The following is a 50,738-nucleotide window of genomic DNA, read 5'->3' as shown; positions in this document are numbered from 1 at the left end:
CTTTTAAGAACCCCCTGGTCAAAATTGATTAGGGGGTTTTTTGTATTATACCAATACCACAGTGCTTTAACTTGGCTATGAAATAATGGGGGGCTTCTATCTCGCTTTATACTTTAGAGCTTGAGTTAGAAGTTTAAATTAATACCTATCAATACCTCTACAGAATACTATAGAATTTATATGTAGGGATTTATAGATGAATAAAGACTAAGGAAATGAATGATTATTAATACATTCTACTCCTTTTTACCAGGTAACGAAAGAGTATTTGTTCATATCCTGCATGAATATCTGAAGAGATGAGATCAATTGAGTATTGTTTGCAACGCAATTCAATTTCTTCAAAGTATTCTTTTATTGCTTGTGAGTACTTTTCTTTTATTTCGTTAGGTTGAATTTTCATACGATCACCTGTTTCCATATCAACAACTGTGTATGGACGGTTATCTAAATTGAACTGTACTTCGTAATTCGAGTCATATACATGAAATAAGATTACTTCGTGCCCATTGTGACGTAAATGTTGTAAGGCTCCGAAGAGTTGATCAATCTTATCTTTTTTCTCTAATAGATCCGTAAAAAGAATAACTAGACTTCTTTTATGACATAATTCGGCAACATCATGCAGTTTTTCAATATAGTTTGTGGTATGTTTATTCCCTTCCGAATAGTTTCTGAACAGCTTTTCCAGCTCAACGTATAAGTAGCGATGATGAGCAATAGAGCTACGGGCAGGAGTGTGTAGGTTAATTTTATCAGAAATCGTTGTCAATCCGACAGCATCTCTTTGGCGTCTTAATAGTTCTATTAAAGAAGCAGCGCTATAGATTGAAAATTGAATTTTGTTTACTTCTTCGTTAATGGGGAACCACATGGACGAACTAGTATCCAACACAAGCTGGCAGCGAAGATTCGTTTCCTCTTCATACTTTTTTGTGAACAGTTTTTCAGTTCTTGCAAACAGTTTCCAATCAAGATGTCTGGTTGACTCTCCTTTATTGTAAAGACGATGTTCAGCGAACTCAACAGAAAATCCATGAAAAGGACTTTTATGAAGTCCTGTAATAAATCCTTCTACTACCTGCTTGGCTAGTAATTCCAGGCTACCAAAATGAGCCAGATCATGTTTCTCTATTGTTTTTGCCATTACTTATTAGTCTGTTCCAAACTTATGAATATCATTATGGTTTTCTTCAATATCATCTTTAAGCTTTTTCATTGCCTGAGTCAATAAAAAGATATCCGGAGTGGAATTTGCCTGTATCCATTGATATCCTTCCTTTTCTCCATCAATAGCCAGAGCCATATTGTAAAAAAGAATAAAGTTATGTGTTTTTAACCATTCTCTTGCAGGTTCATTTCCTTCAGCTGCATTAATCATTGCCATGATATGAGGATATCCGTTTTCCATCAACCAGTCACGAGCGTCCTGTTTTAACTTTAAAGCCCAAATTGATACGGCCAGTTCCTCAAAGCCATTTTCAGCTAACCAGTTTTGAATCTCTTCATTTCCTTCAATCGCTTTTGTCCACGCTAAAATTATTTTAGGTGAATAATCCAGCGGTTTCATGGGAACTTTATGTCGTTTCCCTTTTCGGATAATGCCTGAGCCTCTCTTTTTTCTAAACCAATTTAACATACTAAAGACATGTAAAGAATATTGAAGTTAATAGTATTGCAGCAATTATGCCTGTAAAATCAGCAAATAAACCTGCTCCGGCAGCATACCGGGTATTTTTTATTCCAACCGAACCAAAATAGACGGACAGAACATAAAAAGTTGTTTCTGTAGATCCTTGAAAAACAGAAGCTAAACGACCTGCAAACGAATCAACTCCTGAATTAGCATACACATCCATCATCATACCTCTGGCGGCGGTGCCACTAAAAGGTTTCATAAAAGCTGTAGGGAGAGCATCTACAAATGCTAGACATTTTACCCCCATGAAGATTGCAGCTTCTCTGATCCCGGAAAACAATAACTCCATTGCTCCGGATGCTCTGAAGACTGCCACAGCTACAAGGATTGCCACCAGAAAAGGAATGATTTTAATAGCTACATCGAATCCTCCCTTTGCACCATCAATAAATGTTTCATAGACATTGATTTTGGAGCGAACGGCAAGTAAAATGAACGTAGTAACAATCCCAAACAACAGGACATTCCCTCCTACGTTACTTATAACTTCAGTATATTCAGGAAAATAAATAACAGTGGCTATTAAGCTTCCAACTACCACGGTAGTCGTTCCTAAATAGGCAAGAATAACCGGATGGAGAAGATTGATTTTTTGTCGGATGCTTACAAATAGTAAGCCGCCCATACTTGAAAAGAATGTTGTTAAAAGTATGGGGAGAAATACATCTGCAGGACTTTCCGAGCCGGCAGCCATACGATAAGCTAAGATGCTGACAGGGATTATTGTAAGTCCTGAAGTATTGAGCACCAAAAACATGATTTGCGCATTGGATGCTTTCTCTTTTTCCGGATTTAATTCCTGTAACTGGTTCATTGCTTTTAAACCCAGAGGAGTTGCTGCATTATCCAGCCCCAGCATGTTCGCAGAGAAATTCATCATCATGGCTCCTACCGCCGGATGGTTTTTAGGTATTTCAGGAAAAAGCTTCTCAAAGAGTGGAGAAACAGCTCGTGTGAGGTAATGTAAAGCACCTCCTTTTTCTCCTATTTGCATTACTCCCATCCACAGACATAATGCCCCGGTAAGAAATAAGGCAAGTTCGAAAGCTGTTTTGGAGCTGTCAAACATTGCATCAACAATTGACTTGAAAACCTGCGTATCTCCAAAACCGAGAAGTTTTATAGAGGCTGTAATGAAAGCAACAACAAAAAGACCTATCCAGAGTCGATTTAATAACATCAATCTATTTTTTATCCTTGTAAAGCGCTACAAGTTTAGTGAAATTGTGCAAAAAAATCATTCCGTTTTCACCTGATACTTCAGGATGAAACTGAACTCCGAAAATAGGTCTGTTTTTGTGATGCATACCTTCATTTACACAGCTGTCTGATGTAGCATTGTGCTCAAAACCGGGTGGAATGCTTATTGCCTCGCAATGATCCTCCTGCATTGTAAATTGCGTATCCAGATCTTCGAACAAAGGATTATGACGCAACACGGCTATTTCCTGTTTTCCCCGATCTTCCCGCTGTCTGGAGATAGAGGCGCCAAAATGAAGCCCTGTTAGTTGATGACCAAAACAAATTCCGAGTACAGGTAATTTATAGTCATCCAGCCATTTTACTTTTTGCAAATAAGGTTCCGGATCCACCTCGGACAACAGAATAGGAGCTCCGGAGATAATAATTCCTTCTGCATTCAGAATATCATTTTCGGTAGAATCATGCAGTCCGATTGTTTTGCAGGGATAATAGTGTTCACAAATCTCCTGAATAAACTTCGTCTTCGAACTACCAGCATCCAATAGTACAATCATAACTCCAATTCACCAATTCCCTGACGGACGATTTCAGTAGTACCATTAGTACAGTTGACAACCGTAGAAGCATACAATCTTCCGGGACCACCATCAATAATCATATCGACTTTTTCGTCATAGCGTTGGTAGATTTCATACGGATCTGTGAAATATTCCATCAATTCATCCTCTTCATCATGCAAAGAAGTCGTAGCGAGAGGTTCTCCTAGTACGCGTACAATTTCTCTTGCAATTTCATTGTCAGGGATCCGGATTCCAACTTCTTTTTTATTACTGTCAAACAATTTAGGAACAGAAGAATTCGCTTCCAGGATAAAGGTAAAAGGGCCGGGAAGAGAACGATTCAGTAATTTGAAAACAGAACGATCAAATTGTTTTACATAATCGGATAAAAGGCTTAAATCATTAAATACCAAAGAGAAGTTAGCTTTACTCAGCTTTGTGTTTTTGAGCTTTGCCAGTTTTTCCAAACCTTTTTTGCTTTTCAGACTACACGCAATAGCATATACTGTATCTGTAGGATAAATAATGATCCCGTCTTCCTGTAAAAGTTTAACCGCCTGTTGGATCAAACGGCTGTCCATGTTATTCGGATTTATTTCTATCAGCATATTTCAGTCATTTTGCACTAAATATAGTGAGAAATCTTAACAAATTGAAATGATAAAGCGCATAAAAACGGACAGGATTAATCAGTTGTTACAGATGTTTTTCCGGCTTTAATTGTATTTTTGTTCAAAACCGGTTTGATTTGGATGATCAGAGAAAAAAAGAGTGGCTGGAGCAGCGCAGGAAACACCTGAGTCGTAACCCTGATGAATTAGCGAAGGGAATAATAAGCGGTGATAAAGTAGCTTTGAGCAGAGGGTTGACGCTTGTTGAAAGTACACGTCGTGATGATCATGAACAGGCATTGGAAATGTTGGATAAAATCCGGTCAAATCCTGGAAAGTCTGTCCGAATTGGAATAACAGGAGTACCGGGAGTAGGAAAAAGTACATTCATAGAAGCTTTTGGTCAGGAATTGGTTGAAAATGGAAAAAAAGTAGCTGTCCTGGCTATTGATCCGAGTAGTGAACGGAGTGGCGGTAGTATTTTGGGAGATAAGACACGAATGAATAATCTGGCATTGATGCCGGAAGTGTTTATTCGTCCAACAGCATCAGGAGGTTCATTAGGAGGTGTTGCCAAACGTACAAGAGAAAGTATTCTATTATGCGAAGCGGCTGGTTATGATGTTATCATTATAGAAACGGTAGGTGTTGGTCAGTCAGAAACCATGGTGAAGGAAATGGTGGATTTCTTTTTACTTCTTATGTTGGCAGGTGCGGGAGATGAACTTCAGGGGATTAAACGGGGAATCATGGAAATGGCCGATGCTCTTGTTATCACAAAGGCTGATGGAGAAAACGAAATGAATGCCCGAAGAGCCCGAAATGAGTATAAGAATGCTATGCACTTGTTTCCTCCCAATCAAAATAGTTGGATACCCAAAGCAATGACATGTAGCTCCTATACAAATACTGGAATTTCAGAGATATGGGACGTTATTGAAACGTTTGTTAATCAAATGACGATTTCCGGATATCTTGAAAAGAACCGACTGGATCAGGAAGTGTTTTGGTTTAGAGAGACTCTGAAAGAAATGCTAATAGACAACTTTCATCAGACGGAGGGGATTTCACAACGAGTTTCACAGATTGAAAAAAGTCTGCATAGCGGGAAAGGAAATGCTTTCGCTGATGCAAAAGCTGTTATGAATTTTTATATAGCACAATTGAAAGATGCAAAAAATTGAATTTAGTCTTCGGGGAGAAGAGTTTATTGAATTAAATAAATTACTTAAAATCCTTCAAATTGCCCAGACAGGAGGGCACGCCAAATTACTGATTCAGGATGGAATTATTTCGTTGAATGGCGAAACAGAATCTCGCATCCGGGCAAAACTTCGAGCGAGTGATGTAATTAATGTCGAAGACGAAGTCGAAATCCTGATTGTAGAATAACTCTTTTACTTTAGAAAAGTTGTTGTAGCTCTTCTTTCAGGTAATGCGCTGCAACTTCCGTCGGAAGTGGTGTGATTTCGGAAGAGATTTCAAATATTTTTTGAGCCAGATCAGTGGCTGTTGCGGTTGCATCCATTTGATTTCCTGCCATATTAATGATCTTAATGATCTCTTCTTTACTGTTTTTTACTACATCCCATGCTTTGGGTGAGATAAAAATCTGTTGTGCAACATTGTGTTCAAATTCTTCCCGAATTGTTTTTAATAGTTCTCCCTGAAGTTGTCGTGCGGGCATTCCGGGGTTGTGGATACGCATGACCAGTGAGTTGGGAGAAATTCGTTCCATTAGCAAAACCAACCGTTGGTAGGCATCAATGCGTCCGGGGAGAACATGTTTCTGTCTTTCCTTACGAAGTTCAAGAGCGATTGAACGTTGCTCCTTTTCAGCTAATTTCTTCATGAAAAAATATGCTGTTCCGAAAACAATCCCTGCAGGAACAATAATCAATACAGTATAAAATAGGTATTCCATAGTTTTCGCATTTTGAATCACAAAAATAACTTTTCAAATGTATTAATACACATTTCGTGAAAAGTAACAGAATTAACCCCTTTCATTTTCCGTGTAAAATCGGGAAACGATTCAACAATATTCGTAGTTTTGTCCCAATAAATAGTTTTACAAATATGGACGTATTATCAGATCGCCTAAGAGCAATGGAAGAATCGGCAACATTGGCTATGTCCAGACTAAGCCGTGAACTGAAAGCACAGGGTAAAAATGTCATCTCACTTTCGTTAGGAGAACCGGATTTCAATACACCTGATTTTATCAAAGAATCTGCGAAACAAGCGATAGATGATAACTTTTCAAAGTATACGCCAGTAGCGGGGTACCTTGATTTACGCGAAAGTATTTGTCGAAAACTAAAGAGAGATAACAACCTTGCGTATGAACCTTCGCAAATTGTAACTTCGACAGGAGCAAAACAAAGTATTGCAAATGTTGTAATGAGCCTGGTGAACAAAGGTGATGAAGTTATTATTCCTGCTCCTTACTGGGTTTCGTATGTAGAGATTGTGAAAATGGCGGAAGGAGTTCCGGTAATTGTTGAGGCAGGAATTGAAAATGATTTTAAGATCACTCCGGAACAACTGGGGGCTGCCATTACGGATAATACAAAATTAATGATCTTCTCTTCTCCTTGTAATCCTACTGGATCAGTCTATTCTTTCGATGAGTTAAAAGGAATGGCACAGGTGATTGAAGACACAGGGATTTTTGTGATCTCAGATGAAATTTACGAACATATCAATTTTAGCGGAGGACATACTAGTCTGGCTACATTTTCTTCAATAAAAGATCAGGTTATTACCGTAAATGGCGTATCAAAAGCCTGGGCTATGACAGGTTGGCGTCTTGGTTACATTGCTGCATCCAAAGAAATAGCGGCTGCATGCGAAAAAATTCAGGGACAGTTTACCAGCGGTACCTGTTCCATTACTCAGCGGGCTGCAATTACAGCAATGGAAGCAGATCCCGTTGTTTTGAAAGATATGGTGGCGGCATTTAAATCAAGAAGAGACCTTGTTTTGGGATTACTGAATGAGATAGAAGGGGTGAAAACGAATGTTCCTGAGGGCGCATTTTATTTATTTCCTGATGTATCTTCTTTCTTCGGAAAACGCTATAATGATACAATTATCAATTCTGCTACGGATCTTGCTATGTATCTTTTACAGGAAGGTCTCGTTGCTATTGTGACAGGAGAAGCCTTCGGAAATCCGAATTGTATTAGAATTTCGTACGCCGCGGCTGAGGAGGAACTCATCGAAGCAATGAAACGAATGAAACAAGCCCTGGAAAAACTAAGTTAGATGGACAGCAGAACGATAGTAGAGTCTTTCAAAGGAAAGCGAATTCTGGTTATTGGAGATGTTATGATTGATGCCTATCTTCAGGGAAAGGTAAGTCGCGTTTCTCCGGAGGCCCCGGTTCCTATCGTTAGCTTTGGTAAACACGAAGAACGTTTGGGGGGAGCTGCTAATGTAGCACTTAATATTGCAGCTCTCGGAGCTGTTCCCGTATTAACCTCTGTTATTGGAGAAGATAAGGAAGGAGAACGTTTACTGGAATTGATGCATTTGCAGGAAATGTCCGTAGCAGGAATTGTTCGGTCAACAGATCGTATCACAACCGTAAAGACGCGAGTAATTGGAAATAATCAGCATTTGTTGCGAATTGATCATGAACAAACAAATCCGGTTAATTCAGATGAAGAAACTGAACTTATCGAAAGAGTGAAAGCTATCTGCGAATCAGGAATTGATGCAATTATTTTCGAAGACTATAATAAAGGAACCCTTACTGAACGGGTAATTCAGGAAGTGATTGCATTGGCGACATTATTGTCAATTCCTACTGCGGTTGATCCTAAGAAAGATAATTTTTTTGCTTATCAGGGGGTGACACTTTTTAAACCGAACCTCAAAGAGCTGAAAGAGGGACTCAATATTGATTTTCAGTTTCGACCTGGTCAGGAGTTTGAAGATGCAGTAAATGAACTCGAAAAACGGCTGAATAACACGATTACGTTTGTAACGCTTTCCGAACACGGTGTTTTCATCAAACATGATGAGAAAAAGCACTATATACAGGCACATTTGAGGAATATAGCAGATGTATCCGGAGCGGGAGATACGGTTATCAGTGTGGCAACATTGTGTTACACAGTAGGAGTTCCGGTTGAACTGATAGCTTCTTTCGCAAACCTTGCGGGAGGAATTGTCTGCGAAAAAGTGGGAGTAGTTTCCATAGATAAGGAAGAACTTATTCGCGAAGCCGACAAATTGATTAAGGTATGATACGAAATCTCAGGGAGCGAATTAATTTAGCTTTATACGATTCAAAAGATCGTGTCCTGAGGCTGTTTCGCTTTTTGCATGTTTTTGTTTCACTCGGTGCGATAGGCGTTTTAACCTATTATTATGGATTTCCACATTCACCGGAAGAAGCCATTGCTTTAATTGACTGGATACAATATGCTTTTGTTTTTTATATCGTCCGTTTTCTTGTTCGGGTAATATACGATTACAACCCCAAACAACTTATACGAGACAATCTTTTCGAATTTATTGTTTTGATGATCCTTATTGTGGAAGGTGTATTCTACAATATAACAGGGGATCTGATTATTACAGAAGTACTTTCCTGGTTAGGGCTAAGGAGAATGGCAACCAATGCTCAACTCTTTATCCAGTTCTTTTTTCTGGTGTATGTTATTACAACGATTATTAAGAACAGGTCTTTTAAACCCTGGTTAAAAGTTCATCCCGGTTTACTCTTTACAATTTCTATTGCATCAATAATACTCATAGGAACCAGTTTACTGATGCTTCCTGAAATGACAATTGTGAGCCATGATATGAGTTTTATTGATGCCCTTTTTACGGCTACTTCGGCTACTTCGGTTTCCGGATTAACAACAGTTGATCTGGCTACTCAATTTACCTTTAAAGGACAGGTCGTTGTTTTGTTTTTGATCAAATTGGGAGGACTTAATACGATCGCTTTTGGAGCATTATATCTTTTAATAGCAAAGTTTGGAGTAGGATTAAAGCATCACGAAATTCTGGAAGATTTTGTAAATAAGGATTCTCTACTGAATACAGGAACCATGTTTGGTAAAATATTTGTCTGGAGTTTAGGTATTGAAATTGCAGGAACATTTCTACTCTTTATGTTAGTTGAACCGGTAGGTGTATACGGTGATACAGAGGTTCGATTGTTTCATTCTATTTTTCATTCTATCTCTGCGTTTAACAATGCCGGATTATCAATCCTTCCGGGGGGAATGATGAACGGAGCGGTTATAGGAAACTCCCTGTATCATATTGTTGTTTTGGTATTGTTCTTCCTGGGAGGTTTTGGTATGATCTATTTGTTTGACCTTTTCGAACCGCGAAAGCTTCGTGAACGAATGAAGACACCATGGAAGACAATAGAATTTGGAACAAAAATATCCCTGTATTACACATTAGCTTTGCTTTTGATAGGTGCTATTGTTTTCTTCTTTGCGGAATACAACAATACATTGGCAGATAAAAGAGGATTTGGAAAAGTAGTGACCTCCTTTTTTGAGTCAATGACGACCAGAAATGCCGGGTTCAATATTGTAGATACGTCTGAGTTGGCATTACCAACAATGATATTTTTCCTGTTCCTGATGTTCGTAGGTGCTTCTTCAGGATCAGCAGGTGGAGGTATCCGTACATCAACATTTGCTGTATTGCTGGCATCTGTAGTTTCTACAATACGAGGGAAATCACACACAGAATTATTCAGAAGAACTATTTCCAGTGAGTTGGTTATGAAGTCATACTCCATATTAATGTTCTTTATTTTCGGAAACCTGATAGGTCCGTTTATTCTGTCTATAACAGAGTTAGAATCGTTGCAGTTGGGCAGGTTTACTTTTATGGATATTGTTTTTGAACATGTTTCAGCCGCATCAACAGTAGGGTTAAGTACTGGTATAACACAGGATCTTACCCCTGCGGGAAAAGTAGTGATTATTGTAGCGATGTTCATTGGACGTGTTGGTACACTTACACTAGCGTTTTTATTAGGGAAAGAAGTTATTAGTAAGCATTATAAATATCCATCTGGTCATACGATGGTAGGTTAAGTTATGAGTGAAGAGATAAAAGGACAAGAGAAAAAGGTTGTTAAGCCCTATGGTGCTGAAAACAAATCAAAGAAAGAGGAAGTTGCTGAGATGTTTGATAATATTTCAGCCAAATATGACTTTTTGAATCATTTTTTGTCATTGGGAATAGACAAATTGTGGAGAAAGAAGGCTGTGAAGTTACTTCGTAAAGGGAAGCCAAAAACGATTCTTGATATAGCGACAGGTACGGGAGATTTTGCCCTGGAGGCACTAAAGTTAAATCCTGAGAAAATTGTTGGACTGGATATCAGCCAGGGAATGTTGGAGAAGGGGCGTGAAAAAATGAAAAAGCGCAAAGTCGACCACATCATCTCAATGACATTGGGCGACTCCGAATCACTTCCGTTCGGGGATGGAGAATTTGATGCAATCACCGTTGGTTTTGGTGTACGAAATTTTGAGAATCTCGAAAAAGGGTTGGGAGAAATGCTACGCGTATTGAGTAAAGGAGGAACAGCCGCAATACTTGAGTTTTCGAAGCCAAAAAAATTCCCGGTGAAGCAAGCTTTCGGTTTCTATTCGCGTTACATGATCCCATTTATAGGAAAAATGATTTCTAAAGATAAATCAGCTTATACGTATCTTCCTGAGTCGGTAGAAGCATTTCCGGAAGGACAGGAATTTGCTGATATTCTGACAAAAGTAGGGTATAAAAATATCCGTACTTATCTTGTTTCAGGAGGAATTGCCACGATTTACCTGGGAGAAAAAGTATAAGAGTCTTATCTTTATTGCAGAAGAAAGTTCAATAATTGAACAAAATTAACGTTAGTCACTTGTGAAGAGAACACTGGTTACAATACTATTGATTCTTGTTTACCTGACGGGAATCGGGCAGACTTTAAAAACGCCTAACTATCGAAAGTTTGATAGGAGATGGTTTCACTTTGGATTCATGTTGGGGTTGAATACAGCTGATTTGTATGTTATTCCGACGACCAATACTGCGCTCACTCCGGGATTAGTAAATTTTACAACAAAAAGTTATCCCGGTTTTAATCTGGGAATAATTTCAAGTTTTAAACTGGGGCACCCCACGGTCAGCTTACGGATCATTCCTTCCCTATCATTTATGGAACGTGAAGTAAATTATCATTTCATTGATGACAATGGAGAAGATGAAATGATTCAGCGAAAGATAGAATCGACAAATCTCGATTTTCCTCTCCTGATTAAATACAGAACGTTACGCTATAATAATTTTGCAGCTTATTTTGTGGGAGGAGTTCAGTATACGATAGATCTTCAGTCAAAACAGGATGTGGCTCAAATTTTTTCAAACCCGTACCTAAAACTGAAAAAACACGACTTTCAGGGACAGATAGGGGTTGGAGTAGACTTCTTTTTACCGTATTTTAAGTTTGGTTTTGAAGTCAAAATGTCACACAGTATTGTTAATTCTTTGTATCAGGATAATACCCGGTTGTCAAAGCCATTTGATAAAGTATATAATCGGGTAGTTTGGTTCTCTTTAACCTTTGAAGGATAATGATTCATGAAATTCAGGTCAATGTATTACCCGATGTTGTTGCAGATGAGGTAAAACTTAAAAAAATTGCAGCCAAAGAAGTTGGTATACCTGTAGAGGAAATTAATGAAATACGTATTATAAAACGTTCGATTGATGCCAGGCGCTCTCCTGTTAAGTTTCAGTTAAAGCTTGCCGTTGTATCCGGTGATGAGCCTCAAAGTATTCCTCCCGTTTTTCAAGGAGTTAATGTCTCGGGTGCGCCGGAAGTAGGTATAGTGGGGGCTGGATCAGCCGGCTTGTTCGCAGCGCTTCAGGCAATCGAATCAGGTTTAAAACCAGTTGTTTTTGAACGGGGGAAAGATGTTAAATCCCGGAGAAGAGACCTGGCAAAAATTAACAAAGAGCATATTGTTAACCCAGAATCAAACTATTGTTTTGGTGAAGGAGGAGCGGGAACGTATTCGGATGGTAAGTTATATACGCGATCCAAAAAAAGGGGGAGTGTTAGAAAGGTGTTGGAATGGTTAGTTGCTTTTGGTGCTGATCCTGATATTCTGGTGGATGCACATCCACATATTGGTACGAATCGACTTCCTAAAATTATAGAGGCAATCCGACAGGAGATACTGACTTGCGGGGGAGAAATCCATTTTGACGCTAAAGTAGTGGATCTGTTAGTGGAAAGTGAAGAAATCAAAGGAGTGGAATATCTCCATGAAGGGAAGAGTACCCGACGATTATTTTCTAATGTTATTTTAGCAACAGGACATTCTGCCAGAGATATTTTTTATTTATTACATCAAAAGGGAATAGAGATAAAAGCCAAGCCTTTTGCCATTGGCGTTCGAATTGAGCATAGTCAGGAATTAATTGATTCTATCCAATACCATGGAGAAACAGAGAATGAATATCTTCCTCCTGCTAGTTATTCCTTAGTTGAACAGGTGGATGGAATGGGAGTGTACTCCTTCTGTATGTGTCCCGGAGGAATAGTTGCTCCCTGTGCTACAGAACCGGGAGAGGTGGTTACAAATGGCTGGTCACCTTCTAAACGTAATAATCCCTATTCTAATTCAGGGATTGTTGTTCAGGTTACACCTGAAGACTTACCGGGAGATATTAATGATCCGTTTATCTGTCTGAATTTTCAAAAGGAAGTCGAAAGACGTTGTTGGGAGGCGGCTGGTAAGACACAAAAAGTACCGGCACAGCGGATGATTGATTTTGTCGAAAACCGGGTGTCTGAAGACTTACCCAAAACATCTTATCTTCCGGGACTGGAAAGTTTCAATTTAAATGAAGTTCTACCGGATATCCTCTCCTCACGCTTACAAAAAGCTTTTGTAGCATTTGGAAAAAAAATGAAAGGATATTATACCAATGAGGCAGTATTGCATGCTCCTGAATCAAGAACATCTTCTCCGGTACAAATTCCCCGTGATCGGGATACCATGGAACATATTCGGATAAAAGGATTGTATCCTTGTGCGGAAGGAGCCGGGTATGCCGGAGGAATCGTATCTGCTGCAGTAGACGGAATCAATTGCGTCGAAAAAATTGCAGCTAAAATTATAGCGTCCTGATTCTGGGAAAAGTGTCATTTTTCTACTACATATAACAGCTACATTGTTTCTTTTTTCGAAAAACCTGGGTGGAATGAAAAAAATATTTGACCAGGAAATAACTACCACGGTGGCTAATGACGTAGGCTCTGGCGTATAGCAATGCAAGTTATGGATTAATTTAATGTAACAAAAACATCTTTTTTTGTTTAATTTTGGCAACTATTCTAGGTAAGAATACGTTTATACTACGTATTTTGAATTAACATTAGGCAACCATGTTACATTTTTGGAAAAAGACAAACACATTTGTTATAACTTCACTGATACTTTTCTTCAGTGGAAATCTTACAGGTTTAGCGCAAACAGATATAACGGTTAGTGCTGCAGCAAACAATCAGACATTTAGTACATGTGATGGTTTCATCATTGATTCGGGGGGACAGGGAGGTCCTGGATATTCAAATAATGAAGATATAACTTTCACTATTTGTCCGCCATCAGCAGGGGATGACATCTATGTACAGTTTACCTTATTTAGTCTTGATCCTTTTGGTAGTTCAAATGACGTAATGATGGTTTATGACGGGGATAACACATCGGCTCCGTTAGTAGGGACTTATACAGGTTTTGAGTTGGAAGGAATCGTTAACGAGGCTTCTGCGGGAAATACTTCAGGGTGTTTGACTTTCCGATTTATTTCTGACGGTTCAGGAACGGGACGATTTGCCGGTAATGTTTCATGTGATCCTCCATGTACACCACCTTATGCATTGGCTACAGTAGTCGGTGAAACGTTGGATAGTGTTGCTGTATGTATTGGTGAACCACTTACTTTTCAGGACAATGGATCGTATTCTCCATCAGGATTTAATATTGTTGACTACGAATGGGATTTCCGTGACGGAACTGCAGCAAATGGTCCGTCTGTTTCACATGTTTTTACTCAACCGGGAATGTATAGAGTGAAGTTAACGGTTACAGATGAAAATGGTTGTGAGAGTTTAAACTCATCTTCTCTTCGTATTTACGTAGCACCGATTCCCTCATTCCTTAATTTCCCTCCATCGGCAGAGCTTTGTATCGGAGAATCTATTACGCTGTCTGCAGCTCCGGAAACGTATGATGTTACATGGACAGGATTTCCAAATTCATCGGAGATAGAAGATGGTTGTGTGGATGATGAACAGGTTGGTGTTATACAGTCTAATTCTCTTGAGTTAGGAGGATTTGTGGCTGGTGCTACATTAGATAATATCAGTGATTTAGAGAGTGTTTGTATAAATATGGAACACTCGTTTATGGGAGATTTTGTGCTTCAGGTTCGTTGCGAAACCGGACAGACGGTCACATTACATCAACAAGGTGGTGGAAGTGCATATTTAGGTGAACCGGTTCATTCAGATGATGTTGATTGTGATGATCCGGCTACTCAAGGAGTTGGATACACTTATTGTTTTACTCCCTCAGCGACCCAGACATGGGTAGATGCAGCATCAGGGGGAACTTCCCTTCCAGCAGGAGATTATGCATCCATTCAACCTTTAACAGGATTATTAGGTTGTCCTTTAAATGGTACGTGGACAATTTTGTTTACGGATAACTGGTCTGCTGATGACGGAACATTATTCAGCTTTTCGATTAATGTTAACCCAAGTCTTTATGAAGATATTGATGAGTTTACTATTGAAGTAAATGACGGACCAACCGATTCTTATTGGAATACACCTGCAACGGATGCTGTTATTTCTAATAACAACAATGACATCACAATAACTCCAACAAATCCAGGAACCTATCCATATACTTACACCGTGATTGATAATTTTGAGTGTCAGAACGATTCTACAGTTTTCATAACGGTTAATGATAATCCACAGGCTGATGCAGGAATTGACTTTGATCAGTGTGGTGTTAACGGAGTGGCGCAAGTTCAGTTGGATGGATCTGTAACTGGTTTCCAGAATTGTAACTTTACGCTTGAGTTGTTAGATTCTTTTGGTGATGGATGGAATGGTAATACAATTACTGTAGTAGTAGCAGGAACATCAACTAATTATACTATTCCAAGTGGAGGAGATCAGAACACGGTACAAATACCTGTGAATATCGGAGATGAAATTACTGTGCAGTTTAATGCATCGGGGTCATGGACATCCGAATGTTCGTACGAATTATATGATTGTGACGGAAACCTGGTTTTCCAGTCAGGACAAGGAGGTACCACACCTACCACCCAACTACAAACATTTAGTAATGGTAGCCTTATCTTCTCTTGGACTGATCCAACAAATATGGATGATCCTTCTGTATTGAATCCGAACGTGACGGTAACCGGAACAGAAACATTTACTTTAAGTGTATATCCGGAAGGACATCCGTTATGTGTTACAACAGACGAGGTGACGGTAACAATCATTGAACCGGGAGATCCGGGAGATGACTCTTCTATAGACGTTTGTGCAGACGGTGCTCCAGTTGATTTGTTCCCTTTACTTGGACCGGATGCGGATACAGGCGGAACCTGGAAGGATCCTTCTGGAAACGTTGTCCAGATGCCTTACGATCCAACAACAATGCCGGAGGGAACATATACTTATGAAATTGGTATGGTAAACTGTTTGTCTTCTGCTTCTGTAGAAGTAACGATTGTGCCTGTCTCAATTGATAATATGATTATTACTGATGTAGACTGTAACTCTGCCAATAACGGATCGGTAGAGATAATAGCTACAAATGGTCTTAATTACAGCATAGATGGAGGAGCGACATTCTCACCCAATAATATCTTTACAGATCTTGTTCCAGGAAACTACCAGGTAGTAGTTGAGAACGTACTGGGATGTATTGCTACAGACGCTTTTGATATTGTTGAGCCGGATCCGATTCAGATTACATACATAACACCGGATTTAGTAGAGTGTCGTGAGAATAGTGTGACGCTTGAAGTACAGGCAACTGGCGGAAATGGAGTGTATAATTACGAATGGATGCTTGATGGTGTGGTTGTTAGTACGCATAGAACATTTACAATTAATCCTGAAAAAGCATATAACGAATATTGTGTGACGGTATCAGAAAATTGTGGTTCTCCTGTTGCACAGGGTTGTGTGGTTGTTGAGTGGCCAACAGATATATATCCTGTTCTGGTACCTGATATAAATGAAGGATGTTATCCTGTGGAAGTTAATTTCATAAATACAACTAATTCTTCAGTAGTAAACAATGTATTCGTGAGATTTGGAGATGGGTATAGCGCAAATGCATCAGGGTTGAATTCATTATATCACGTGTATGAAACTCCCGGAGTATATGATGTTGAAGCAACCATTACGACAAATGCAGGTTGTGTTTACGACACTGTATTTACGGACATGATTTATGTGTATGATTATCCTCGCGCCAATTTCTCATGGATGCCATTCAAAGTACCAATGTTTGAACCGGTTGTTGAAATGACAAATCTCTCTTCAGGGGATGCGGTAAGTTGGGACTGGACATTCTATGATGCTGATCCGGCAAACTCTACAGAAATTGAACCAACGATCGAATACGAAGAAGGAATTGTGGATGATTACCTTGTTACGTTGATTGTTACCAATGAATACGGGTGTACGGATTCAATAGCGAAGGAGATTTCAGTAGTTAGTGACGTGTTGCTCTTTGCTCCGAACACATTTACTCCGGATGGAGATAAGTTCAATGAGAAGTGGAAAGTGGTAATAGACGGAATTGATGTCTACAACTTCGAACTACTTGTTTTTAACAGATGGGGAGAAGTTGTGTGGGAATCTCATAATGCTGATGCGGAATGGGATGGTAACTATGCAAATGGAGAACCGGCTCCGGAAGGAGTTTATATCTGGACAATAACTGCAACAGATGGTTTCTCTGATAAAAAGTACCAGTTTAACGGACACGTTACTATTCTCAGGTAAAATATAAAACTGAAAGTTGGAAAACGTCCTGAGTAAATCAGGACGTTTTTTTATATCCCTATGGCGTAAAACTTCACGACTTGTACAGATAAATCATAGATACCAATAAAAATAAATAGTAGTTTTGGGGTATGAAATGGATCGGAGAAAGAATATCCTATGTGGATCAGAAAGATGGCATAACAACATTTGTCATTTACCCGGAAAAGGTAGCCTGGAAGAACAATCTCTTATCGGCATGGTTAACGGTTTGGGTATTGATTGGAGGATATGTGATCTATAGCTTATTTAAGGATTATACGCGGGAAGAGAAATTGGTACTGATTGTATTTCTATCTTTTTGGTTGTATTTTCTTGTACGGGTTGGACGCGCTACATTATGGCAATTGAAAGGAAAAGAGTTAATACGGATTAATGATCAGGTATTGATGATTAAACGATCCATCTTTTCGTATGGTAAGGCGCAGTCCTATTTTTTGGAGAATATTTCTAAGGTTAAAATAGAGGAGGTGAAAGAATCCAATTTAGGCTTTCAGTTTGAGAGATCTATTTGGGTAGTAGGTGGAGAAAAGCTTTCTTTTGAGTACCAGGGAAAAACGGTACGGTTAGGGAGAAAGCTGAATGAAACTGACGCAAAACTGTTTTTTAGAGTACTTACGAATAGAATAGAGCAACGAGTAAGGAAAAAAAAGAACTAGAAGAAAGCGACATAGCCAAAATGAATTTTCCCATCCCGTAATTGTATAGGATTTCCAAACTGACTTCCTAGTGCATAAGAGATTGAGAACGTTCCTACTTTAGTCCCGAAGGCAAGTCCGGCGCCAAATCCAGAGGGAGTATCCTTGTAATAATTTCTACTGGTATTTTCATAAATAGATTGATCAAAGAAGGCGAATAGATGTGAGTTTTTGTCCAGCAGGAAGCGATATTCCAGCGTGAAACGTGAGAAGGTAGTAGCAAATAATGATTCTTCATCAAATCCGCGCTGTGTATTAAGCCCTCCAAATCGGATTTGTTCATTCACATAAATGGTATCGGCAATATAAAAACGAGATAGGTTTGCCACTCGGATGGTATGCCGTTTACCAAGTGGAATGAAATATTCAATAGCGAGATCGAATTTATAAGTTGTCGCGTTGGTTTGCCTTACGATATCTGTACTGTCAATAGGGAAAGCTTTTCGCATTCCAAAACTAATATTTGATTCCAGATTAAGTCCGCGGGTTGGATTGGGCAGGTAGTCTACTTTCTTACGAATAATACCTATTCCATAAAAGTTTGTCCGGACGGTTTCACTTGTACTGAAATTTGGGTTGTTATCTGCTCCGCTGAGTACATTTGATCCTTCATAACGATAAAATCCACGGATAAAACTACCCTTTCCGATATAATACCGGATTCCGGCCTGAGCCTGTATTTCAAGAAAGCTGGAATCGCGTTTATAGAGATGGAAATTTCCCTCAACTCCAAAGTTAGATTTAAATAGAAAAGGATAATTAATTCCGATATCGAGCTGTTGTGTTCCGGCTTGCAGGCTTTTCCACGATAAATCCATTTGTTCTCCGGATTTTAACAGGTTCATGAGCCGCAACTGAATATCTCCTGTAAAAGTCACTTTTCCAGCTTCATTAGGTTGGATACCCAGAATTCCGTTTGCTGAGCTTGAAGGAGAGTTTTTTAAATAGAGATAGAGTTCAGCACCTTCACTACTAAAAGCAATTTGAGGAGTTTGTTCATTGTTAAGGTAGACGAGTTGATCAATTTTAGAAGTAATCTGACGGAATAACTTCTCGGAATACAAATCTCCTTCACGAATTCCCAGGTAAGTTTGAATGAACGACTTTCTGATTTTCGGGTCGCCTTTTAAGTGAATTGTATGCCATTTGACTTCAGGTCCTGTCTCAATTTTTAGTTGAGCAGATGGTGAGTGAGTGTCTAGTTGTATATCGGTAAAGTAAACTTTTGCAAAAGGGTATCCGTTATTTTCGAGATATTGTAACAGTTTTAACTGAACCTCTGCAATTTCAACGGAAGAAAGTTCTACCTGAGCCAGAAGTCGCTCATTGATTCCGGGAACCCTTTTTATTAGTTGTTTTTGTTCTGAAAGAACACGAATTGTTAGTTTTTCAAAGAGAGGACCTTTGTATAGGTAATAAATTAATTTTTTGTTAATTGTATCTCGTTCAACTTGCTCAATACCGGCCAGAGGATGATTTTTTTTCCGAATCGAAAAGAGTTTTTTGGCAACATAATCCCTGACTCCCGAAGTGTCTTTCGTTGCATAGCTTTTTATCACTTCACGAGTGCTGTCAGTGTCTGTTACTATAAGTGTAACGTTCCACTTTTTTTGACTTATAACAGTAAAGTGGATAGATAAAAAAGCTATGTAAGCAATGATTTTCACAATAGTAAAATAACGTGTTAAATATAGATTTATTCACGATTGTAATCAATTGATTGTGGAAAACATTTCTTGACGGTTTTTGTTTTTGTTGTATATTTGTTGACAACAAGCAACCAAATTAAAAATTAAATTGAGGAATATGAAGAAGTTTTTGGCCTTGGCTTTCTTAGGGATTTTTGTGGCGACTTTAGTTTCATCTTGTGGAACAAAAGGGGCGAAATGTGATGCATACGGTAGTAGTATTAACTCTATTGAGCAAAGTGGAGATTTAGCCTCTAAGTAGGAACATTTTTTCCAATCAAAATCAAGGTCGACCTGCTACGTTGACCTTTTTTTGTTTGTGCCAACCATCATTTTGAGGAAGTAACACTTTATGGGAACTTTCTAAAACAAAGATAAAAGGAACGATATGAGAATAAAAAAACTGGAGTGTATTATACACTCCAGTTTTTTGAGGGCTTTATGTATTAATTTCTTACAATTAATTTCATTGTCTTACTATCTCCGTTAGCAGAAGCTTTTACAAAATAAACTCCGTTTGCTTCAGTAGCCAAACTAACTACAGTTTCTGTAGAGACGGGAAGAATTGTTTTTACAATGTTTCCAACTGCATCAATGATCTGAATTCTTGCGTCTTCTGTTGAAGGAAGAGAAACTGTGAAGTTTCCGTTTGAAGGATTCGGGAAAATATTGAAAGTTGTTTCTGAAATTTTAGTGTCCTGAATTCCAACTGTAGCAGATGGGTTTACCGAACTTAACACAACTCCGAATGATACATTATATACTGCACTGATAACATCAAATCGAGAATGACTAAATAAAGGGAATGTAGATGTTCCTGATTTGTAATAGTCATATTGTTCACGTGCAATAGTAACCGGCATAGGTACACCAACTGTAATACTTGTATAAATAGTATCTATTGTTTTTACTCGGATCACATCAGTATGTGATGTACTGTTTGCTAATAGTAGGGTCCCTGTTCCATCTGCTTCTACCCACGTTTCTCCGGAAGCAGGAGATGGATTCCCCATTATTTCTAAAGTACCTTCAAAAGCATCATTTAAAGAAGATCCTAAACTCATCGGGTAATTCATCAAATGTTGATTATTTGTATTGAATTCAATAATAGCTTCTCCTACACCATCAATATTCAATACAAAACCTTGCCCCTGTTTTTCTGAAGCATTAGCTGTATAGAACATTTCCATATATCCGGGAATAATCATATTTAACGCAGAAGAAGGAAAGCTGGAAGCATACTGGCTTGCAGAAGCGTCTAATACATCAATTACTTTGTCATTACTGGTGTATCCGCCAAGTTGAGAGTAGTCCCAGGTTTGAGCACTTCCTGTACTGGCTGAATAGTTTACAGCATTTGAATCAACAACAAACATCTGTATTGCATCTCCTATCGTAGCTTCGTCTGAAAACGACCAGGTCTGTGCCTGAGTCACTCCGGTTAATGCTACAAGTGTTGAAAGTAATAGTACACGTTTTTTCATAGTCTAATTTTTTGTCTTAAAGTTAAAAACTTATTTTTACCTAGCTTGTTTTATTCTCAACACTTCATGGATGAAGTTGTTGAAATGTTATATAGTTTTACCGTAATGATAGACGAAGTCTTAACTCAAAAGGTTGGTGAAAAAAAGTTAAAAAAATATTCCAGATGGATTATTCTGGTATTAACTTCTCTGACCCTCTTTTTTTTATACAATTGGAAGCACCTTGGATTCACATACGAATTTGAAGATTTCCTGCCTAAAGGTAATAGCGAAGCCGATTTTTTTGCTGACTACAGGGACAGATTCTCCTCCGACAATGATTTTATTTTGCTGGCAATAGAAAGGGAGGCAGGCATTTTTGAGGAAAACTTTCTGAAAGATATAGAAAAAATATCCGATGATTTAAAAGGAGCAAGGTATGTAGAACAGGTAGTTTCTCTAACAACACTTAAAGAGTTTCGTCTTTTGCCGGGAGGGGTTGCAGTTCAGATTCCTTATTTACACCTGGACAGTCTCCGGTTGGATAAAGATTCAGCCCGCATATTCAGTCATCCTGAATTGGTTAACCGGTTTATTGCTTCTGACGCTAAATCGTTGTGTATTTTCTTGAAGCATAGAGATTATATAGGAAAAGAGAAATGTGACACAATGGTAGCTGATATTCGGACAATTTTATCCGGGTATAATTTTGATCAGATACGCCTTACAGGTAGGGCTGTCGGACAACAGTACTATGTCAAAAAAATGCAGAACGAAATGATGCTATTTGTTTCGTTGTCCGTTGTTCTTGTTATTTTATTCCTTTTTATCGCGTTCCGTTCTGTTTGGGGAATTTTACTGCCTCAGGTTGTTCTGTTCGGGGCATTGATTTGGGTGATAGGGGCGATGGGACTTTTTCGCGAACCGATTAATGTATTGTTGATTGTTTTACCAAGTATCATGTTTGTCGTTGCGATGTCTGATGTGATCCACATGGTTAGTAAATATATTGACAACCTGAGAGAAGGGATAGAGAAAATTCCAGCGATTAAGAATACGATGAAAGAAATCGGAATGGCAACACTTCTGACTTCAGTTACTACTGCTGTAGGATTTGCAACCTTATTTTTAATAGGAATCAGACCTATACAGGTTTTTGGGATATACACGGCTTTAGGTGTTTTATTGGCTTTCTTACTGACGTTTTTTGTTTTACCGGTATTGTTTCTTTTTACACGTACTCCAAAAGTTGTTAGGGAGAGTAAATACAACACGCCTGTCTGGTTTGGCTTTCTTTCAAAGTGTTTCCGCTATACGTTGACCTATCGTAAATGGATTCCTGCTGGCTTTCTGATTTTTGGTCTTGTCGCTGTTTACGGAATTTCAAAAATTGAGACGAATAACTATTTGATGGACGATATTTCGGAAGATACACCGATGAAACAGGATTTTAACTATCTGGATCAGCATTATGGAGGCGTCAGACCATTTGAACTGGCAATTGTACTGGTAGATAGTACGGCATCATTCTGGGATAAAGAAGTGTTGATTGAAATACAACAAATAGAAGAATACCTGGAGTTGGAATATGGGGTCGGCAGAATCAACTCCTTGCCTTCGATGCTAAAAGTAGCAAACAGAAGCCTGCACGCAGGGCAAAAGGATTGGTACAGATTACCGGAGTCGAATAGGGAACTTAATAGAGTTCGCAGGATGATAACAGCGAAAGGAGATGAACTGTTGGCAATGCTTATCGACTCTTCAGGGCGTATGACTCGAATAAGTGGAGGAATTCCGGATTGGGGGAATAAAATTGTAACGGAAAAGAATAAGAAATTACTTGATTTTATCAGACGTGAAGTAGATACTACACGTATCCGACCCGTAATAACCGGTACGGCACACTTACTGGATGTGAATATGCGGACTTTGTCCGCCAGTATGATGCAGGGACTTGTTCTGGCCAGTGCGATTATTGCACTTTTAATGGGGGTATTGTACCGGTCTTTTAGTATGGTTGTAATTGCATTGATACCTAATATTTTCCCTTTATTATTTATTGGTGGAATTATGGGATTTTTGGGTGTCGATTTGAAAATTACAACTGCGATTGTTTTTACTATAGCTTTTGGTATTGCTGTTGATGATACCATTCACTTTTTAAGTAAGTTCAAACTAGAGTTAAATAAGGGGAAGAAAACACTTGAGGCTCTCCGGGTAACTTATGTTTCTACAGGTAAGGCAATTATATTGACTACTTTGATTCTCAGTAGTGGATTTCTAATGTTACTCTTTTCTGATTTCGAGGGGACTTTTATTATGGGACTTCTGGTGTCATTAAGTCTGGTGTTTGCTGTAATAGCGGATCTACTGTTGTTACCGGTTTTAATAGTGTTTTTCTTCAGGAAAAAGTAAGTTAAACTTTCTCGAACTTAATAATATTTACCGGGCAGTGCTTCGCTGCAGCTTGCAACGTATCCAGTTCGTCGTCGCCCACCAAAGCAGAAAACCAGCCTTTTTTCATGGTGCCATCTATCAGGATGCATTTTCCTGTTGTCCGGGTAATCCGCCATCGAAAGCGATCAACTTCAACACAGGCGTTACATCCAATGCACTTCTCATGGAGTTGAGATACACGGATCATACATCAACCCATTTATAAAGTTTGTCGGAAGGCCTTATCTTTTCACTCAGTTTAAAAGTAACTCGATCACCTTTTCTTCCTTTTTCGGTTTCTTGCCCTTCGACGAATATATCAGGTACCGTACATTCAATAACACCAGTTGTCGGGCCTATAATTAATACTTCTTCACCTGCTTTCAGATCATGCGCTTCCATTTGAAATTCAGCAATACTACTTTTACTGTAGTATGTAACACCTTTGGCGATATATATTTTTCGTTTGGTTGCTTTTGAACCATATTCATCGTTCCATTCGCCCATGAGACGTCCCAGATAATAACCATCCCAAAAGCCACGGTTAAAAACAGTGGCAAGCTCCTGCATCCACTCATCAATTTTCTCTTTCGTATAGGAATCTTCGGAAATGGAGTCAATAGCTTCCCTGTAACAACGTGTTGTTTTGTACACATAATCAGCACTTCGGCCCCGACCTTCGATCTTAAGAACAGAGACCCCTGCATCAATGATCTGATCTAAAAAGTTGATCGTACACAAATCCTTTGCAGACATAATATATTCATTCTGAATCTCTAATTCCTGCCCTGTATCCTTATCCGTAACAATATAACTTTTTCTACAGTTTTGAATACAGGCTCCGCGGTTAGCCGATGAGAAGTTTGAGTGGAGACTCAGGTAACATTTTCCTGAAACAGCCATACATAAAGCACCGTGTCCAAATACCTCTAATCGAATTAATTCTCCGGAAGGTCCTCTCAGGTCACGTCTTTTTATTTCTTTTGCTATTGCCTCAACTTGTAGAAGACTCAGTTCTCGTGAAAGTACCATTACGTCTGCATAAACAGAATAGAATTCCACGGTTTCGATATTGGTGGCATTGGTTTGAGTCGAAATGTGAACGGTCATTCTGATTTTTCTGCAATAGTTCATTACAGCATGATCAGAAGCTATAATTGCAGTAATTCCTGCAGCCTGAGCTTCATCACAGATTCGCTGCATAAGCCTGATGTCATGGTCGTAGACAATTGTGTTTAATGTAAGGTAACTTTTCAGTTGGTGGTCACTACAGATTTTTGCAATTTTTGGAAGATCATTGATCGTGAAATTATGCGTCGACTTGGTACGCATATTCAGTTGTTCTACTCCGAAGTAAATAGAGTTCGCTCCACCCTGTATAGCGGCCGTTAAAGCTTCGTATGACCCGGCAGGAGCCATTAATTCTACAACATCTGATTTCATGTCTGGAAAAATTTGTGCAAAGATCGTCAGACAGAAGGGAGTATAAAATGATTTTTGTCAGCTTACCTTGGTATACTACATTGAAACTTTAGTGGAACCATAATCCTAAGAAAGCTCCCGCAAGAAGAGTGATTAGTTTCATGAGGTTGAAACGATGTCCTTCTGATGTTTCAAAGATAATTGTGGTCGAAATATGCAGGAACATCCCGACAACTATGGCTAGAATAATGTCTGCTGTATATCCACTGAAAAGATGAGGTGCATTTATTCCAATTAGAATACCAAGAGGGGCTGTGAGTGAGAAGATAAATAAAATCAATAGCGTTGACCATCGCTGCCAACCACTTTGAATTAGCAAAGTCGTCAATGCTATAGCTACGGGAATATTGTGAAATATGATACCAAACAATAGGCTGTGCCCCGAATCGTGACTATGACTATGTCCATGATGGTCATGAACGTGAACCCCCAATGCGTCCGGAATAAATTCAGCAGCCAGAGGAATTCCCTCCAAAATAGAATGAACACTCAAACTAATGAAAAGAACAATAGGAACATTTCCATTTTTAGTTGGGTGAACATGTCCGTGTTCGATTCCGCCTGAGAAATATTCAAGGAACAACTGAATTAGAAATCCCAAAAGGATATATACACCAATAGATTCTGTGTGTTTGGAATAGATTGCGGGAATAAAATGCAGAAACGCAATGGAAATAAGAAAACCGCCACTAAAGGATAAGAGAGGTTTAATTAAAGATGATCCGTTTTTTTGCTTCAGCCCTAACACTAATACTGCGCCTGACATAACCGCCAGAATCAGCAAAGTAATTCCCCAAAATGCACTCATTCTTGTTTTTTAGCTATAATTATCAGCCTGTCCGAAGTCTCCGGGTGATACGGGTTCAGGCTAAAGTCGCCAAAGGTACGGATTATTTGCAAACCAGTTGCATCAGTTAGGCGGGAAAAATCATCCAATGTTAATGCCTGTACCCGCTCTGAAAAACGAAAGTCTTGCCCCTTATCCTGAAAGTGAATGTGTTTATAAATGTGTTGGTGATCATGTTCACGGGTGATGTGAAAGGAAATGGAATCAATCGTTTTTTCTTCTTCTTTGACCAGTTGTTGAATAACTTTAGGGCTATTCATGAAGTCAATAACAAGAATACCATCTTTGTCTAACATAGCATCAATCGCATGCATGACTCTCTGATTATCGTCCTGAGAGTCAAAATAGCCGAAGCTGGTAAAAAGATTGAAGATATGTGTAAACTTTTCCTGCATTGGTTCGCGCATATCCTGAACAGCAAAAGAAAGACGGTCTTTGGCAAATTGAGAGGCATACAAAATACTTTCTTCGGATAAATCAACTCCTTTGACATCAAACCCAAGTGTATTCATATAAATGCTATGTCTTCCTTTACCACAGGCAAGATCTAGGATTTTAGCTTTTTCACTATCAATATCCAGAAACTGAACGAGGTTACGTATAAAGAGGGCAGCCTCCTCATTATTTCTGTTTTTATAGAGTATGTGATAATAGGGGGTGTTGAACCAATCTTTGAACCAATCTTTTTGTATCTCCTCTTTCCCTGTCATATCAGTTTGAATTATTATCTAATTTCTCCAAAGAAAAAATCCCTCTAACGAAACTGCCGAGGGATATTGTGCAAGCTGAGAGAAATTATTAATTAACGACTATTTGTTGTTCAAATATAGTATTATTTCCATTACGATCCTCTGCCCGGATTCGTATTTTTACAGGTCCGGATTCACTGGAGGGAATTGGGATTGATAAGTTTCCGTCTGTTTGTGCATCCCAGGTCATTAATTCAGAGGAAGCAATAGAATAAGATTCATTGATAAGTGTATTACCGCTGGAAAGGGAAGTTGCTTTTACAAATACCTGTGATAAGAAGACCGTTCCGGTGATTGTTCCGCTTATAACCAAATCATTTCCGGCTGTAACTGAAGTAGGAACGGTGAGGTTCATGACAGGTTGATCAGGACTGATGACCTCAAAATAGAAAAGTTTATTTTCAGACTGATTCCCTTCCTTATCTAAAGATGTAATGGTTCCGTGATATGTGCCTGAAGATGCATTGTCGGGTACAGTAAAGCTTTCATTAATTGAATACGAAGTCCCGGAGATATCACTAATCCTGATTTCTTCATAGCGTGTCGTCATGGATTTGTGTGAGTGCCCGTCAAAATCGTGATGAATGTCAATTTTAAACTGATTTAGTTCTTTGTTGTCTGTAACCGTCCCGGAAACCGAAAAGGATTCACCCGGATGTAGTTGAACGGACTGAGATGAATTATTGATCTGTATTTCAGATAATACAGGGGCTTCAATATCTGCTTTTTTACAGGCAGAAAGTAGAGCTATACCGGCAATTATTAGAACTCCTTTTTTCATAGAACAAATATAGAATAAAAAAATAATTTTTGCAATACAGTTGCAAAAGTAAGATTTTGACGTTTAAAGAGGAGGCTGTAAGCAGCTTGCAACGTTACAAATTCCAAATTTATATTAACTTCACGCGATGCTTTATCGAATTTTGAAATTTATAGTTGGCATCGGCATACGAATTTACTATAAGGAAATTCGTATGATAGGGCGTGAAAATCTACCCGAAAAAGGACCTTTACTAATCATAGCAAATCATCCGAATACATTAATGGATGCCTGGGTAGTTGGATTTGTGTGCAGACAACCCATTTATTTCATGGCAAAATCGGCATTTTTCAGTTCGGGATTCCGGTTGAAAATTCTCCGTAAGCTTAATATGATTCCAATAAACAGGGCAGGAGAAGGCAAGGCTAAGGGAGTTAGTAATGATCAGTCATTTGAGGAATGCTATCAGTTGTTGGAAGCAGGTAAGACAATTGTAATTTTTCCGGAAGGAACGAGTTATCAGGAGCGTATTCTGCGGAAATTAAAAACAGGAGCAGCCAGAATCGCATTGGAAGCAGAGAAGAGGAACGGAGGGAAATTAGGGGTCAAAATAGTTCCGTTAGGATTAAACTATTCTCGCCCCGAACGCTTCCGAAGCTCCGTATTAGTTGCAGCTGATAAACCTATCGTTGCGGCAGAGTATTTGGAAGATTATACGAGTGATTTTATTGCGACATCCAGAAGTTTAACAGCTCTTTTCAGAGAGCGAATGGAGCGTGTTTTGGTAACGACGGAGGATAAATTGCATGATTATTTGTTAGAAGAGGTACGGAACATCCTGACATCAAAGTACCTGAAAAGCGAGAAAGATGAATTTGAATTGCTGAAAAAGATCAGGGATGGACTATACGGGGTTTCTATTTATAATCCGGAGAGAATGTTGGAGATAAGGCAGTTAGTGGAAGAGATAAAATGGCAGACGGATCATCTTGCCCTGAAAGCAGATTTTTTGGATAGACGATTTCGGTCAGTGATGTTTTTACGACAATTGTTGTTTTCGTTTTTTGGTCTGGTTATCATGGCTCCGGTATTTGCATATGGGGTAATTCATAACGGTATTCAGTTTAAACTAACGGATAAGGTCATTCCGTTGATTACAAAAGAAGTTGAATATTATGCACCACTAGCTGTTTTGATAGGTTTTATTATGTATCCTCTTTTTTATCTGGGGTATATTGCGATTTGGGATCACTTCTTTTTATTTCCCTGGTGGGCAAAACTGATTTATTTTGTCTCATTGCCGGTTTCCGGAATTCTGGCATATTCAATTCATAAGTACTATCGTCACGTAACATTGAAACTTAGGTTTACAATTTTGATGAGAGACAGGAAAGATATGGTTCAGGATCTTAGGGAACAAAAAAAGCGGTTACGCTACCTAATAGGAATGTAAGAACTGAATCACTTTTTCTATTGGATTCCTGATTAAAGTCATTTTTTTTATTGTAAGATTAATGGATGTTTGTTTGAATAAACCGGACTTTGATAAAGTTAGTAGACTACAAAAATAACCAGAGTTGATTACGATGCTTCAATTGCTTTCAGTAAACTTGCATTCTCAAAAAGTAATTGCAAACTGTATTGAAGTGTTTGCAAAACGACAATTGTTGGTGTTTTTTGCTACCGGAAATTACTTCTTAAACTACTGGTATTCCCATAACCAAAATGAGGGGGGTACATTTTTTAATGCTGTGTTGCTATGCTGAGCTTAAGGAGTTGCAGAGCTGAAAACAGGGTGTGTTGATGAGTACAGGGAGTACCTGTTAAAAATGAGATGGGGTGAGGCGCGTTCTGATTCGGATTTGTAGAAGATGTGATTCGTGTGATAAAAAATGGTGAAAGGTAATATGGTTAAGAAAAATGTAGTACATGTCTGTTAGTGGCGAGGAGTTAAAAAAGCTTGTTCAGGAGCATTGTAACTGCTTTTTTGTAAATGGGTTTAATGGAGAGAGTTTCGATTTTCTTCAGGAAGACATTCAGCCTGTTCTGCAAAAGAACTTCAGAGATGTTTGCGCAGATGAAGACGAGTTTAGCTGGTTGCATTATATTCCGGAGGGATATCGTGTAATACGGGATGGAGAACTTCGGGTTGCTCAATCACTTGGCGAATCGTGGAAAGGAAGTTACCCCGTGTATATTCCGAAAATCGGAGAGGTGGGAGTGTTGGAATTCCATGATTTTAGTAAGGTGAATGGAGAAGGAAGGCATCTTGGTTTTTTAATTTTTGAAGAAACCATCGGAGGAAGACATTATTCGATATCCAGTTTGTTCACTTCGCTTCAGAATGCGTTGAATAAATCGGCGATTGTAACGATAACGAATTATACAGGACAGATTCTATATGCTAATAATTTGTTTTGTGAATTTTCAGGGTACTCTCTGGAGGAGTTATTGGGAAGAACGCATTCAATTATTAATTCAGGTTATCACCCTAAGACTTTCTTTGTTGATTTGTGGAAAACAATTCTGAGAGGAGGGGTTTGGAGAGGTGAAATATGTAACAGGAAAAAGAGTGGAGAGCTGTATTGGGTGGATACAACAATATCTCCGATTTATAATGGAGAAGGAGAGGTAGAACGCTTTTTGTCGGTTCGTTTTGATATAACGGAGAAGAAAAAGCACGAGGAGGAATTAAACAACAGTGTGAAATTTAACCAGTCCATTTTGTCTACTATGACATCAAGGATTGCTGTATTAAGTCCACAGGGAAAAATCTTATTTACAAATTTGGCCTGGGATAATTTTCGTGTTATACAGGCTGATGAAGAATTGCGATGTCCGGAAGTCGGACAGGATTATCTGGAGTGTGTAGGAGAAAAGTGCTTTTCAGGATTCTTACCGAATGAATTATTGATTGGGTTGAAGAAGGTGATGGCGCATGAAGAACCCTGGTTTGAGATGGAGTATATGATAGTAGATAAAGGAATAACGAATTGGTATAACTTTACCGCTTCATTACTGGATGATGGTTCGAATCGGGTTTTAATAAAGCATAGTGATACAACCAGAAGGAAGATTACGGAGAATGAGTTGGCAAAGAGTCGACGGAAATATCTGGATCTGCTGGATAACATTCAGGACGCCATTTGTACTGATAATAAGGACGGGGTGATTACGTTCGCGAACAAGAAGTTTTTGGAATACTTTTCCGTTTCCCGATCTCAGATCGGAAAGATTTCAGTGATGGATATTGTCAGAGAAGATTATCGGAATTATGTAAGAGAAATTTATTCGAGATGTATTGAGGGAGTCAGTATTCCGGAATACATAGAGTTTCCCGCCACAAGTTTTGGTGAAGAAAGATGGTTTGAATGTCGTACCAGAGGGCTGCAGGAAGATGGAGAAGTAATGGGTACACAGTCTATTATACGGGATATTACAGAAAGGAAGAAGTTATTCGAAGAAATAGAAAGTAAAGAGCATTTGTTACGACTGAAAATTGAAGAATTGCAGGCAAAGAACGAGGAGTTATTACAGTTTAGTTATATTATTTCTCATAATTTACGCTCTCCCTTAGCCAATGTAATTGGCTTGTCACGACTATTGGATAATATAGAAGAACGTTCGGAAAAAAGTCGTGATATAACCAAATTGATTGCCACATCATCAGAACAATTGGATGAAGTAGTGAAGGATTTAACAAAAATCTTATCTTTGAATATGAGTCCGGAACTACTTAAAGATCAGGTAGACCCATTTTCTGTTATAGAAAAAGTTGCAGATGAAATCGGTGTGAGAAAAGAAGAGCTTTCTGTGAGGGATGAACGAATAAAAAAGGCGTGTATCAAAACGAATGAGCAGTACTTTCTGAGTATTATCCAAAATGTACTGTCAAATTCATTCAAGTTCAGATCGGAAGTTCGTCCTTTAAAGGTAAGCGCTGTCCTTAAAGACAGACCGGAAGAATCATCCTGGGAAGTCCTGATTGAGGATAACGGTATTGGTTTGGATACCAATAAGTATAAACAGGATATATTCGGAATGTACAAAAGATTTCATCACGGTGTAAGCCAGGGGAAAGGACTTGGATTGTATATAACGAAAAAGCAAGTTGAATTATTAGGAGGATCGGTAGAAATAACCGGGATACCTGACTTGGGCACGAATGTAAAACTAACCTTCAGAGAATATGAAAACGAATAGACCTATTATAATTATAGATGACGATCCTGTATCAATTTTTCTGACCAGGGAAATATTAAATAGCTTAGAAATAGAAATGGAGGTGCTGGCGTTCGAAGATGCTAATCGGGCGTTACATTTTTTAAATGAAAAAGGAGACAATTACACGATTCTTCTGGATTTGAATATGCCTTTGATGTCAGGGTGGGAGTTTGTTAACTCATGTGTGGAGCAGAAACTTTCTCCGGAAGTATATATTTTATCATCTTCTGTAAACCCCAGAGATATAGAACGGATTGATCAATATGACTTTGTACGTTCTTTTTTATCAAAACCACTCAATCCCGAGATGTTGGAGATTGAACAATCTTAGCAACTGCGTCAATTGCTTTTTGTAATCTGATTTCTCCCTCTCCGTCTATTATGCGGACTTTCGTTTTATGCGGAGCAAGTAAGTTCTCATAAAGTGAAAATAGTTCATCACGCTCATTAGGGTTCTCCCGTAAAGGATCTTCTTCATACGAAATGTCAGGTTTGCACAGTAAAAAAAGGTCTGTTTTCTGTTGTGAAAAAGCTAAATCAATAACCGGGTTGTTAGTGCCGTACTTGAACTCGTGCCAAACCTTCAATACGCTCGTATCAGTGTCGTAAATGACAAGCGGCATTCCTTTAACTTTCTCCCAGGATTTCAGTTGACCTTCCAGAATGATTTCCAGATCTTCCCGAACATAGTTTCCATTTTGTTTCATCAAAAACGCACGTGCATACTCGGGGATCCAGGGACAGTTAAAATGTCGGGATAGTTGGGTAGCAAGAGTTGTTTTTCCTGAAGATTCGGGACCGGTAACCACAATTCGTATCATACGCGTTGTAATTGGTATTGCTTGTACCATCGGAACAGACCGAAAGCAGCAAGTATCGTATAGACAAACATCAACATTCCGCTAATCTCCAGTCCCTTTGAGAAGTAAAGGTAAGTAGATACGGCATCAATAATGATCCAGTAAATCCAGTTTTCAAGTACCCGCTGAGCGACCATAAAAGTAGCGGCTAGACTAAACGTAGTTGTAAAAGCATCAATGTAAGGCGACGACTGATCAGTTAGGGAGGAGAATAAATAGCCGAGTAATAGGGTTGCAAGCAGGCTTAACCCGGCATTGATAAGGTGATACTTTACAGGCCATTTTTTAATTTTTCCGGAAGATTCGTTTGTATTCCAGGATAGAAAACCATATACGGCCATGACGACATAAAAAAGTTGTAAAATGGACTCTAGATACAACTGAACACCAAAGAATAAACTCATATAAATAGAAGAAGATGCGAAGGCAAAGTACCAGCAAAGCCGACTTCCTCTTGCTGCAAGTATTACATAAGTAAGGCTCGTAAATACTGCTGTTAATTCAAGAGGAGATGTTGTTCTTATATACCCGACAAACAATTCCAATATTGACATACTGCAAAAGTGCTAATAAATTGAATAGTATCGGGGAGCTGCAGGATGGAATTTTTTGAAGAGACCACTTTTTATAAATTATCGCACAAAAGTGAGAAGTGAAAAGGTTGGAAAAGAGTTCGTGAATTAAGAATTTGATAGAACAGTGTCGTGATTATCTATAGATAAAGGAGGAGATTTTAAGCATAAAATAGTTTGCAAACCATGAATCAAAGTTGTACTTTCAGCCAGGAAATAGATTCGAAAAAATAAATGAAATTAGCCGAGAAAATAGCTCTGGGATATTTAGTTATAGGTTTGATATGGATATATTTCAGTGACTCTCTGGCTCAGGTTATTTTCGGAGACGAGGATGTTGAAAGTATTACGTATTTCCAAAATATAAAGGGCTTTTTCTTCATTTCTGCAACCACGCTTATTTTATATGCGGTCATAAAAGGTCAGATACGAAAACAGGAAAGTAAAGATTCTGGTAATGGAAGGAGAAGAAAACACCGAAAAATAGAAGAGAACCCAAGTTTTTATCAGGCACTTCTCAGTAATTCTCATGATGGCATACTTATATATGACGAACGCAGGATTGTAGAGTATGCAAGTCCTTCTGCGGGAAGAGTGCTGGGGTATCCGAGAGAAGTTTTGGAAGGACTCGATATCCGGTCGATTATCTTTTATGAAGATGTTACAGAAGGAGACGAACTGATAAAAAGTATTATCAGGGGAGAAGACGACGCAGCTGTTTTTCATATCCGGATGAATTATGGAAAAGGAGGCATAATCTGGGTAGAGGCCTTAATAACAACTTTTAACGATAATCAGGGAAGACTTTTGTTTATTGCAAATTTCAGAGATGTGACGATTCAACATGAAGCTAAGAAAGAGTTGGAAGAAACTAATAAAAAGCTGAATAGTGAACTCGTTTTTAAACAGACTGTTTTAGATCAGTCTGTGGATATTATTTGTACCATCTCAAAAGAGGGTGATTTTGTACAGGTGAATAACGCATTTGAGTTTATTGCAGGATATAAACCTGAAGAACTGGAGGGGAAATCATGCTTCTCTATCGTGTATTTGGATGATGTTACTGTTACACAGGATCAGTTTGGTGAAACATCTGGAAGTGCGGTATATAATTTTGTGAATCGAATTGTATCAAAGTCCGGGGAACTGATTCATATTGAATGGTCGGGCAGATGGGTTGAAAGTGAACAATTGATCTTTGCAATAGGTCGCGATGTTACTCAGGAAGTTGAAAGACAACGTCTGGTTGTCTTTAAGTCGAAGGTGCTGGATATGCTTAGGAGTACGGGAACATCTTATGCGTATTCCAATATTTTAAAAATCATTGCAGAAGAAACAAATTCAGAGGCTACTGAACTCTGGATACCAACCTTAACCAAAGAGTCTTTTTATCTGAAAAATTATTACACCAGTGGAGAGGTAGACCAGGAATGTTTCAAATCGTTGAAAAAAACGTTTATCTCCTCTTCAGACTCTTTTTTCCAAAATATAGGAAATGGTAATACCGAATATGTATTAGAAGATCTTTCGGAAGAGAAACATTTTGAGAGAAAAGAAGTGTTGATGATGTGTGGTGTAAGACGTCTGGTTGCTATTCCGTTGGTACATAATGGGGAGTTAGTAGGGATTTTGAACCTCTTGGTTAAAAATGTCACTGTAAGGGATCAGAAACTGAAATCCATTCAGGAAGTGATTCCTTTGTGGGCCGGAGATATAAAACGACGAAATGAAGAGGAAATGTACCAAACAATTTTCTCTATTTCAAAAGATATTTTCTGTGTCATTAAAGAAGATGGTAAACCAATCTGGTTTAACCCGGCATTGGGCAGGGTGCTTAAATATATGCCGGATCAATTGGTGGAAATGAGTATTGTTGATTTCGCGATTGATCAGGACAGGGAGAATACAGAGTTATTCTTACGATCTCTTAAAGAGGGATATGGAGGAAGTCACCTGATACACCGTGTGAAAACTGCGGAAGGAAGAGTTGTCTGGTTGTCCTGGACAGGGGTGAACTTCACAAAAGAAAATGTTATTGTTTTGTCAGCCAGAGACATCTCTGAGCGAAAAAGGACTGAACTAGAATTACAGCAACTGAATAGTAAGTTAAAGGATCGTGCAGAAGAATTGGAACTGTCCAATAATGTACTGGAAAAGTTTGCTCATATTGTGTCTCATGATTTACAGGAGCCATTGAGAATGATTTCAGGTTTCCTGACTTTGTTGGAGAGTAACTATGCCGAGCAGTTGGATGAGAAGGGAGGGAAATATATCAAATTTTCTACTGATGCGGCGAAGCGAATGTCCGGGTTGTTGAATGATTTACTGGCGTACTCGAGAATTGATAGCAGGGGATTAATCGGAGAAGAAGTTGATCTGAATGAAATTGTGGAAAACGTCAAAGTGTTATTAAGAAATGAGATTCAGACCTCCGGAGCAACAATTATATATGAATCACTTCCAAAGGTGAAAGGTGGGCGTATGTTACTCAATCAGCTCATGCAAAATTTGATTAGTAATTCAATTAAATACAATGATTCGGAGAATCCGGTGGTTGAAATCGGAGCTATTCAGAAACAGAAAGAAGGAACGGTTCAGGTGTATGTGAAGGATAATGGATTAGGAATAAAGGAAAAGGATTTTGAACGAATTTTTCTGGTCTTTCAGAGGGGTGAAAATGCAATGGGAATTGAAGGGACAGGAATGGGACTTGCAATTTGTAAACGAATTGTTGATATTCACAAAGGGAAAGTTTGGGTCGAATCAGATCGAACCGGTACAACAATGTGGGTAGAATTAAATGACAAAAGAGTATTGGAATGACTACACGTAATAATGAATTGATTACAGTTTGGATTATTGAGGACAATCCCGGAGATGCTTTTCTCTTGCAGGAACTTCTCGTTTTTTCAGGCTTCTCAAGTCGTAATATTGTCGTGTTCGAAAGTTTGCAGAAGGCAGTAGACGGACTTGCAGACAGTGTTCCTGATATTGTATTACTGGATTTGTTTTTGCCGGATTTCTCAGGATTAGAAACGTTCGAATTTGCATCCGAGAAATTTCACTCGGTTCCGATTATTGTTATGTCGGGGATGAGTGATACTGATGTTGCCCTGCAAACAGTTAAAAAAGGTGCGCAGGACTTTATTTTGAAAGGAAACAGTGATACCAATATCCTGGTGAAGTCCATTCATTATTCCATAGAACGAAAAAGAAATATTCAGCAATTAATCCAGTCCGAAGAAGAGTTTCGTTTATTGTTTGAGGCGAGTCCGTTGCCTATTTTGTTGGTGAATGATACGTTACAGGTACTTCGTACTAACAATGCTTTTCTCGATTTATACAGGTGTTCATTGTCTGATGTCAGACAGATGAAATTGACAGACTTTCTTGCAGAAGACGAGTCTGATCGGAGAGTGGAGTATGCTGTCAAAAACCAGCGGGAAAGTCAGTTCAGACACATCACAGCAGATGGGAATGTACTATATGTTTCTCAATTGGCAGCGCGAACTACATTCAGAGGTGAAGAAGTTTATACAATCATTATCAAAGATGAAACGGAGAAGTATCTGTTCGAACAGGAAAAACTGAAAATTGTTGAAGAAACCCTGGAAGGAGAACGGGAACGATTTTCGCGTGAACTTCATGACGGACTGGCACAACATCTTGTCGCATTGAACTTTTATGTTTCCCAGCTTTCAGGAATTTCAGAGGGGAGCGATGAAGTGGTAGCTAACGCACAATCAATGATCAAAACCAGTCTTGACATGACACGTGCCATGTGTTATAATCTGACGCCTCCTGAATTGGAAAAAGGTTTGGTAGCAGGTTTAAAAGCAATGTTTGATCGTTTGGGATCAGTCACGGAAGTGGAAATGAAACTGAATGTTAGCGATTTGATTACTGATAAAGCCTGGGAACAGGTTGACCATTATAGCGTATACCGAATGGTTCAGGAATTTGTAAATAATTCTGTCAAACATAGCGAATGTAAACAGATAGAGTGTAATTTTGATTTGTCAGATGATGACCTCGTTATTTTGGTGGAAGATAATGGTAAAGGATTTCAAAGAGATGAAATTAAACCGGGGTTAGGATTGAAAAATCTGGAGCAGCGTGCAATTGCAGCAGAAATCAATCTGGAATTTAAATCCAATCCGGGAGAAGGAACGAAATTGATCATGAGAAAAAAAGTGCGTAATTAGTAGCTGAAAATAAAAATAGCGATACAACAGGAGTCGTTTCGCTATTTTTCCAACACTACTACTATGAAAACACGATATTTATGTGTTTGCATTACCAAAAATACGAGGTGTTTTACGACTTTTTGATTGAAATAACGTTTAATTACGTAAATTAGGTACTAGTACTTAGTTGATTGGTTATATTATTTTACAACGCCTAAATTTCTAAAAGTTAGATCGGAAGAGATAAATTTTGTAATTTTCAGGCAACTAAAAATGTGATGGAGAGTAATTTAGGAGCTATTTTAAAACAAATAGAACAAATTGCCGATATCGGATATTGGGAGTTTGATTTGGAAACCGATAATTATTATTGGTCGGATGGCGTATATAAAATACTGGGGTATTCTAAAGAAGACTTCGTTCTTGATCATCACAAAGTTGTGAGTTTGATTCACCCGGATGATAAAAAACGGGTAGAACAACACTTGTTGGGTGTTTATTCGGATGAGAATAGTTATGAAATCAGAGCTAAATTCATTCATAAATCCGGAAAACCGATAATTATTGAAAGTAAAACCCGGTTAGAAGAAGATGCGGAAGGGAAACCAGTAAAGGTATCCGGGGTATTCAGAAATATTACTCCGTCAGTAGAGGCGGGGATGCATCTTACTAATTTACAACTGAAATTAAGTGACTTACTCGATTCGGTGGGAGGATGTCTGTGGGAGGCAGATGGAAGAACAATAGAGTTTTCATACATCAGCCCGCAACTGGAAAAACTTTTGGGGTATTCAGCTGACGAATGGATGGCAGATGCAAAATTTTGGGAGAGTATTCTTCACCCCGAAGACAGGGAGTTTGCCGTTAGTTTTTGCCAAAATGAGATTCGGCAGGACCGGAATCATGTCTTTGACTATAGAATCAGACATAAAGAGGGACACTATTTGTGGGTTCAGGATCGGGTCTCTGTGTTGAGAAACGGAGATAAAATAGACCTGAAAGGAATGTTGATTGATATTACGGAGCAAAAAAAAGTAGAGCAGAATCTCCGGGATCAGAGAAACTTAACCAATCAATTGATTCAGCAGTTACCGAATGTTTTTTTTCTTTTTAATCAATCCGGAGAATTTTTGTTGTGGAACCAACGATTAACCGAGGTGACTGAGTACAACGATTCGGAGATGAGTAATCTTTCTCCTTTGGACTTTTTTGAAGGAGAAGCCAGGGAAATTGTTGAAAAAGAGATTAGAAGTGTACTGGAAAAGGGAAATACGGAAATTGATGTGGAATTCACTTCTAAATCGGGTGTTCAAAAGCCGATTCACTTTATTGCTTCCCGATTTACATTCAATGGAGAAAATTGTATCTACGGATTGGGCATAGATATGTCTGAGAAAAAGGAAATGATTGAAACCCAGAAAAAACTACTACATACGATAGAGAATATTCTCGAATTTGCGCCCGAAGGGATGCTGGTGTTGACGGAAAAACTGGAGTTGTTTAAACAGAATAACTCATTTGATAAGTTGATTAAGGAATATTCGTCTAAATTAAATTATACCGAGAGTGAGTTACGAACCCTTATCATCAATAAAATACTAAGTCAATCTGAAACAGCTGAGTCTTTTGAGATAGAAATAGAGTCCAACCCTAAAAAATAGTTCGGGATGAATAACACTGAACCTGACAATAACACCGAAAAGCTGATTCTTAAAATCGCTAAATCAAAAATTCCCTTTTTTGACAGTAATCTGGGGGACTCTAGTCATATTTTGTCTGTAAAAGATGTTACTGATTCCTACAATAAACAACAAATTATAGAACGAAACCGAAGAGAAATTCAGCGGATTCTGGATTCTTCTCTCGATGTTATATGTACCATAGATGCTGATGGTGTTTTTGATCGGGTAAGTAATGCTTCTGTGGATGTTTTTGGCTATCCGCCTGATGAATTGTCAGGAAGGAAATTTTTGGAGTTGGTATACGAGGATGACAGAGAAAAAACGGAAGGTATTGCTAAGTTGATCCGTGAAGGTCTGGTAGTAAAAAACTTTGAAAACCGATATGTGCACCGGAAAGGTCATTTGGTTTCGGTGATATGGTCAGCCCAGTGGGATAATGAAGAACAACGGATGTATTGTGTTGCCCGCGATGGGAAGGAATTAAAAGAAACTCAGGAAAAAATAAGGGAAAGCGAGAAGCGATTCAAATCAATGGTTCAGGAAGGATCGGATATGATTGCTATTCTTGACCTTAGTGGAGTTTATACATATGTGTCTCCGAATTTTAAAACCTTTTTGGGATACAGGGAGGACGAATTACTAGGCAAAAAAGTAAAAGAGTTTATTCACCCAAGAGATCAGGAGGTGTTGTCTGCTGAATTTGCAAAATTAGAGACAAGTCGTCGTTTGAATGCCACACCATATAGGTTTAGAAGAAAAGATGGTACCTGGTGTTGGGTGCAGTCGGTCGGAACGAATTTGTCCGAAGATAATGCTATTCAGGGAGTTGTAGTTAATAGTGTTGAGATAACAGATCTTATTGAAACACAAAGGGCTCTCAATAAAAGTAATGAACGCTTCTCTATGCTAATGAGAGCAGGTTCTGAAAGTATTTGGGATTATGATCTGATTAAAGAGGAGTTATTTCTGGGGGACGGGTTTATACGCTTCTTCAATATTGAACCGTTAGATTTACGAAACAATAACGATTTGATTAACTCTAAAATTCATCCGGAAGACCTGGATGAGATATTAGATTCTTTTCGTTCTGCAATTCGTGAAGAGGGAAAAAGAGAGTGGACGGCCGAATATAGAATCTTTAATGGTCAGGGGTATTCCTACGTTAAAGATAAAGCGATCATACTTCGGAATGAACAAGATAAAGCCTATCGCGTAATCGGGGCAATTAAAGACGTAACCTCCGAACGACTGATTTCGGAAGTGGAACAGTTGGAAAAAGAAGTGATGGAACTCGGAATGGGGATGGCAGGTTATGTTCCTCTTGATCAGGTGCTTCATTATTATATGTCGGGATTGGAACGATTATTTCCCGGAATGAAAACGTCTATACTGCGTGTTGAGTCAGGGCATTTGTATAACCTGGCTTCTCCTTCACTCGATAAAGAATACCTTGAAAAGATCCATGGGTTAAAGATAGGACCTAATGTCGGATCATGTGGCTCTGCAGCTTACACAAGAAAACGGGTAATTGTGAGTGACGTACTGGCTGACGAAAGATGGGCGAATTACCTGGATCTGGCAACACAGTTTTCGATTGGAGCCTGTTGGTCACAACCCGTTTTTGATGGTGAATCTAATGTTATTGCCACTTTTGCTAACTATTACGAAGAACCTAAACACCCGACGGATGAAGAAACCCGAATATTTGAACGATCGAGCAGGTTTTCTGCTTTGATTATTACGCGTTTTCAACATATCGATTCCATTCAGCGAAGTAACGACCTCTACCAGTCGGTGAATATGGTTACAAATGATGCGATCTACGAATGGGATGTAGAACGGGATGTCTTTTACTGGGGAGAAGGATTCTATCGGATATTTGGTCACGAAAGTTCCGATCAGGAACCGGATATTAGGCTTTGGATAGAAAATGTTCATGAGGACGACAGAGAGAGGATTCTCAATGACAGAAAACGGATCATTGAATCGGCTGATGAGAAAAATGCCTGGTCGCATGAATACCGCTTCAAGAAAGCAGATGGTACATACGTGTATGTTGTTGATAAGGGAACAGTAATCAGAGATGAAATAGGGCGTCCTATCCGAATGATTGGAGCTGTTTCCGATATTTCGTATCGAAAAGCTACCGAAATAGCACTTCGCCATCTGAATGAAGAGTTGGGTAAAAAAGTCAGAGAATTGGCTTCGACGAATAATGAGCTCGAACAGTTTGCCTTCATCGCTTCCCATGATTTGCAGGAACCTCTGCGGATGGTAACCGGTTTTTTACAGCAGATAGAAAAGAAATACAATGATCTTTTGGATGATAAAGGGAAAATGTATATTCAGTATGCAGTAGACGGAGCCGAAAGGATGAAAACAATCATTCTTGACTTGCTGGAGTTTTCAAGAGCGGGAAGAATCAAGAAAGAAGATTATGAGCTAATTGATCTGAACGCAGTCATAGAAGATGTCAAAATTCTATTAAAAAGTAGTATTGAAGAGAATAAAGTGAAACTCAAAGTCGGCGAACTCCCTTCATTAATGGGAACTTCTTCTGCCTACAGACAGGTGTTTCAGAATATAATCAGTAATTCAATCAAGTACAGGAAAAAAGACGAATCCCCCATTATCAATATTTATGCGAAGGAAGAGGAAGAAGGATGGGTTTTGTACTTTGAGGATAATGGAATAGGTATTAACCCTAAATACCACGATAAAATATTTGAAATTTTCCAACGTCTCCATTCGAGAGAGAGTTATTCAGGAACAGGGATTGGGCTGGCAATTTGTAAGAAAATTGTTGAAAATCTTGACGGATTTCTAGAAATTGATTCTGAAGAAGAGAGAGGAAGTACCTTTATGATGCGGTTACCTAAACTGAAAGGGCAGGAAGTACCGGTAGAAAATTAAATACGAGTACTTGTACTGAAACTAGAAGATCAGTTTCCTAATTTGATTTGTTAGAACGGGTGGAATTGTAGTCCATTGAATAAGAGCTGCCATCTTCCGTTGTCATTTGAAAATGTGATGAGTCAATTAATGTACCATGACCGGATTGAAAAGATAAGGGTGGTATACTCTTTTTTAGGTCCTGATGCGAGTCATGATCCATATTTACAGTGCTGCTAAGTAGTGCGGAGCTGGCAATCATAAGATACAGTAGACTTTTCATGTTTTTACTTCTTTTTCATCAAATTTACTTCGGAGGTGACCGCTTTTTTGAAGAAAGAGGGTAGTATGAAAGAGAAATAAAATAATTTGTTTACGGGAGAGTGATATATTTTTGAGAGCAGGTACGTATATGTACGTAATTTATAACAAAACGGTATGTACTCTTCGAAATTATGATGTTTGTCATTTTCTACTTATGTAAAGTGAAAAAATAGACATAAAAAAAGACTGCCCTACCACCCCGGAGACAGTCTTTTTACCAAAAACTACTACTGCTATGTTGAACATATTCCTTTAGTAAGGAAGTATGAATCAAATGTATACGCTTTATCCCGAAAAAGGAAAAAAAAGGAAAAAGGGATGTGTAAAATAAGTATTTGTACTTAGAGTTTATGTTGTTGTTAAATAGGTTGTTAGCTCTTGGTTTTTACCAGTTTTAGTGTGTCTTTTACCGGGATGGCTCCTGTTAACATGGCAATTAAGAAAAGCAAGAAAGACAAGAGTAAAAAACCGATGAAAGATGGAAGGTAAGGAGTGGCTAAAAGAAAAGTACCAAAACAGATTACCATAAAAATAAAGAAGCGTGTTACAGCCGGAAGATTGGGCTGAAGATGCAATTTTTTAAAAGCCAGAATGAGCTGAGCAACGGCGGTTGCTGTTTGTGTGAAAAGTGTTGCAATTGCAGCCCCGAAAGCTCCAGTGTCAGGAATAAGGAAATAATTTAATAGAAAATTGAGGACAAGTCCACCCATCGCCAGTTGATTCAATCTTTTCAGATCTCCGTTAGCCGTTAGTAGAGTTCCGTATATGTAGGTAGCAGATACGGGAATGAAGCTTAAAATCAGAATGCTGAAAGCAAAAGCAGAGGGTTGGATTTCGTCTATATAGCGGACACTGATAATAGCTTCGGAATAAAAAAGTCCGCCAATACCTACAATTGTTGCAATACTCATTAACACGAGAGAAGAACTGGTCAGAAGAGGGGATAAGTTTTCTCTTTTTTTGAGCATTCGGGAAAAAATAGGAAGCAAAAGTCCGGCAAAGAGCAGAGCAAACATATTAACTGCATCAAGTAGCCTGTATCCCTGGGCGTATATTCCAGCTTCGACAGAGCCGTTTGCATGAATACGTTCGAGCATGACAGAGTCCATTCGGTTGTAAATCATCATGAGTAAAATCAATAATGCATAAGGAAAGGACTGCCGAAGTATAACCACTGAAAACAGAGGTTTGATACGTAGTCTACTAACTTCTATTCGTGAGAAAGTAATGAGAAGTGCCAAAAGTGCTGAAATTCCGTAGGAAAAAGTCTGAGCCCATACAAACCATTCAATCTGTATCTGCGAATCGGTAGCTCGTCCCCAAAGTAACCAGGAGCAGATCAGGATCAGGAGTAGCCGATCCAAAACAGAAAACAGAGCATCAATCCGAAACAAATGTAATCCCGTAAAATTACTTCTTAGGTATTGCAGAACTGCTACGAAGAACTGGTTGAGAACAAGAATTGAAAGGAGGTATAACTGTTTATCTGAGTAGCCGATAAACAATCCCAAAGCTAGTGTAAAAACGGTATAGAGTATGAAAAGAAGAACCCGTAAACCAATAATTGGTCCCAGATAGCCTTTTAATACATGCGGAGTTTGTGCGATAGTCCGCGTATTATAATTCGTAATCCCAAAATCGAGGAGTATATTAAACAAAAAGCTGAAATTAAGCAGAGCAAAGTAATCTCCGTATGCTGCTGATCCGACCTGATTTTGTATCTCCGCATCAATCCCGAGAATGTAAAAAGGTTTGACCAGCAGATTCAGAAGAACCAGTAAAAACAAATTCGTGAAAAAAGTCTTTCTCATAGCTTTCCGGTTGCTGTAAAAGTAATCTTTTTTTACTTCACGGGTCGGTATCGTATCATTTGTATCCAGTAGCCGGGATTACATCTTCCCTTTACAGGTTTTGTTGTATGTTTTTTAATAACTAGCTTAGCATGATTGTTTGTCCCAGGGAAATGATGCAGAGTACGTGCTGGAATAAAAAGATACAGGCTTCTTCCATTATTGAGGTAGTAATTGCTATTAGTTTGATAGCCGGATCTGTTGCTATTGGCACCATGATTTATGTTAACACACTTCAGTCACAACAAACACTCCAGGAAATACGGGAAGAGGGGGAGCAGAAAACTGAACTATTGGGGAAGTTATTACAATCACTTTATGAAAATGAAGAAGTGGATTTGGAAGAAGGAACAGAGCCTGTCTATCTGAAGAAAGAGATGGAAGAAACAGAGGCAAGTCAGGTCATATTGTTGAAGAACACAAAAGGAAATGAAATCTGGAGTTTGAGAAAATACGATGTTCAGGAAGTCCGGTAACCAAAATAAAAAAGAATATCTTCCTGCGTTTACAGTCATGGAGATAACGATTGCCATAGTTGTAACTTCGATTGTGATAGCAATGGTGTACAATTCAATTACTTTTTTCAACAGACAGATGCAACACGAGGTTACCGTAAAAGCTCGTATTACAACCTGGTACACGGAAAGAGCAAGACTGTTTGAAGATTTCTTTTTGGCGACGGATCATCAAATTACCGAAGAGGATATCGTGTCTCTCACTTTTTCTGATCAGTCGGTGATAGACTATCATGTAGGAGATGGGATTCTTATTCGTGAAAGTGCAGGGAGAGAAATACCATTTATGACCGGCTGTACCGGAATGGAAGTTGTCGATGATAAAAAAGGAAAAATTATCACGTTCCACTTTCAGATTGAACAAGAACCACTTTCTTTGTACTTCCCGGTGAAACAGACCCCGGCTGAAAAAATGAACGAATGGTTTCAGGAATACACTACTGATGGAACAATCAACTAGTCTTTGGGAGAAGTTAAATACAGATATTCGTTTAGGACCTGTCCTGAATGACAAGGCGAAAGAGTATTTTTATTCGGAATTTGCTTCATTGTTGGATGCAGGAATGGACATAAAACGCTCCCTTGATATTCTGATTGAAGAGCAGGATAAGAAAGCGAAGAAAGAAGCTTTTCTTTTTATCAAGGAATCCATCGTTAAAGGAGATAACCTTTCTGAAGCTATGCGAAAGAGTGGAAATTTTTCTCCTTATGAATATCAAAGTATCCGGATTGGTGAAGAAGCAGGGAAGTTGAAAATTGTCCTCCACCAGTTGGGGAAATACTTTGAAGAAAAAGTGAAGTTGAGAAAGCAAATGGTGAGTGTATTTACGTACCCGGGATTTGTCCTGATGATTACTTTCGGAGTTCTCTATTTCATGCTTAGTACAGTGGTTCCGATGTTCCAGGAAGTTTTTCAGCAATTCGGAAAAGAATTGCCCTGGTTGACACAGAAAATAATTGCCTTTTCAGAGAATTTTTCCTACATCCTGTTGGGAGTTCTAGGGATAATCGTAACCATTGTATTGCTTCACGTTACACAAAGAAAAGAAGTGTGGTACCGTGATCTGACAGGTAAGCTGTTACTGAATGCTCCTATTTTCGGAAAACTATTTAGAAAAATTTATCTGGCTCGTTTTGCACAGAGTATGAGCCTTTTGATGGTTTCCAGAACCCCGCTGGTGAAGTCCTTGGATCTGGTCTCTGAGATGATTGGTTTTTATCCGATTGAGGTGGCACTGACAAACGCCCGAAAAGAAATTCTCAGGGGGAATAGTTTACATGCGGGTTTGTCTAATTTTCCTATCTTTGACCGGAGATTTATCTCCTTAGTTAAAATAGCAGAAGAGATTAACCAGTTGGATACTACATTTGAAAGAGTTACTATACAATTAAACAGTGATATTGAATACCAGACAAAATTGATAGGAACCCTGATCGAACCCATTATTATTATCCTGATAGGGGGTATTGTGGGAGTTATTATGATCGCAATGTATCTGCCAATGTTTAATCTAAGTGAAGTGATTCAGTAATGAAGCGACAAATGAAACATACCACCCGAAAGAAAGGACATGTTAAAGCCTTTTCACTTGCCGAAATTCTTATTGTTCTGGCAGTGATCGGAATTTTGATAATGCTTGTTGTTCCTAACCAGACGGCCGTGGCTTCAAGGGCAAAATCTATTGAAGCACAAAGTGCACTGAATAATGTATATACCTTGCAGTACAGTTATTTCCTGCAATATTCGAAATACGCCTCGGAGTTAAGTGATATTGATTATGTGCCGAATAAATTGGTGACGGAGGGAGGACGGGCAAATTACAGAGTAGAGTTAATCGAATCATCTACTACAGGATTCCGTGCCAAGGCCGAAGCCGTAGTCGATTTCAACGGAGATGGAAAATTTAATATCTGGGAAGTTGATGAGACAGGGACGGTAAAAGAGGTGCAAAAAGATTGATATGCAATTGGTGTTTTTGGGAATTATCGTATCACTGTTGTCGCTACTGGTGTTTCAGGACTTGAAGTACAGGTCTGTACATTGGCTGTTATTACCGATGCTTTTCGTCTCGTTAACTTTCTTTCGTTCTCCTCAGGGGCTACAAATCATTGTCTTTAATGGTTTATTCGTAGTTACCCTTCTTTTTTTTCTGACGCTATATGTTTCTCTTCGAAATAAAAAACTGACGAACCTTACACGGGACTATTTTGGTTGGGGAGATATACTGTTCTTATTAGCGATCACTCCCGTTGCAGACAACTTTGAGTTTATGCTTCTTGTTATTTCCGGAACCCTATTTACCTTGATCCTTACTTTGGTGATAAGTAGGTTTCGTCAGGTAGGAACGGTTCCGTATGCAGGTTTTTTTGCACTATTTCTGTTAGCCTATATTCCGCTGAACTATTTTTTAATTCTTCCGGACTTTAATTCTTTTCTGATTGGATAAACAAGAGAAAATAGAACTTACACAGGAATTGCAACAGTCTCTCAAGTCGGAGTTGGCATGGCATTTCCGGATTGTTCCGAAGGATAAATCGGGAGACGTACACCACTTCTATCTGGATGAGGAAATGGATGAACAGTTGGTTCGCGAAGAGTTGGAAGTGATTCTGGGGGCAAGGGTTGTGTTGGAAAAGAAAGACTCTTTAACTGTGCGTCAGGCACTGGGGACATATTATCGTCAGGCAGATGCGGGGCATAGGGGTACTTCTGAATTGAAAATCAATGCAGATACGGATTTTGTCGATCGGATTATCATGGAGGCAGATGCATTGGGAAGTAGTGATATTCATATTGAAATTTATGAGGACAGAGGAAGAGTAAGAATACGGATAGACGGTCATTTGATAGAACGCTACTCAATTCCGTTGGAGAATTATCCCGAACTGGTCAATAAAGTAAAGATCCGTTCCAATCTGGATATTTCAGAAAAGAGACTTCCACAGGACGGACGTATTCAATACGGTGATTTTGATATTCGGGTTTCTATCCTTCCTACATTGCATGGAGAAAAGATTGTTCTGAGGATTTTGGGACATGATGCTTCCTCCATTAGCATTGACTCAGTAGGAATGTCCGAAAAAGAGTTAAAGGATTACCAGGAAGGAATCAAAAAGCCAAACGGAATCATCCTTATATCTGGTCCTACGGGGTCGGGAAAGACAACAACCCTTTATGCCACGTTAAAATTACTCAACGAGGAAAAAAGAAATATTGTTACTGTCGAGGACCCTATTGAATATACACTGGAAGGAATCAATCAGGTGCAGCTAAAAGAAGATATTGGGTTGACATTTACAGCAGCCTTGCGATCCTTTTTGCGTCAGGATCCGGATGTCATTATGTTGGGGGAAATTCGGGATAGTGAAACAGCTCAGATGGCTATCAGGGCGGCTTTGACAGGGCACCTTGTGCTGTCTACTATCCATACCAATTCTGCATGGGGGACCATCTCCAGATTGATTGATATGGGAGTACCTCCGTTTCTTCTATCCAACACAATTAACTGTTCGGTGGCTCAGCGACTGGTGCGAAAACTCTGTAATGATTGTAAAATGTTGGCGCCTGTTTCTGAGGCTGATTTACCATTACAATATGACAGGTCACATGCTCCGGAAGAACATTTTGTAGCGGTAGGATGTGAAAGCTGTCATTATACCGGGTACAAAGGACGACAAGCTATTTATGAGATTATACCTATTGATAACGAATTAAGTAATTGCATTAAAGAACAGAACATGAGAGTCGAAGACTTGCTTACTACCAGAGGAATAAAAAGCATTGGTGAACGGGCAGACTCTTTGTGGAAATCGGGAGTTACGACACTTGAGGAAGTTTACCCGTTTCTGTTGAATCAATAAAACTGATAATGAATACCAAACGAAATATATATCATTTGTTGTTAACTGCTCTGCTGGTGGTTGCAACTCATGTTTCATCATTCTCACAGATGACCTCTGCACAACTGGAGCAGAAACTGGATTCACTCTCCTATGTTCAGTTAGGGTTGAATAACCAGGTGCAATTGAATGTTTCCAATATTTCTCTCGCAGATCTGTTGAACTCAATTGGGCTTGAAAATAACCTGAATCTGAGTGTAGACCCCGCTTTGACGGATTTGGTTTCGTATAACTTTTTTGATGCAAGAGTTAAAGATGTCTTTGTCTTTTTGTACAATAATTACGAGTTGAACATCAGTTTTATAGGGTCGATTCTGGCTTTTAAAAAGAAGCCTGCACCTCAAAAGGTTGTTCCCGTATATCAACCAAAAGATCCTGAAGTAGCGTATAATAATTCGAATAAATTCCTGACAGTAGATTTGTCGAATGACACCTTACTGCAGGTTGCCGAAAAAATCACACGACTTTCGGGAGAGAATGTTGTCGTGTCCTCTTCGATAAAAAACAAAGCAGTGTCCGGTTATTTTGCAAACCGTCCTTTTGAGCAGGTTATGGAGATGATTGCAAAAGCTAATGATCTGAATTATTCAACGGATGAAAATAATATTCACTATTTATCCCCTGCGGAAAAAGATAATGTCTCCCAAAATACAGCAAGAAATGCCAGGAATTCGAACGGAGGTAAAGGAATGCCGGATTTCAGTTTATCGGAAGGTGTTGAGTTGGTCACTACTCCTGAAGGGTTGATCACCGTAAAGGCAGAAAATGCGAGTATAGGAGAACTGATACAGTATGCTGCACAGGAACTGAATGAACATTATTTTCTGTATGCCGTTCCGGAAGGAAAAGCGACATTAAATGTGGCAAATATTTCTTTTGAAGATCTATTACGGAAACTTTTGAATGGGACAAAGTACTCTTACAAGCTTGAAAACCGAACGTTTATTATCGGAGAGCAGAAATCCGAAGGACTGCGATCTACCCAATTAATAAAGTTAGAAAACCGAACTATTGAGAATGTGAAATCTTCCATTCCAAAGGACTTGATAACAGATTTGGAACTGTTCGAGTTTATTGAGTTAAATGCCTTTGTCGTATCCGGATCTTCCCGTAGAATTGAAGAGTTGAAAACATTTTTGTATTCTATTGATCAGGTTGTTCCTATGGTTCAGATAGATATTATAATTATGTATTCGCAACGAGGAAGTACCGTTTCGACCGGAATTAAGGCGGCGCTGGATGCGAATAATCAGGAAACTTCCGGTGAAATCTTTCCGAACTTTGATATGAACCTGAACTCAACGTCCGTTAATGCAATTATTGATGCGATTAATGGATTTGGGATTTTAAATCTGGGTAAAGTGACTTCTGACTTTTTCCTTTCTCTTCAGGCTCTGGAGTCAAACAATGTTATCGAGATGGAATCAACGCCGAAGATTTCTACACTTAACGGACACGAAGCATCCATTGCAATAGGAGAGGAGAGGTACTACCAACAAGAGCGGGTACAGGTATCCAATGTAGTTGGAAATGCCAATGTTCAAAGTTCGAAAGTATGGACACCGATCCAGGCAAAACTTGAAGTGAAGATTAAACCTTTTGTATCGGCTGACGAGCATGTTACTCTGGAAATATCGGTTGGTCAAAATGATTTTGGGGAACAGTCAGATCCGACGGCACCGCCTAATAAGTCCACGCAAACCTTTGAATCTCTGGTGCGAGTAAAGAATGGTGAGGTAATTTTGATGGGAGGTTTGGAGAAAAAATCCAAACGGGATACAGGGTCAGGAGTTCCCGTTTTGTCTCGTATCCCGATTCTCAAGTGGTTACTTAGTAGCCGTTCGAAAACACGCGATAAATCAAAACTTCACATTCTGATTCGTCCAACAGTTACGTATTAATGACACAGCTTTTCAGACATAAAAGAACAGGTATACAGGTAATTTCCGTAGAATTTACGGAGAAAGTACCGGTATATCATTTTGCTGTACTGAAAAAAAAGGGAAAGACAATTACCATCGAAGCTGAGACTCATCGGGAGGTAGAAGCTTTGCAAAAAAAGGTAAATCGAAAATTACCTGTTCTGGTTCATTTCTTTGGAAAAGGAGTACTTAACAGGACAGTAGCTCCTCAGGACAATTATTTAGATAACCTGATTGTCAATGCTAGCAAAAGTGATTTCATAAGTGCTTTTCAGGATGCTACAAATCTTCGTTTGGTTTCTTTTATGCGAAAAGAACCGGCAGATGAGGTGATAGAAAAACTTAACTTTTGTAAAGATCAGGTTGTAGATGTTCTTTTAGGTCCGTTTGTCGCTTTTCGCCCGGATCTGGAAACAGTCCCTGTAAAAGTACCCGGATTTGAATTTGATTATGGTCAAACCGGGTTTTCTGTTTCGGATACG

The 50,738-nt window shown here is 38.8% G+C and carries 44 protein-coding genes (1 of these 44 only partly in view); 27 read left to right on the top strand and 17 right to left on the bottom strand.

Annotated features, from left to right (window positions below; all coding sequences use genetic code 11):
- Positions 1-226: 226 nt before the first annotated feature.
- The 5 genes from ABDZ97_RS08080 to ABDZ97_RS08060 are packed head-to-tail and all read right to left on the bottom strand — an operon-like array spanning position 227 to position 4,070.
- Positions 227-1,147: a DUF58 domain-containing protein gene (locus ABDZ97_RS08080; protein WP_343786347.1), complete on the bottom strand. Its 921-nt coding sequence runs from the start codon at positions 1,145-1,147 to the stop codon at positions 227-229.
- Between the two features lie 6 nt (positions 1,148-1,153).
- Positions 1,154-1,639: a hypothetical protein gene (locus ABDZ97_RS08075; protein WP_343786345.1), complete on the bottom strand. Its 486-nt coding sequence runs from the start codon at positions 1,637-1,639 to the stop codon at positions 1,154-1,156.
- 1 nt (position 1,640) lies between these two features.
- Entirely contained in the window at positions 1,641-2,879 is a 1,239-nt protein-coding gene (locus tag ABDZ97_RS08070) for a nucleoside recognition domain-containing protein (protein ID WP_343786343.1), read from the bottom strand.
- A 4-nt stretch (positions 2,880-2,883) separates the two neighbouring features.
- Complete coding sequence (locus ABDZ97_RS08065) at positions 2,884-3,456, bottom strand: glutamine amidotransferase-related protein (protein ID WP_343786341.1); 573 nt, start codon at positions 3,454-3,456, stop codon at positions 2,884-2,886.
- Positions 3,453-4,070, bottom strand: a complete 618-nt coding sequence (locus ABDZ97_RS08060) for an L-threonylcarbamoyladenylate synthase (RefSeq protein WP_343786339.1) — start codon at positions 4,068-4,070, stop codon at positions 3,453-3,455. Before ABDZ97_RS08060 ends, ABDZ97_RS08065 begins: the two co-directional genes overlap by 4 nt.
- Positions 4,071-4,210: 140 nt before the next feature.
- On the opposite strand from ABDZ97_RS08060, the gene meaB reads away from it, so the two are divergent.
- Both meaB and ABDZ97_RS08050 read left to right on the top strand, forming a co-directional pair.
- A complete protein-coding gene (gene meaB, locus ABDZ97_RS08055; protein ID WP_343786337.1) occupies positions 4,211-5,257 on the top strand; it encodes a methylmalonyl Co-A mutase-associated GTPase MeaB in 1,047 nt (348 codons plus the stop codon).
- Positions 5,244-5,465 carry an RNA-binding S4 domain-containing protein gene (locus tag ABDZ97_RS08050; RefSeq protein ID WP_343786334.1) on the top strand — a complete coding sequence of 74 codons (222 nt, stop codon included), beginning with the start codon at positions 5,244-5,246 and terminating at the stop codon, positions 5,463-5,465. The genes meaB and ABDZ97_RS08050 overlap by 14 nt, the downstream gene beginning before the upstream one ends.
- Positions 5,466-5,475: 10 nt before the next feature.
- Here the strand turns inward: ABDZ97_RS08050 and ABDZ97_RS08045 are convergent, their stop codons facing one another.
- Complete coding sequence (locus tag ABDZ97_RS08045; protein ID WP_343786332.1) at positions 5,476-5,997, bottom strand: DUF7935 family protein; 522 nt, start codon at positions 5,995-5,997, stop codon at positions 5,476-5,478.
- Between the two features lie 155 nt (positions 5,998-6,152).
- On the opposite strand from ABDZ97_RS08045, the gene ABDZ97_RS08040 reads away from it, so the two are divergent.
- The 8 genes from ABDZ97_RS08040 to ABDZ97_RS08005 all read left to right on the top strand — a co-directional run bounded on the left by ABDZ97_RS08040 (position 6,153) and on the right by ABDZ97_RS08005 (position 17,864).
- On the top strand, positions 6,153-7,343 hold the full coding sequence (locus tag ABDZ97_RS08040; protein ID WP_343786330.1) for a pyridoxal phosphate-dependent aminotransferase: 1,191 nt from the start codon (positions 6,153-6,155) through the stop codon (positions 7,341-7,343).
- Positions 7,344-8,330 carry a bifunctional heptose 7-phosphate kinase/heptose 1-phosphate adenyltransferase gene (locus tag ABDZ97_RS08035; protein ID WP_343786328.1) on the top strand — a complete coding sequence of 329 codons (987 nt, stop codon included), beginning with the start codon at positions 7,344-7,346 and terminating at the stop codon, positions 8,328-8,330.
- Positions 8,327-10,153, top strand: a complete 1,827-nt coding sequence (locus ABDZ97_RS08030) for a TrkH family potassium uptake protein (protein ID WP_343786326.1) — start codon at positions 8,327-8,329, stop codon at positions 10,151-10,153. The genes ABDZ97_RS08035 and ABDZ97_RS08030 overlap by 4 nt, the downstream gene beginning before the upstream one ends.
- A 3-nt stretch (positions 10,154-10,156) precedes the next feature.
- Positions 10,157-10,912 carry a bifunctional demethylmenaquinone methyltransferase/2-methoxy-6-polyprenyl-1,4-benzoquinol methylase UbiE gene (gene ubiE, locus ABDZ97_RS08025; RefSeq protein WP_343786324.1) on the top strand — a complete coding sequence of 252 codons (756 nt, stop codon included), beginning with the start codon at positions 10,157-10,159 and terminating at the stop codon, positions 10,910-10,912.
- A 61-nt stretch (positions 10,913-10,973) separates the two neighbouring features.
- Positions 10,974-11,684 carry a type IX secretion/gliding motility protein PorT/SprT gene (porT, locus tag ABDZ97_RS08020; protein ID WP_343786322.1) on the top strand — a complete coding sequence of 237 codons (711 nt, stop codon included), beginning with the start codon at positions 10,974-10,976 and terminating at the stop codon, positions 11,682-11,684.
- A complete protein-coding gene (locus ABDZ97_RS08015) occupies positions 11,684-13,249 on the top strand; it encodes an NAD(P)/FAD-dependent oxidoreductase (protein WP_343786320.1) in 1,566 nt (521 codons plus the stop codon). Before porT ends, ABDZ97_RS08015 begins: the two co-directional genes overlap by 1 nt.
- Positions 13,250-13,506: 257 nt before the next feature.
- Entirely contained in the window at positions 13,507-17,166 is a 3,660-nt protein-coding gene (locus tag ABDZ97_RS08010) for a PKD domain-containing protein (protein ID WP_343786318.1), read from the top strand.
- Positions 17,167-17,297: 131 nt separating this feature from the next.
- Positions 17,298-17,864: a hypothetical protein gene (locus ABDZ97_RS08005; RefSeq protein ID WP_343786316.1), complete on the top strand. Its 567-nt coding sequence runs from the start codon at positions 17,298-17,300 to the stop codon at positions 17,862-17,864.
- On the opposite strand, the gene ABDZ97_RS08000 is transcribed toward ABDZ97_RS08005, so the two are convergent.
- On the bottom strand, positions 17,861-19,570 hold the full coding sequence (locus ABDZ97_RS08000; RefSeq protein WP_343786314.1) for a BamA/TamA family outer membrane protein: 1,710 nt from the start codon (positions 19,568-19,570) through the stop codon (positions 17,861-17,863). The genes ABDZ97_RS08005 and ABDZ97_RS08000 overlap by 4 nt on opposite strands.
- A gap of 139 nt (positions 19,571-19,709) precedes the next feature.
- On the opposite strand from ABDZ97_RS08000, the gene ABDZ97_RS07995 reads away from it, so the two are divergent.
- Positions 19,710-19,853, top strand: coding sequence for a hypothetical protein (locus tag ABDZ97_RS07995; RefSeq protein ID WP_343786312.1), 144 nt, complete (start codon positions 19,710-19,712; stop codon positions 19,851-19,853).
- A gap of 184 nt (positions 19,854-20,037) precedes the next feature.
- Here the strand turns inward: ABDZ97_RS07995 and ABDZ97_RS07990 are convergent, their stop codons facing one another.
- Entirely contained in the window at positions 20,038-21,075 is a 1,038-nt protein-coding gene (locus tag ABDZ97_RS07990) for a T9SS type A sorting domain-containing protein (RefSeq protein ID WP_343786310.1), read from the bottom strand.
- Positions 21,076-21,141: 66 nt separating this feature from the next.
- Between ABDZ97_RS07990 and ABDZ97_RS07985 the strand changes: the two genes are divergently transcribed.
- Positions 21,142-23,469 (top strand): efflux RND transporter permease subunit, encoded by a 2,328-nt coding sequence (locus tag ABDZ97_RS07985; RefSeq protein ID WP_343786308.1) that lies wholly within the window; start codon positions 21,142-21,144, stop codon positions 23,467-23,469.
- A 1-nt stretch (position 23,470) separates the two neighbouring features.
- Here ABDZ97_RS07985 and ABDZ97_RS07980 read toward each other — a convergent pair whose 3' ends face one another.
- The 5 genes from ABDZ97_RS07980 to ABDZ97_RS07960 form a co-directional block, all read right to left on the bottom strand.
- Complete coding sequence (locus ABDZ97_RS07980; protein WP_343786306.1) at positions 23,471-23,698, bottom strand: ferredoxin; 228 nt, start codon at positions 23,696-23,698, stop codon at positions 23,471-23,473.
- A complete protein-coding gene (locus tag ABDZ97_RS07975) occupies positions 23,695-24,933 on the bottom strand; it encodes a peptidase U32 family protein (protein ID WP_343786304.1) in 1,239 nt (412 codons plus the stop codon). The genes ABDZ97_RS07980 and ABDZ97_RS07975 overlap by 4 nt, the downstream gene beginning before the upstream one ends.
- 88 nt (positions 24,934-25,021) lie before the next feature.
- Positions 25,022-25,780, bottom strand: a complete 759-nt coding sequence (locus tag ABDZ97_RS07970) for a ZIP family metal transporter (RefSeq protein WP_343786302.1) — start codon at positions 25,778-25,780, stop codon at positions 25,022-25,024.
- Positions 25,777-26,529, bottom strand: a complete 753-nt coding sequence (locus ABDZ97_RS07965; RefSeq protein ID WP_343786300.1) for a class I SAM-dependent methyltransferase — start codon at positions 26,527-26,529, stop codon at positions 25,777-25,779. Before ABDZ97_RS07965 ends, ABDZ97_RS07970 begins: the two co-directional genes overlap by 4 nt.
- An 88-nt stretch (positions 26,530-26,617) precedes the next feature.
- A complete protein-coding gene (locus ABDZ97_RS07960) occupies positions 26,618-27,349 on the bottom strand; it encodes a DUF4625 domain-containing protein (protein WP_343786298.1) in 732 nt (243 codons plus the stop codon).
- 142 nt (positions 27,350-27,491) lie between these two features.
- Here ABDZ97_RS07960 and ABDZ97_RS07955 point away from each other — a divergent pair, with 142 nt between their 5' ends.
- From ABDZ97_RS07955 to ABDZ97_RS07945, 3 genes are all read left to right on the top strand, one after another.
- Complete coding sequence (locus ABDZ97_RS07955; RefSeq protein WP_343786296.1) at positions 27,492-28,781, top strand: lysophospholipid acyltransferase family protein; 1,290 nt, start codon at positions 27,492-27,494, stop codon at positions 28,779-28,781.
- A gap of 476 nt (positions 28,782-29,257) precedes the next feature.
- Positions 29,258-31,531, top strand: coding sequence for a PAS domain-containing sensor histidine kinase (locus tag ABDZ97_RS07950; protein ID WP_343786294.1), 2,274 nt, complete (start codon positions 29,258-29,260; stop codon positions 31,529-31,531).
- Positions 31,518-31,883: a response regulator gene (locus ABDZ97_RS07945; RefSeq protein WP_343786292.1), complete on the top strand. Its 366-nt coding sequence runs from the start codon at positions 31,518-31,520 to the stop codon at positions 31,881-31,883. Before ABDZ97_RS07950 ends, ABDZ97_RS07945 begins: the two co-directional genes overlap by 14 nt.
- Here the strand turns inward: ABDZ97_RS07945 and ABDZ97_RS07940 are convergent.
- Together ABDZ97_RS07940 and pnuC are read right to left on the bottom strand one after the other, a co-directional pair.
- Positions 31,849-32,373: an AAA family ATPase gene (locus ABDZ97_RS07940; protein ID WP_343786290.1), complete on the bottom strand. Its 525-nt coding sequence runs from the start codon at positions 32,371-32,373 to the stop codon at positions 31,849-31,851. The genes ABDZ97_RS07945 and ABDZ97_RS07940 overlap by 35 nt on opposite strands.
- The gene (pnuC, locus tag ABDZ97_RS07935; RefSeq protein ID WP_343786288.1) at positions 32,370-32,966 is read right to left on the bottom strand and encodes a nicotinamide riboside transporter PnuC; all 597 of its coding nucleotides are present in this window, start codon (positions 32,964-32,966) and stop codon (positions 32,370-32,372) included. The genes ABDZ97_RS07940 and pnuC overlap by 4 nt, the downstream gene beginning before the upstream one ends.
- A gap of 252 nt (positions 32,967-33,218) precedes the next feature.
- Here pnuC and ABDZ97_RS07930 point away from each other — a divergent pair, with 252 nt between their 5' ends.
- The 4 genes from ABDZ97_RS07930 to ABDZ97_RS07915 all read left to right on the top strand — a co-directional run bounded on the left by ABDZ97_RS07930 (position 33,219) and on the right by ABDZ97_RS07915 (position 41,766).
- Entirely contained in the window at positions 33,219-35,807 is a 2,589-nt protein-coding gene (locus ABDZ97_RS07930) for a PAS domain S-box protein (protein ID WP_343786286.1), read from the top strand.
- Positions 35,804-37,189 carry a hybrid sensor histidine kinase/response regulator gene (locus ABDZ97_RS07925; protein ID WP_343786284.1) on the top strand — a complete coding sequence of 462 codons (1,386 nt, stop codon included), beginning with the start codon at positions 35,804-35,806 and terminating at the stop codon, positions 37,187-37,189. The genes ABDZ97_RS07930 and ABDZ97_RS07925 overlap by 4 nt, the downstream gene beginning before the upstream one ends.
- Before the next feature lie 260 nt (positions 37,190-37,449).
- Positions 37,450-38,832, top strand: a complete 1,383-nt coding sequence (locus ABDZ97_RS07920; protein ID WP_343786282.1) for a PAS domain-containing protein — start codon at positions 37,450-37,452, stop codon at positions 38,830-38,832.
- A gap of 6 nt (positions 38,833-38,838) precedes the next feature.
- A complete protein-coding gene (locus ABDZ97_RS07915; RefSeq protein WP_343786280.1) occupies positions 38,839-41,766 on the top strand; it encodes a PAS domain-containing protein in 2,928 nt (975 codons plus the stop codon).
- Between the two features lie 37 nt (positions 41,767-41,803).
- On the opposite strand, the gene ABDZ97_RS07910 is transcribed toward ABDZ97_RS07915, so the two are convergent.
- A complete protein-coding gene (locus ABDZ97_RS07910; RefSeq protein ID WP_343786278.1) occupies positions 41,804-42,028 on the bottom strand; it encodes a hypothetical protein in 225 nt (74 codons plus the stop codon).
- Positions 42,029-42,440: 412 nt separating this feature from the next.
- The gene (locus ABDZ97_RS07905; RefSeq protein WP_343786276.1) at positions 42,441-43,880 is read right to left on the bottom strand and encodes an oligosaccharide flippase family protein; all 1,440 of its coding nucleotides are present in this window, start codon (positions 43,878-43,880) and stop codon (positions 42,441-42,443) included.
- Between the two features lie 131 nt (positions 43,881-44,011).
- Between ABDZ97_RS07905 and ABDZ97_RS07900 the strand changes: the two genes are divergently transcribed.
- The 8 genes in view from ABDZ97_RS07900 to ABDZ97_RS07865 are tightly spaced (at most 8 nt apart) and all read left to right on the top strand, a layout consistent with a single transcriptional unit that may run on beyond the window.
- Positions 44,012-44,395 (top strand): hypothetical protein, encoded by a 384-nt coding sequence (locus tag ABDZ97_RS07900; protein WP_343786274.1) that lies wholly within the window; start codon positions 44,012-44,014, stop codon positions 44,393-44,395.
- On the top strand, positions 44,376-44,894 hold the full coding sequence (locus tag ABDZ97_RS07895) for a hypothetical protein (RefSeq protein WP_343786272.1): 519 nt from the start codon (positions 44,376-44,378) through the stop codon (positions 44,892-44,894). Before ABDZ97_RS07900 ends, ABDZ97_RS07895 begins: the two co-directional genes overlap by 20 nt.
- On the top strand, positions 44,878-45,966 hold the full coding sequence (locus ABDZ97_RS07890; protein WP_343786270.1) for a type II secretion system F family protein: 1,089 nt from the start codon (positions 44,878-44,880) through the stop codon (positions 45,964-45,966). The genes ABDZ97_RS07895 and ABDZ97_RS07890 overlap by 17 nt, the downstream gene beginning before the upstream one ends.
- The gene (locus ABDZ97_RS07885; RefSeq protein WP_343786268.1) at positions 45,966-46,394 is read left to right on the top strand and encodes a type IV pilin protein; all 429 of its coding nucleotides are present in this window, start codon (positions 45,966-45,968) and stop codon (positions 46,392-46,394) included. The genes ABDZ97_RS07890 and ABDZ97_RS07885 overlap by 1 nt, the downstream gene beginning before the upstream one ends.
- Before the next feature lies 1 nt (position 46,395).
- Complete coding sequence (locus ABDZ97_RS07880) at positions 46,396-46,881, top strand: prepilin peptidase (RefSeq protein ID WP_343786266.1); 486 nt, start codon at positions 46,396-46,398, stop codon at positions 46,879-46,881.
- Complete coding sequence (locus ABDZ97_RS07875; protein ID WP_343786264.1) at positions 46,874-48,295, top strand: GspE/PulE family protein; 1,422 nt, start codon at positions 46,874-46,876, stop codon at positions 48,293-48,295. Before ABDZ97_RS07880 ends, ABDZ97_RS07875 begins: the two co-directional genes overlap by 8 nt.
- An 8-nt stretch (positions 48,296-48,303) precedes the next feature.
- Entirely contained in the window at positions 48,304-50,235 is a 1,932-nt protein-coding gene (locus tag ABDZ97_RS07870; RefSeq protein ID WP_343786262.1) for a FecR domain-containing protein, read from the top strand.
- On the top strand, positions 50,235-50,738 hold the 5' portion of the coding sequence (locus ABDZ97_RS07865; RefSeq protein ID WP_343786260.1) for a hypothetical protein. It continues 654 nt past the right edge of the window; only the first 504 of its 1,158 coding nucleotides appear in the window; the start codon lies at positions 50,235-50,237; its stop codon lies off the right edge, out of view. Before ABDZ97_RS07870 ends, ABDZ97_RS07865 begins: the two co-directional genes overlap by 1 nt.

It is taken from the genome of Wandonia haliotis, assembly GCF_039523435.1.
In the GTDB taxonomy this organism is placed as follows: domain Bacteria; phylum Bacteroidota; class Bacteroidia; order Flavobacteriales_D; family Crocinitomicaceae; genus Wandonia; species Wandonia haliotis.
This window is presented reverse-complemented; position numbering and strand designations above follow the sequence as displayed.

Excerpts from the sequence above, each read along its gene's own strand:
- ABDZ97_RS08065 (WP_343786341.1), bottom strand. The coding sequence starts at position 3,456 with ATGATTGTACTATTGGATGCTGGTAGTTCGAAGACGAAGTTTATTCAG.
- ABDZ97_RS07920 (WP_343786282.1), top strand. The coding sequence starts at position 37,450 with ATGGAGAGTAATTTAGGAGCTATTTTAAAACAAATAGAACAAATTGCC.
- ABDZ97_RS08075 (WP_343786345.1), bottom strand. The coding sequence starts at position 1,639 with ATGTTAAATTGGTTTAGAAAAAAGAGAGGCTCAGGCATTATCCGAAAA.
- ABDZ97_RS07880 (WP_343786266.1), top strand. The coding sequence starts at position 46,396 with ATGCAATTGGTGTTTTTGGGAATTATCGTATCACTGTTGTCGCTACTG.
- ubiE (WP_343786324.1), top strand. The coding sequence starts at position 10,157 with ATGAGTGAAGAGATAAAAGGACAAGAGAAAAAGGTTGTTAAGCCCTAT.
- ABDZ97_RS07890 (WP_343786270.1), top strand. The coding sequence starts at position 44,878 with ATGGAACAATCAACTAGTCTTTGGGAGAAGTTAAATACAGATATTCGT.
- ABDZ97_RS07945 (WP_343786292.1), top strand. The coding sequence starts at position 31,518 with ATGAAAACGAATAGACCTATTATAATTATAGATGACGATCCTGTATCA.
- ABDZ97_RS08070 (WP_343786343.1), bottom strand. The coding sequence starts at position 2,879 with ATGTTATTAAATCGACTCTGGATAGGTCTTTTTGTTGTTGCTTTCATT.
- ABDZ97_RS07930 (WP_343786286.1), top strand. The coding sequence starts at position 33,219 with ATGAAATTAGCCGAGAAAATAGCTCTGGGATATTTAGTTATAGGTTTG.
- ABDZ97_RS07990 (WP_343786310.1), bottom strand. The coding sequence starts at position 21,075 with ATGAAAAAACGTGTACTATTACTTTCAACACTTGTAGCATTAACCGGA.
- ABDZ97_RS07915 (WP_343786280.1), top strand. The coding sequence starts at position 38,839 with ATGAATAACACTGAACCTGACAATAACACCGAAAAGCTGATTCTTAAA.
- ABDZ97_RS08015 (WP_343786320.1), top strand. The coding sequence starts at position 11,684 with ATGATTCATGAAATTCAGGTCAATGTATTACCCGATGTTGTTGCAGAT.
- ABDZ97_RS08050 (WP_343786334.1), top strand. The coding sequence starts at position 5,244 with ATGCAAAAAATTGAATTTAGTCTTCGGGGAGAAGAGTTTATTGAATTA.
- ABDZ97_RS07975 (WP_343786304.1), bottom strand. The coding sequence starts at position 24,933 with ATGAAATCAGATGTTGTAGAATTAATGGCTCCTGCCGGGTCATACGAA.
- ABDZ97_RS07980 (WP_343786306.1), bottom strand. The coding sequence starts at position 23,698 with ATGATCCGTGTATCTCAACTCCATGAGAAGTGCATTGGATGTAACGCC.
- ABDZ97_RS08035 (WP_343786328.1), top strand. The coding sequence starts at position 7,344 with ATGGACAGCAGAACGATAGTAGAGTCTTTCAAAGGAAAGCGAATTCTG.
- ABDZ97_RS08005 (WP_343786316.1), top strand. The coding sequence starts at position 17,298 with ATGAAATGGATCGGAGAAAGAATATCCTATGTGGATCAGAAAGATGGC.
- ABDZ97_RS08080 (WP_343786347.1), bottom strand. The coding sequence starts at position 1,147 with ATGGCAAAAACAATAGAGAAACATGATCTGGCTCATTTTGGTAGCCTG.
- ABDZ97_RS08040 (WP_343786330.1), top strand. The coding sequence starts at position 6,153 with ATGGACGTATTATCAGATCGCCTAAGAGCAATGGAAGAATCGGCAACA.
- ABDZ97_RS07995 (WP_343786312.1), top strand. The coding sequence starts at position 19,710 with ATGAAGAAGTTTTTGGCCTTGGCTTTCTTAGGGATTTTTGTGGCGACT.
- ABDZ97_RS07895 (WP_343786272.1), top strand. The coding sequence starts at position 44,376 with ATGTTCAGGAAGTCCGGTAACCAAAATAAAAAAGAATATCTTCCTGCG.
- ABDZ97_RS07910 (WP_343786278.1), bottom strand. The coding sequence starts at position 42,028 with ATGAAAAGTCTACTGTATCTTATGATTGCCAGCTCCGCACTACTTAGC.
- ABDZ97_RS07925 (WP_343786284.1), top strand. The coding sequence starts at position 35,804 with ATGACTACACGTAATAATGAATTGATTACAGTTTGGATTATTGAGGAC.
- ABDZ97_RS07965 (WP_343786300.1), bottom strand. The coding sequence starts at position 26,529 with ATGACAGGGAAAGAGGAGATACAAAAAGATTGGTTCAAAGATTGGTTC.
- ABDZ97_RS08045 (WP_343786332.1), bottom strand. The coding sequence starts at position 5,997 with ATGGAATACCTATTTTATACTGTATTGATTATTGTTCCTGCAGGGATT.
- pnuC (WP_343786288.1), bottom strand. The coding sequence starts at position 32,966 with ATGTCAATATTGGAATTGTTTGTCGGGTATATAAGAACAACATCTCCT.
- ABDZ97_RS07900 (WP_343786274.1), top strand. The coding sequence starts at position 44,012 with ATGATTGTTTGTCCCAGGGAAATGATGCAGAGTACGTGCTGGAATAAA.
- ABDZ97_RS07905 (WP_343786276.1), bottom strand. The coding sequence starts at position 43,880 with ATGAGAAAGACTTTTTTCACGAATTTGTTTTTACTGGTTCTTCTGAAT.
- ABDZ97_RS07950 (WP_343786294.1), top strand. The coding sequence starts at position 29,258 with ATGTCTGTTAGTGGCGAGGAGTTAAAAAAGCTTGTTCAGGAGCATTGT.
- ABDZ97_RS07940 (WP_343786290.1), bottom strand. The coding sequence starts at position 32,373 with ATGATACGAATTGTGGTTACCGGTCCCGAATCTTCAGGAAAAACAACT.
- ABDZ97_RS07885 (WP_343786268.1), top strand. The coding sequence starts at position 45,966 with ATGAAGCGACAAATGAAACATACCACCCGAAAGAAAGGACATGTTAAA.
- ABDZ97_RS07870 (WP_343786262.1), top strand. The coding sequence starts at position 48,304 with ATGAATACCAAACGAAATATATATCATTTGTTGTTAACTGCTCTGCTG.
- ABDZ97_RS08010 (WP_343786318.1), top strand. The coding sequence starts at position 13,507 with ATGTTACATTTTTGGAAAAAGACAAACACATTTGTTATAACTTCACTG.
- ABDZ97_RS08030 (WP_343786326.1), top strand. The coding sequence starts at position 8,327 with ATGATACGAAATCTCAGGGAGCGAATTAATTTAGCTTTATACGATTCA.
- ABDZ97_RS07970 (WP_343786302.1), bottom strand. The coding sequence starts at position 25,780 with ATGAGTGCATTTTGGGGAATTACTTTGCTGATTCTGGCGGTTATGTCA.
- ABDZ97_RS08060 (WP_343786339.1), bottom strand. The coding sequence starts at position 4,070 with ATGCTGATAGAAATAAATCCGAATAACATGGACAGCCGTTTGATCCAA.
- ABDZ97_RS07960 (WP_343786298.1), bottom strand. The coding sequence starts at position 27,349 with ATGAAAAAAGGAGTTCTAATAATTGCCGGTATAGCTCTACTTTCTGCC.
- ABDZ97_RS07985 (WP_343786308.1), top strand. The coding sequence starts at position 21,142 with ATGGATGAAGTTGTTGAAATGTTATATAGTTTTACCGTAATGATAGAC.